The following is a 57,671-nucleotide window of genomic DNA, read 5'->3' as shown; positions in this document are numbered from 1 at the left end:
ACGATGCGCTGGATCTCGGGTTCGGCGCACGCGTCCAACCAGAGTCCCGAACACAGTCGCATGATCTCGACGGGATCGGAGTGCCCGGCGGCGGCGACCGCGTCGACCATCCGCGCGGCCATCTCCCCCTCGACGCGCTCGAACACCGCCGCGAATAACTCTGTCTTGTCAGCGAAATGGTGATACAGGGCCCCGCGGGTAACCCCCGCGTTGCGGACGATCGTTTCCAGGGACGCGTCGGCGAATCCGACTGACGCAAACAGCGGCCGGGCAGCACCGATCAACGCATCGCGTGTCTCGGCCGCGCGTTCGGCCTGCGTGCGGCGACCGCCCTGCGCCATCGACCCTTACCTTTCACGTCACCGTATGCCTTCCCATACATACCGTATGAAGGTCCGGGATCGTGTGACCGACCGGTGTGGCGTCGGGGTCGGACCCGGCTCAGAACACCCTGAGCCGGCGAACGACATCCAGCGACGACGGGTCGCCTTCCGCCTGCACACCCAAGTCCGCCCAGGTGCCGCGCTGGGTCACCCAGCGCACGAACGCCTGCGAGTCGGACGCGACACGCGCCCCAACCTCGGCGCGCGCCCCGATGTGCAGGGTGCGGGGGCATAGCCCGTCGAGGCGAACCTCCACGCCGGTGTGTAAGTCGTTGAGCAGCGGCACATTCTGCTGTGGCAGTGCCGCTTCGATCCAATCGAGGGTGGGCACAAGCCGCAGCTCGTCGACGGGCGGCGGGTCCCCCGGCAGCGGCCCGTCGGGGGCAAAAAGGTCGTAGCGAGTGTGGATGAGTGATTCGAAGACAAAGGTTGTCGGCACCACCGAGGCCGGATAGGTTCCGACGTCGCCGATGGGGATGTCGATGTCCTGACCCTCTATCGCAGCGAGCACCTCGAGCCCTCGGGCGCTGACCGATTCATAGTCGGCCACCACCTCTTTGGGGGTCATAGAGCGTCGCGATTCCACGTAGAGGTCCGCCGCGCGTTCGGCCGGCAAATCGCCGGGACTGGGCAGCCTCGACGGATCGACGGCCAGCCAGAAGCTGCACGCCATGTGCGACACGAGGTCTTGCACCGACCAACCGGAGCAACCACTGCCCTTCGCCCACAACGGATCCGGCATCTGCGAGCAAAGCTCCAGAACGATTCTGCGTTCTTCCGCTATGGCGTCGAGTGTGGCGCTCATGAGACCCTGCCTACCAGATACATACTGTATGTATTAACATACACACTGCATGTATGAAGTCAAGCCATGGGCCGATGCCGTCCCATGGAAAGGCCGTACCGAGTCAGCCGGTGCCGAGGAGGCGCTGCTTCTGCGTCGAAAGTCGTTGCGCTTGGCCAAGACCGGTGCAGGTAGGGCAGTGGAATACTCACACCGCCATCCGGTGCCCGTGACCACCAGCCTTCACGGGTCGACTGTCGCGGGGTACTCGGGTTGCCAACGCACCTGCGCGATGCGTTCGGCGAGCTCTGCGTCGCTGCGCGGCGGGGCGACACCGTCCGCGACCGCCTGCGCGGCGACGGCGTGCGCGATGCGCACGGCGACATCGGGCACGTCCGACCACGCCGGCAGCAGCGGCTGGTCGGGGTTGGCGAGGGCGGGCGAGGCCTCGCCCAAGGTCTGCGCGGCGATGCGCATCATCTCGTCGGTGACCCGGGTTGCCTGAGCCGCCGTCACCGCGAGCCCCATGGCGGGAAAGATGTAGACGTTATTACACTGCGCGACAGCGTGTTCCACGCCGTCGCGGTATAGCGGCGCGAACGGCGAGCCGGTGGCGATCAGGGCCCGGCCGTCGGTCCACTGATCCAGCTCGGCGGGGCGCGCCTCGGCGCGGCTGGTGGGGTTGGAAAGCGGGAAGATGATCGGCCGGTCGGTCTTACCGGCGAGCTCACGCACGATGCTCTCGGTGAAGGCACCCGCGGCGGTCGACAGGCCTAGCAGCACGCCCACCTCGACGTGGTGGACGACGTCGGCCAGCTGAGCGGGACTTGACAGACCCCATTGCGCGACGCGGGCGGCGGGCTGGGCGAATCCGCGCTGCGCGTCCGACAGGTCGGCGCGGTCATCGGTGAGCAGACCGACGACGTCGAGGACCCAGATACGCTGGGAGGCAGCCTGTTCGGACAGCCCTTCGTTCATCATCTGCCGTCGAATCATGTCGAGCACTCCGATACCGGCCGAGCCGGCGCCGAGCATCACGATCTGTTGCTGCGACAGCGGGCGGCCGGCGACCTTGGCGGCGCCGTGCAGTGCTCCAAGCGTGACGGCGGCCGTCCCCTGGATGTCGTCGTTGAAGGTGAGCAGCTTGTCGCGATAACGGGCCAGGATCGGCAGCGCATGCGTGGTGGCGAAGTCCTCCCACTGCAGCAACACATTCGGCAACTGCTTGCGCACCGCGGCGACGAACTTGTCGATGAACGCGTAGTAATCGTCGTCGTCGATGCGCCGGTGCCGCCAACCCAGGTATTGGGGATCGTCGAGGAGCTCGCTGTTGTCGGTGCCCACATCGAGCACGATCGGAAGCGTGCGCGCGGGATCGATGCCACCGATCAGGGTGTAGAGGGACAGTTTTCCGATCGGGATCCCCATGCCGCCGATCCCCTGATCGCCCAGGCCGAGGATGCGCTGCCCGTCGGTCACCACGATCACATCGACCTCACGTTGCGGCCGGTTGTTCAGTACCTCGTCCAGGCAATCACCCTCGGTGTAGGACACGAACAATCCCCGGGGCCGCCGGTAGATCGCGCTGAAACGCTGGCAGGCCTCCCCCACGGTGGGTGTATAGACGATGGGCAGCGCCTCGGGAATGTGGTCGCGCAATACGCGGTAGAACAGCGTCTCATTGCGGTCCTGCAATGCCCGCAGATAAATGTGTTTGTCGAGATCGTCGCGACGAGTGGAGAATTCGTGCCAACAATGCGCGGCTTGCTGCTCCAGCGTCTTCACCGTCGTCGGCAGCAGACCCAAGAGACCCAGCCGCCGGCGCTCGGCTTCGGTGAAGGCGGTGCCCTTGGTACTCAGCGCATCGAACAATCTGGCCGGACCCCGCAGCTCATCGGGCATCGTCTAGGTCCCTTCGTTGCGACTCTTGCGGAAACGGGAAACGGCGGTGTCCACATCATCATCGATCATCGAAGGGCGCTTTGTCTGCTGAGCCCTCGAGGCTTCCGCCCGGGCGTGACTCGCCCTTCGATGGGTGCTCAAGGATTGAACCCGCGCGTTGCGCAGTTTGCTGGGTGCGCCACGGTTCTCACGATTTTTGGTCCCCGAGTTGTCGTCGGCAGCGACGTAGGGCTCAGTGCCGCCGCACTTTTGGGGGATCGCATGATTGTTTGCCCGCATCAGCGGCGCGAGAAATCTTTCACTGACACTATTCCAATACGGCCGTACATCACGATATGGTAACCGAGGCACCGTTTCGGCAGGTCCGCAAGCGTTACGTGGGGCCTCGCCAAGATTGCGCCGGCTCTGTGGGTGGGAATCGACAGGTTGGGTCATCACGTCGAGATAAATGCTTGTTCGAGTCGTAGTTCCGTGTTAACGATGCACGAATTAAATGACCCCGCGTGTCGACTACCTCACACGAGCACACGACGGGTTGACAGAACTTCCAGTGCGATTGCGGGCCCGAGAGGGGAACTTTATGATTGCGCCGCGGAAGGGTCGGCGAGTCATTTGTCTGCGCCGCTTGGCGATATGCGCATCACCGGCTGACAACACCCTGGGCCGCACCGACCGTGCGCATTGTTCGAAGCGGCGTGGCACGAGGCACTTGCTGGGCCCGCGGAACCGGACCGCTTCGGCATCCGACTTACTCAGCAAATCACCTGCGTTGCCGTTAAGGTCATCCGGACCGGCGTCGCCAGCTGACGGACGAAAGGTAGCGCATGTTCTTGGGCACAGTTGAGGACTGGACAGCCGAGGGCACCGTCGTCTCCTGGTACCCCACTGCGGCTACCCATCGGCGCGCGGCCGAGGCCCAATACCATCCCGCCCCGGTGAGTTATCAGCAGGCGCAGCATCTTCGCTATTACCGTCGGCAGGTCAGTCGCGGCCGCGACATCCCGCGGTTGTGCATCGGGGCTTGGGAGATCAGCGGCGTGTGCGATATCGACGCGATGACGCACGCCGTGAACTCCCATCTGCGCCGACACGACACCTACCACGACCGGTTTGCCTTCGGTGACGACGACGAAATCCTTCGCTATGTCATTCCCGACCCCGAAGTCATCACTTTGGAGCCAACCGATCTCGGCAGGATGGCCCCGACGCAGATTCGCAAGCTGCTTCTCGATACGCCCGACCCGTTGCAATGGGACTGCTTCACCTTCGGGATCATTCAGGCGGCGGACCGGTTCACCATCTATATCGCCGTTGACCATTTGCGAGCCGATGGCATGTCCGCGGGCGTGATCTTCCTCGACATCCAAACGATGTACTTCGCCGCCTTGCAACGCGCGCAGAACCCGCTGCCGCCCGCCCCGAGCCATCGCCAGTACAGCGCGAATCAGCATGCGTACACCCGGGGCCTGAACGAGGAGTCGCCCGAAATCCAGTCGTGGCGGGCGTTTCTCGCGGCGAACAATGGGGCGCTGCCGAAGTTTCCCCTGGAATTGGGCGAGTCGAACGCCGATACACCGGGGGCCATCGACGTGTTCGATCTGATCGATGACGACCAAGGCCGACGGTTCGAGGCGGTGTGCCGCGCCGCGGGGGCGCGTTTCAGCGGTGGCGTGTTCGCCTGTGCCGCGCTCGCGGAGTACCGGTTGACCGGTGCACCAACATATTTCGGACTGACGCCGTTCGACAACCGGCGCGATCCCGCGCACGCCACCGCGGTCGGCTGGTTGGCCAGTTTCGTCCCGCTGGCAATCCCGACCGCCGGTGCGTCGTTCGATGAGGTGGTCAGCGCCGCCCAGGCATCGTTCGACGGCAACACGGCCCTGGGCGCGGTGCCGTACTACCACCTGCTCGAGTCAACGGACCCGTCGTCGACCCCCATCGAGGTTCCCGACCGCCCCGTCCCGATGTTGTCCTACATCGACATCCGCAAATTGCCGTTCGGTGACTACTTCGACGGTCTGCGCGCGGGTGTCTGGGGTGACAACCGGCTGTCGGAGACGGTGTGCATGTGGGTCAATCGCATGCACGACAAGACGCAGTTGGTGGTCGCCTACCCGGGCACCGACATCGCCCGCAGGTCCGTCTTGCGCTACGTCGAAACGATGCGCGCCGAATTCACCCGGGTGTGCGAGGCCGGACCGCATATCGATGCGTGATGCCCGTCCCGTCCTGTCGCCGCGGGAGGTCTCGGTATGAGTGCCCTCGTGGCACTCACCTTGCGCACGATGTCGGGATCGCGCCGCGATGCCGACCTACTCTTCGCGGCGCTGGCTCCGGTGGGCTGCTTCTTGGGGTTCTCCCTCGTGCTGGGCGGCATCATCCGCACCGGCCCGATGACCTATCCGCAATACGTGCTTCCGGTGGTCATCGTGCAGGCGATGCTGTTCGGCGCGATGACCACAGCCGACCGCGCCGCGCGAGACCGGTTGTCCGGCTTCGGGTCCCGGCTTCGCACCCTGCCGGTCCCAGCGGCGGTGCCGCTGAGCGCGCGGATGCTGTATTGCTTGATACGCGCGATCATCGCGCTGATCGCTTCCCTTGCGGTCGGGTGGTCGTTCGGTTTCCGGATGCAGGGCGGCCCGGGCGTCGCGGTTCTGTTCGTGGTCATCGTCGTGGCGTTCGCGATGGCGGTGTGTCTCGGCGCTGACGCTTTGGGCTCCCGCGTCGGTTCCGTCGAGTCGTCGAGCCAATTACTGCTGCTCCCCCAACTGGTCCTGGTGTTGTTGTCCACGGGCATCGCTCCGGCGGAATCGTTTCCGGCGTGGCTGGGACCGTTCATTCGCTACCAACCGGTGTCGCAGGTCACCGAGACGCTGCGCGCTCTTTCCACCGGTCACGTTCCGCGCCGGGAGCTCGCGCTGACGCTGGCGTGGTGCCTCGGATTGCTGGCGCTGTTCGGTGGACTCGCGGTGTGCATGCAGCGACGCGTCGGCGCGGGGAGTTCGGGCGCCGCCCGGATCGTGCGCAAGCCCCGCCCAAACGCCTTAACGACGGGTGATGCGTGCGCAGAACAGGCCGCGATTGCCGTCAATACCGAGGTGGGGCAGAGGATTTCGCGCCTGACACCGCTGACGGCCTTCGTCAGCCAAAGCGCGTCGGAGGCGGGACGGCTACTGCGCCGCTGGCGGCGCGATCCGATCGTCGCGGTGCAGGCGCTGTTGTTTCCGACCTTTCTGCTCATCATCTACAAGCTGCTGGTCGGCAAATCCGTCCTGGCCGTCACCGGACACGACAGCCTGTACGGGCTGGTACCCATGTGCGCCGTGGTCGGCGCCGTGTTCGGCACCCTCGGCGCCGGTTTGGCTTTGCCGTCTGAGCGGGAGTCCGGTGTGCTGACCAGGCTGTGGGTGCAGCCGGTGCATCGGGCCAGCACCGTGGCGGGGCGACTGGCCGCCGAGGCCGCCCGAACCACTACGTCCGCGGTCGTGCTCACCGTCTTCGGGATCGCTTTGGGTCTGCGATTCAGCTGTGGCTGGATGGCGATGCTGGCCTTCGTGCTGGTGCCCGTGGTGATTTCGGCGGGCATGGCGACGGTGGTCATCGCGATCGCAGCGCGCGCGGACGGCAAGGCGATGGTGACGTGGCTGGGTGCGGGGTGCGTCGTGCTGTTGTTCCTCAATACCGGTGTGGCTCCGGCCGAGGTGTTTCCGGGCTGGCTGCAACCGGTGGTGCGTTTTTCGCCGATATCGCCGACGATCGAGGCGATGCGCGCCCTCGCGGAGGGCGGACCGGTGTTGTCGCCGCTGTGGCAGGCGGCCCTGTGGGGCGGCGTCCTGGTCGCGGTGTTCGCGCCGGCGGCGGTGCGCGGGTATCGCGCCGCGGCCGAGGCGGGGTGCTAGTGACCAGGCTGGCGCTATTGGACCAGGCCGCTTTCCTTCGGCTGCGCGCCACCGGTCAAGGCAGCACGGTGCAATGCACGTGGGTTTACGACCGTGACGTGAACATCGACGAATTGCGGGCCTTCAAGGACAATCTGGGTGCCGGCCTGCTGGGCCGGCGGATCGAGCGCTCGCCGTTGCCCTTCGGGCGTCATCGCTGGGTGGTCGACGGCCGCTCGCCCGACATCGCCTGGGAGCCGCGGCAACCGCGGCACGAGATCGGCGCGTGGCTCGAACGGCGCGCCCAGGTGCGGGTGGACCCCGAACACGGCCCGACGTTTCACCTCGGCGTGCTGCCGCTGGCCGACGGGGGCGCAGCGGTCACCCTGGTGGCCTCGCACTGCGTTGTCGACGGGCTCGGCATGGTTACGGCCGTAGCCGAAGCGGTCAAGGGAGAGCAACGCGATCTCGGTTACGCTCAGCCGAATTCACGCGCGCGGTGGCGCGCGGTGGGCGAGGATCTTGTCGATGCCGTCATCGCGCTGCCGGCGGCGATGCGGGCGGTGATCGCGACGCTGCTGATATTGCTCAGGGTGTCGTCCAACCAGCAGCCCTCGCCGCGCACGCGGAACCCGGAGGCGCTCACCTTCACCGACGACCCGAACGTGGCGCCGTCGGTGACAATCCAAACCGACGCGGCAGCTTGGGAAGCGCGGGCGCGCAGCCTCAATGGAAGCAGCAACGCGCTCTTCGTCGCCTTCGTCGCTCGGCTGGCGCACCGGATGGGCAGAGTGCTGCTCGATGGGAACTCGGTGACGGTGGTGCTTCCGGTCAGCGACCGGACCGCCGACGACGACCGGGCCAACGCGTTGACCTCGATCACGCTGACGGTCGACGGCACGGCGGTGGCCGACGACCTGATTGCGGTGCGCACCGACATCAAGACAGCGCTGACGTCCCTGGAAGAACAGCCCAACGAAATGCTCGCCGGGTTGCCGCTCATCCCGTTTACGCCGCAGTGGCTGGTCCGGCGCGCCGAAGGCATCGCGATGTCGTCTGGTCAGCTGCCGGTGGGATGTTCCAATCTCGGTGCCCTCGACGCGGCCGTCAGCCGCATCGACGGCGCGGACGCATCCGAGCTTTCCATGCGGCTCGCCGAGCAGGGCATCACCCGGGCGCGCATCGAACAGGCTCACGGCCAATTGTTCTGCGGCACAGGGACGGTCCACGACAGCCGGTTTCTCACCGTCGTCGCCTATCAGAGCGGCTCCGGCCAGACCTTCGCCGCTCGCGAGCTCGCGTGTGGTGCGCTGGCGGACCTGCAGCTGTCTGCCACCACCGTGTACGAGGGGCGCATCTGATGGTGACCGTGAGAATTGAGGCGAATCCGCTTGCGCGAAACCACATCCTGTATGTTGGCGCCGCGATCGCGGCATGGTCGGCGGTCGTGTTGTGGTTCGCGATCGAGGTCGTTCCGCTCGACGTGTACTGGATGTCCTATTACGCCGCCGATTACCGGCACGGCTTCGTCCGTCGTGGCCTCGCCGGTGAAGTGGTCCGCTCCGTTCCCGGACATTATTTCGCGGCCTCGCTAGGCCTGCGGTGGCTGTCCACGGGGATCTATCTGTGCGGACTGGCGGCGGTCGGGGGCGTGGTGGCGTTCAGTCGCCAGCGCTCGCAGCGCCGGCTCATGCTGGCGATGGCGATTCCGTTGCTGCCCTTCGGTGTACCGTTCGCGGCGTTTTCGGCCCGGCCGGATTTGTTCGGCGGGGCGGCCCTGGCGCTATTCAGCTCGGCCTTGACAATCACGCGTACCCGGACCATCGCAATGGGCTGCTGCGCAACCTACGGCGCCGCGATCGCGGTGTTGACCCTGGTGCACGAGGCAAACGGGCTGCAGTACGCGTTGGGAGCCGTGCTGGCGATCATCGTTCTCGGCGGCGCACTGGAAACCACCCAGCGTCGTGGCGTGCTCGTGGCCGTGACACCAGGAGTGATCGTCGCGGTTATCGTGGCGGGATTCGGTCGGCACGACATCGCCTCGCAACTGTGTGCGTCCGTACCGCATCGAGTGATGCCCAATCCCTTCGCCACGGTCACGTCGCCGCAAACGCTGATGCGCTTCGTCATCGACGGCCAGAGTCCCAGGACCGATTATCACGACTGGGTGTGCCGCAACGTGTTGCAGAACTACGACCACGGGATCGGGGACGCCGTCCGCGCCGTCGGCCACATCGGAATACTGGGCCTGACCATCTCTTTGCTGTTCGGCGGCGCCGCGCTGGCTGTGACACTGTGGGGAGTCAGCGGTGTTTCGGGCGTGCCGCTGCGCGCGTTCGTCGGGGCCCTGCGCGGCCGGATGAACTGGGTGATCGCCGGCCTGGTGTTGGTCATCCCCGTATTCCTCACCGGTTACGACTGGACTCGCTGGCTAACGATCACCGGCCTCGACGTCGCGATCGTGTTCATTCTCTTCGCGGCCCGCCGACCGGAAATCGAGCAGGCGGCTACGCCAAAGGCCTTGCGATTGTTCATTTTGCTTGTCATCGGATTCGCGCTGGTCCCAGTGGGCGCCGTTCCCGGTTTCGGTGGACCGCGGATGATTTAACGCCGTCCTTCCTTAGGTATGGCTTGGTGGAAGCCGCCGCGTCATAGCTGGTAGCGTAAGCGGCACTGTGAGTTTCGGAGTTATAAGGCCGTCACGGTGGTCACGACGACAAGCTGCGTCCGCCATCGTTGCTGCGCTTGCCCTTCTCGCAGTTGTGCTCAGTTGTGGAGCTTTGCGCACCCAGGCGGCAACCCGAGCGGTGGCGCCACCGGCGGTGGCGGCATCGGCCGGTCCGGTTTCCGGGCCGATGCAGCTGAGTCACGACTCCGTACCTGTCCGCCGCATTGGCGTGAGCTCCACCGTGAACGATGACAAGGCGTTCAAGGGCGGCGGGATAAAGCGTTTTCGGCCAACAACTTTGGCGTTTTCCACGCCCCGATCGCCCGGATCCGCGGCACCCGCGGTGGTGGCGGTCATCCGGGCTGAGCAACGGGCCGATGCGCCCGCTCGTGCGCCGGCGTCCAGCTGCGTTGACCAGGATCTTCTGATTCGATTCTGCGTCGCCCGCTGCTGATCACGCACGGCAGTTTCTCGCGGACAACGCCGCTGCGGCAGGTTTGAACATTAGCTGCCAGCAGGCTCCGCGTACTTGATCCTCTTGTTGCGGCAGTCCGCATGGACGCGATCTTCGCTGTCGAGCTCGAAATCACCGTGTATCGGTGCGCCAGTTGCACCGAATTACGAGGTCAGGATGAGAACTCTCGGTGTCGTACGTTGCCATGCTGCGTTTGCGCCTTGCCGTGGCAACTTCATTCATTCACAACATGCCGCGCTGCTGACTTGATCACGCGCGACGTCGCGACACGTCAGCCAGGCAAGCAAAGAAATTAGGGAAAGACATGGATTTTGGCGCATTGCCACCCGAGATCAACTCCGGTCGGATGCACCTCGGACCCGGGCCCGCCACCTTGCTGGCCGCCGCCGCGGGTTGGGAGTCGCTGGCCGCCGAGCTGGCGCACGGCGCCGGCAGCTACCACGCCGTGATCGCGGGCCTCACCGGTGAGTCCTGGTCGGGGCCCGCATCGATGTCGATGGCGGCCGCCGCGCTGCCCTACATAGCGTGGATGACGGCCACCGCCGAGCGATGTGGGCAAACGGCGACGCAGGCCGCGGCCGCCGCGGCGGCATTCGAAACCGCATACGCGATGACAGTGCCACCTCCGCTGGTCGCCGCCAACCGCGCCCGGCTATCGGCGTTGATTCAGACCAACATCTTCGGCCAGAACACGCCGGTCATCATGGCGACCGAGGCCGAGTACAGCGAGATGTGGGCGCAGGACGCCGCCGCGATGTACACCTACGCCGCCAATTCGGCTGCCGCGTCGAGGCTTTCGCCGGTTGCGCCGCCGCCGCAGACGACCAATCCGGGCGGCCTCGCCGGCCACATCGGCGCCGTCACGCACGCGACGGCCCAATTCGGTAGCAGCGCACACACATCGGCGACGCAGTGGGCCTCCTCGGTGCCCCAAACCCTGCAAGGTCTCTCGACCCCCGGCTCATCCTCGAGCACCGGTCTGTCGCAGGCGGCGATGGGCACGGGCGCGTCGCTCGGGTCGTCGGGAGCCTCCGCACCGCTCAGTTCCCTGTCAAGTTTGACCAGCGCCTCGGGCAAGGGTGCGAGCAAGAGCGCGAGCACCGGTGCCGGCGCGGCCTCGGGCCTGGCCTCGGCGCTCGCCGCCGCACCCGCGGCGGACGGCGCCGGTGCGGGGACCGGCACGGGCGCCGGCACGACCGCGGGGTGGGGTAGGCCCGCCAGGCCGGCCAGTCCGGCGAAACCGCCGACGGCACCGAAGGGGGCGGCCACGATCAGCAGCGCCGGAGCGAACAGCTCGGGCTGGCTGGTGAAGATCTCGAGGATGTGCGTCGGCCAGTCGAACAGAGCGAGCTGGACCAGATACTGAAAGGCCAACGCCGGATTGTGCACCAGGTAATAGCCGAACTGCTCGAAGTCTTCCAGCAGCTCCAGGGCGCGCACCACCCAGAAGATGGGCTGCCCGGCGTTGGTGTAGGCGTCGTAGTCCAGCCCGTTCACGGTGCCCTCGGCGGGGTCCCAGTTGATGCCGAAGTTCTTCAGGATGTTGGCGATGAAGTCGTTGAACGGGTTGTCGATGGTGGGGTCGTGGTCCGGGTCTCCCGAGTCATCGTGCGAGGCATGGAACTTGACGATCGGAGGCGGCGGATCGGCCTGCGGTGTCGAGGCGACCGCCGCGGTGGACACCGCCTGGTAGGTGGACATGGTGGTGGCCGCCTGCGTCCACATCCGCGCGTAGTCCGCCTCGTTGACCGCGATGGGAATCGTGTTGACGCCGAAGAAATTCGTCGCCACCAGCGCCCCGTGCACGACGTGGTTGGTGGCCAGCTCCGGCAGCGTGGGCATGGCGGACAGGGCCGCGGTGTAGGCCGCCGCGGCCACCTCGTGCCGACCGGCGGCCGTCGCGCTGTCGGCTCCGGACTTGGTCAACCAGGCCAGGTACGGCGCGTGCGCGGCCGCATAGGACTCACCGCTGGGCCCCTGCCACGCCCCGGCCTGCACTCCGGCCAGCACGTCGCTCAATTCTTCTGCGGCAGAGGCATATTCGGCGCTCAGCTGCGACCAGGCGGCGGCCGCCGCCAGCAGCGGACCGGGTCCCGGACCGCTGCTGAGCAACGCGGAATGCAGTTCGGGCGGCGAGGCCATGAAAATCGGGGCCGTCATCAGGCACTCCTCAGGCTGGAAGGGTTACCAGACTGAGGAGCCTAATGAATATGATTATCGTTTTCAACTGGCGGCGGATCCGCCCTGCGCACTAGACCAGCGGGCGGCCCTTCTTGATCCTGCGGTCCAGGTCGTGCAGCAAGACGTTGAACGGGAACTGGCGGATGAACCTCGGTAGATACCGGTTCACCGTCGCCAGCACGGCGATCAGCCTGTCGAAGCGGCGCTGCTTGGTCGCGTCCCAGGGCAGCCGCATCTCGTCACGGAACCGCTGCGGCAAGAACCCCGTGGTGATCAGCAGCGCGAAGTTTTCGGAAAGGCGCTGCAGCCGAGCCGGCAGTTTGACGCCCCGAATGCGATTGGCGGCAATGGGAAACAGGTACTCCCGCACGGCGTCGTCGATGTGGACCTTGGCCAGCGATTCCTCCCAGTAGCGGTCGAACGCCGCACGGTCGGCGGGCCACATCTTCGGCGGCACCTGCAAGGTGGTGGCCAGCGTCATGCCCTCCCGATAGTGCCGATCGGCGTCCTCACCCTCGAGTTCACCGATGAACATCCGGTAGATGTCGACTCCACCCTTGTACAGGCACGCCCCCACCCACAGCTGCAGCTCGGGATCGAACGCGTTGTAGGCCACCGGGCTTTTGCTGTCCGGGGTCGAGTACACCTGCGCGTGAGCGCGATTCACCGCGCGGCGGAAGGCGTCCTTCTGGGCGTCGGTGCCGTTGGTCGCCACCGCCAGGTACGTGAAGGTGGTGCGGGCGCGCTTGATGGGGTGCAGGTCGACCCGGCCGCTTTCCACGCGGCTCTCCATCACGCCGTATCCGACGCCGGGCCGGGCCAGTTGCATGATCACGTTCGCCGGACCGGCCAACAGCGCGACGCCCATCAATCCCTCGTCGATACCCAGCGCCCGCCGTCGGCGCCGCTGCGGCCTGGGCGGGTCGGTGACCCTGCGCTCGACGTGCCCGATCGGCCGGTGCACCGGCTCGTGAATAGCCATTCGCCAGGTCCTCCCGCAGCGCCGGTCCGCTAATTTGCGAACGATCGTTTCCTGATATTGTCGCGACTGGGCGTTAGTGTCAAGATGGTTTCCATGAGCGAGACGTCCAGCGCACGGCCGTACCGCGGGGTCGAAGCCGCAGAGCGCCTGGCTACCCGCCGCAATCGGCTGCTCGGCGCGGGCCTGGACCTGCTCGGCGCGGAGCGGCAGAACATCTCGGCGGTCACCGTGCGCGGCGTGTGCCGCGGCGCCGGCCTGGCCGCCCGGTACTTCTACGAGAGCTTCGCCGACAAGGACCAGTTCGTCGCGTGCGTGTTCGACTGGGTCGTCGCCGAGCTGGCCGCCACCACACAGGCGGCGGTGGCCGGGGTGCCGGCCGGCGAGCAAACCCGCGCGGGCATGGCCAATATCGTGCGGACGATCACCGACGACCCCCGGGTGGGGCGCCTGCTGTTCAGCACGCAGCTGGCCGATCCGGTGATCGTGCGCAAACGTGCCGAGTCGAGCGCGCTGTTCGCCATGCTGTCCGGGCAGCACGTCGGCCACGCGCTACAGGTTCCGGCGAACGAACGCATCAAGGCCGCCGCGCATTTCGTGGTGGGCGGCGTCGGCCAGACCATCAGCGCCTGGCTGGCCGGTGACGTCCGACTAGAACCGGATCAGCTCGTCGACCACCTGGCGGCGCTGCTCGACGAGCTCGCCGAACCGAACCTGTACCGCCTCACCGAAACATGTGCGGACGCTTAGCATCCCGCGACTGATTCACACCCGGCTCAACGTCCGCCAATCCGTCGCCGCGGTGAGCGAGAAGTCGCTCAGCACACCGTAGATGGCTTGGCGTAACTCGTCATTCGAGTTTCGGCGGCCCAGCTGGTAGCCCAGGGCCGAGACGAACATCTTTGCCGTGGACCCGCCCCGACAGCAATGCCAGTGCACCGTTGGTGCGGTGCATCGTCGCGCCGGTCACCCCGGGGTACACCGACCTCATCGCGAAGCGGTCCGCCTCACCGCCATCCGGCCGGTTCACCGCCGGGTACAGCACACCGAGATTGGACGAGACGACGGTGGTTGCGTCGCCGGTGACCACGCTGATCAGCCGCCGGAACAGCCGCTCGGGGATCAGCGGAACGAGCGGCAGCAACGCCCATCGCTCGTCGAGGGCTGCAGCGTGACGTCGACGTTCGTGACCGCGTTGGCGCGGATGTCGCCGGGGGTGCGTTCGTTGACGGGCATCCCCACGTTGGAAGGACAGCATCATCGGCAGCTGCGTAGGCAGTTTGATCCAACCGGAGCCGGCTCGGGCCAAACCCTCAGCGCCTCATGGGAACAGCGGCAGGTGCCACAGCCGCATGCCGGGGTGCAGCAGCCATAACCGCATCATGGTGAGCCGCAGGATGCGCACCGCGCTGGTGATCATGAAGATCGCCAAGGGCAGCTCGATCAGCAGCGCCGTGATCATCGACAGCCAGATGTCCTTGGGCCCGGCGGTCATCAGGTCGAACCAGGCGTCGCAGATCAGCAGAACCCCGGTGGTGAAGGCGGCGAGCACCAGCAGCTGACGACGCAGGTATCCGAGCACCGCCGTCGTCAACATGAACCCGACCAGCAGGACGTCGAAGCCGACCCAGGTGATCGGCCAGTTGTGCGCGACGTAGTTCTCCGGCAGTGTCACGGACAGATAACCCAGCCATGGAACCATCGCCATGGAGCCACCGATCATCAGGCTCAACCGGATGCGCCGCACCCGGGCCAGGAACTCCGGGTCGATCACGTCGCCCAGCGGCTGCTCCAGCCGGGTGATCAGTTCTCGGCGTTGCTCGGGGGTCAGCGCCGCGATCTGCGCGTCGGTCAAAATGCCGTCGGTCATGGAACCATCCTCCGGCTCGGCCCGGTCGGATTCAGTGGGCGGCGCCCACCGGGGGCCGGCGGTCCGCCGCGGTCCGGGGCACGGCCTTGGCGTCGCCGCTCTCGAATTCCTTGACCCAGCAGGCGAATTCGAGGGTGATGCCGTCGGGGTCCTGGAAATAGAACGAGCGCACGTAGACGCCGGGATGCACGGTCGCGGACACCTGCATGGGGCTCTCGTCGTGGTTGAGCACCGGGCCCACCCGCACCCCTTTGTCCTTGAGGCGCTGGCGATAGGCGTCGAATTTCTCGGCCGGCACGTGGAAGGCCAGGTGGTTCATGGTGCTGACGGCGCTGGTGATGTCGCCGATGCCCGGGATGGCGCCCGGCGACGAGATTCCGGGCACCCGGTCGGGGGCGTCGGCAAACCAGAAGAAGGCGACGCAGTCGCCGTTGCCGGCGTCGAAGAAGAAGTGCTGGCCGGCGCCGCCGGGTAGGTCGAGCGACTTGATCAGCGGCATGCCGAGGACATTGCTGTAGAAGTCCACGGTTTTCGCCATGTCCGAACACACCAGCGCGACGTGGTTGATCCCGCCGAGCTCGAATTCGGTGTTGGTGTTGTGCGGCTTGATCATCTGGTGACTCCCCTCGGTCCCGGCTTGACGATCCTGGCCAAGATCCAAATCTGAATCTAACATCAGTTTCAGTTTTGGCCCAGGGAGGTGCGTAGGTGTCGACCGCGGCGTCCCCTGCTGACCGCGAAGGCCAGCCCGCCGAGCTCCCCACCCGTCGCGGCAGGCGGACGCAGGCCGCCATCGATATGGCAGCCCGGACCGTTATCGCGCGCAAAGGCGTGCTGGCCACGACCATCGCGGACATCGCCGCGGAAGCGGGCCGTTCGGCGGCGTCGTTTTACAACTACTACGACTCCAAAGAGGCGATGGTGCGCCAGTGGGCGCTGCGCTTTCGCGACGAGGCCAACGAGCGCGCGCAGTCGGTGACCGGACACGGCTTGTCCGAACGTGAACGGGCCTACGCCGCCGCAGCCGCGCACTGGCACACCTACCGCAACCGGCTCGCCGAGGTGATCAGCGTGTCGCAGCTGGCGATGATCAACGACGACTTCGCCCGGTATTGGGCCGAGATTTGCGAGATACCAGTCTCTTTCATCGCCGAATCGGTCCGGCGCGCCCAGGCCGACGGCCACTGCCCCGACGACGATCCGCGGCTGATCGCCGAGGCCATCGTGGCGATGTTCAACCAGTTCTGCTACCTACAGCTCGCCGGGGCACGTGCGGTGGAACCCGACGACCAAGCGTGCATCCAAACCCTGGCCAACATTTATTACCGGGCCATCTACGCGTCAGGAGGACCGCTGAATTGACTCGTCGTACCGGTGCCGGGGTGATCCGGGAATTCGTCGGGCTGCCGTCGCGCACCGCGGGGCGTGCGGGCGCGGGCGGGCACCCCTGCCAAGGGCTGTATCACCGGGGGGTGGGACGCAAACCCAAGGTGGCCATGATCGCCACGCACTACCAGATCGACTTCTCCGAGCACTATCTCGCCGACTACATGGCCACGCGCGGTGTCGGGTTTCTGGGCTGGAACACCAGGTTCCGCGGCTTCGAAAGCAGCTTCCTGCTCGACCACGCGCTGGTCGACATCGGTGTCGGGGTGCGCTGGCTGCGCGAGGTCCAGAGCGTGGATACCGTTGTGCTGTTGGGAAATTCGGGCGGTGGCTCATTGATGGCCGCCTACCAGTCGCAGGCGGTGGCCCCCAACGTCACTGCGCTGGACGGGATGCGCCCGGCGGCCGGGGTGACCGAATTGCCGCCCGCCGACGGCTATGTGGCCACCGCCGCCCATCCGGGACGCCCAGAGGTGCTCACCGCCTGGATGGACGCCGCCGTCGTCGACGAGAACGACCCCGTCGCCACCGACGCCGACCTCGACCTGTTCAACGAGCGCAACGGACCGCCCTATTCGCCGGAATTTCTCGCCCGGTACCGCAGCGCGCAGACCGCGCGCAACCACGCCATCACCGACTGGGCCGAGACCGAGCTCAAACGCGTTCGCGCGGCGGGGTTTTCCGACCGGCCGTTTTCGGTGATGCGGACCTGGGCCGATCCCCGGATGGTCGACGCCAGCATCGAGCCCACCAAGCGCGCGCCCAACATGTGCTACGCGGGCGTGCCGGCCAAGGCGAACCGCTCGGCGCACGGCATCGCGGCGGCCTGCACGCTGCGCAACTGGCTGGGCATGTGGAGCCTGCGGGTGGCGCAAACCCGCGCCGAACCGCACCTGGCCCGCATCACTTGTCCCGCCCTGGTGATCAACGCCGAGGCCGACACCGGGGTGTTCCCCTCCGACGCCCAACGCATTTTCGACGCGCTCGCCGGCACCGACAAGTCGCAGGCCTCGGTGGACACCGACCACTACTTCACCACCCCGGGCGCGCGCACCGAGCAGGCCGACATCATCGCCCACTGGATCAACAAGCGGTGGCGCTGATCGCCGCGAGCGGCCGGTGGCGACCCGCGCGCCCGGCAGCGGGAAGCCACGAGCCCATGTCGTCAACCAACCGACTGGTTGTTAGCTTGGAAGGTACTTGGCCGAAACGGCGTCCTGCAGCAACGGAAGGCGACCAATGCCGATCGCGATAAATCCCGAGCATCAAGAGCTGGCCGATTCCGTGCGATCGCTGGTGGCGCGCGTGGCGCCGTCGGAGACGCTGCACGCGGCCATGGAGACTCCCCTCGAGAACCCTCCGCCGTATTGGCAGGCGGCGGCCGAGCAGGGACTGCAGGGCGTTCATCTGGCGGAGTCCGTCGGCGGGCAGGGCTTCGGCATCCTCGAATTGGCCATCGTGCTGGCCGAATTCGGTTACGGGGCGGTGCCTGGCCCGTTCGTGCCGTCGGCCATCGCCAGCGCCCTGATCTCCGCGCATGACCCGGACGCGAAGGTGCTCGCCGAGCTCGCGTCCGGCGCCGAAATCGCCTCCTACGGCCTGAATTGCTGCGCGCTGACCGCCACCCGGCACGGCAATTCGCTGGTGATCCGCGGCGAAGTCCGCGCGGTGCCCGCGGCGGGGCAGGCCACGCTACTGGTGCTGCCGGTCGCGATCGACAGCGGCGAGGCTTGGGTGGTGCTGCGCGCCGACCAGCTCGAGATCGAGCCTGTGAAGAGCCTCGATCCGCTACGACCCGTCGCTCACGTGCGAGCCAACGCCGTCGAGGTGGGCGAGGACGTCGTGCTGACGAACCTGAACATGGCGACCGCGCACGCGCTGATGACGACCCTGCTATCCGCCGAGGCCGTCGGTGTGGCGCGCTGGGCGACCGACACCGCCTCGCACTACGCCAAGATCCGCGAGCAGTTCGGCAGGCCGATCGGCCAGTTCCAGGCCATCAAGCACAAGTGCGCCGAGATGATCGCCGACACCGAGCGGGCCACCGCGGCCGTCTGGGATGCCGCCCGCGCGATCGATGAAGCCCGCGAAAACAATTGGGACACAGCGGGTTCGCATGTCGAGTTCGCCGCCGCCGTGGCGGCGACGCTGGCGCCGGCGGCCGCCCAGCGCTGCGCACAGGACTGCATCCAGGTGCACGGCGGGATCGGCTTCACCTGGGAGCATGACACCAACGTCTACTACCGCCGGGCCTTGCTGCTGGCCGCCTCCTTCGGCCGCAGTGCGAACTACCCGCAGAAGGTGGTCGACACGGCCACCACCACCGGGATGCGTGCGCCCGCAATCGATCTCGATCCCGACACCGAGAAGCTGCGGGCGGAAATCCGCGCGGAAGTCGCCGCGCTCAAGGAGATCGAGCGTGAGCAACGCAAGGTCGCCATCGCCGAGGGTGGTTGGGTGCTGCCCTATCTGCCGAGGCCATGGGGGCGGGGTGCCAGCCCGGTCGAGCAGATCATCATCGCCCAAGAATTCGCCTCCGGGCGGGTCAAGCGGCCGCAGACCGGGATCGCGACCTGGATCGTGCCGTCGATCGTGGCGTTCGGCACCGAGGAGCAAAAGCAACGGTTCCTGCCGCCGACCTTCCGCGGCGAAATGATCTGGTGCCAGCTGTTTTCCGAACCGGGCGCCGGATCGGATCTGGCCGGCCTCACCACCAAGGCCACCCGCACCGACGGCGGCTGGCGCATCACCGGCCAGAAGATCTGGACCACCGCCGCGCAGTTTTCGCAGTGGGGCGCGCTGCTGGCCAGGACGGACCCCACCGCCCCGAAACACGCCGGCATCACCTACTTCCTGCTGGACATGAAAAGCGAAGGCGTCGACGTCAAGCCGCTGCGTGAGCTCACCGGCAACGCCATGTTCAACACCGTCTACATCGACGACGTGTTCGTGCCGGACGAGTGTGTGCTCGGTGAGGTCAACCGGGGCTGGGAGGTCAGCCGCAACACGCTGACCGCGGAGCGAGTGTCGATCGGGTCCAGCGAGGCCAACTTCCTGGCCACGCTTGCCCAGTTCGTCGAGTTCGTCCGCGACGGCCACTTCGACCAGATCGCCCAGCATCGAGCCGGCCAGTTGATCGCCGAAGGCCACGCGGCCAAGGTGCTCAACCTGCGCTCGACGCTGCTGACGCTCGCCGGCGGGGACGCGATGCCGTCGGCGGCGATCTCCAAGTTGCTGTCCATGCGCACCGGCCAGGGCTATGCCGAATTCGCGGTCTCGTCGTTCGGCACCGATGCGGGGATCGGTGACCCCGACCAACTGCCCGGCAAATGGGGCGAATACCTGTTGGCCAGCCGCGCCACCACGATTTACGGCGGCACCTCCGAGGTGCAGCTGAACATCATCGCCGAACGGCTGTTGGGCCTCCCCCGCGACCCGTAAGCAGTCGCGAAAAGTGCCCCGAACAGGGCCATGCCGACCTGACTAAGTCAGGCCGGCATGGGTCCCCCCATGCGCGGTCGGCCATCCCGAGGGTTGGCGTGTCGGCGACGGCCGCTTACCGCGCGGAGATGGTGGTCACCACCACCAGTTCCACCAGTGCTGGGGGCCCCAGTAGCCACGGCCCCAGTTCCCGTGGCCCCAGTTGCCATGCCCCCAGTTGCCATTTCCCCGACCATCATGGCCGCCCCATCCACGACCGCCGGGGCGATCGGGGATGAAGCCCGGTCCGCTATGCGGCCCAGCACTGGCGAAGCTCGTGGTGGTTGCGGGCGCAGGAGCGGCGGCAGCCGTGGGGGCGCCGCCGGTGAGCAGCGCGCCGGCCACAGCCCCGGCACCTATGACACCTGCGGCCGCGCCGCGTAATGATCGCCCGAAGATCATTTGAGTCATTCCTTCCAACCACTTGCTATCGATAACAAAAACGTTAGTGGGACATTTCTGAGCAAACAAGTGCAATTCGCTTTTTGGATTGTGAATTAGACAACAACGACGTCGCACCGGCCCAAATACTAGTGCCTACTTCCGATGCGGATTTGTGCAATTCAGTTCTTCGTAATTACTGATGCCGTCGGGCTCACCACCCGAATTTATCCAGTTCAGAGGCAGTCTACTGAATTACTGGCTCGCCGAACACGTATCTACTGATGTCAGCTTTCACGCATCAACACATTCGCTGATTTCGCGGCCTTTCACGTCAAATCGACCCGCGCCATTAGGCATCACGCGCACCCGGATTACGCGCAGACAGCTACGTTTATCCATTTGCGAGAGGATCTACGGACCGGGCCAGCGCGCGCGGCACGCAACTGCGGTTCGACGCGCCCGGCGGCCGACCGGCCCCCGGGCGGCCCGGCGACGCGACTTACGCTGGCCTCGGTGACAGAATCAGTATCGACACAACGGCACCGAGCGCTGATTTACTGATTGGCACTCACGGAGGAAGACACCGAAGTGAACTTCAACAGCAGCCACAGCGGACCCAGCGTCGGAGCCTTTCGCGCCCCCAACTCGGCCGGGGGCCCGTCGGGAGACGCCGCACCGACCGAGCGCCTCACCAGCCTCGGGCAACAGGGCGGGCACCGCATCGCCGCCCAACCGGCCGCCCAGCCGGGTCGCACCCAGCGGACGCGTCGCACCGTGGACCTGCCGGCGGCCACGCACCGGGCGCTCGACATCTGGCAGCGGGAGGCGGCCGACCGGCTGGGGGTCGCCCGGGTGACCGGGCAGGAGGTCCTCACCGCGCTGATCGACCAGCTCCTGGTCGATCCGAAGCTCACAGCGCAGATCACCCGCGCCATCAAAGACCGGCGCTGACGGTTAGCGGAAGCCGTAATGGGTTACTCGACGTCCATTTCGCGCAGCTCGCGCTTGAGGATCTTGCCGGTCGGGTTGCGCGGCAGTTCGTCGAGGAAGACCACCTCACGCGGCACCTTGTAGCGGGCCAGGTGGTCGCGCACATAGTGCTTGACGGTGTCCTCGTCGAGATCGGCGCCGTCCTTCTTCACCACGAAGGCGCGCAGCCGGTGGCCCCATTCCTTGTCCTCGACGCCGATGGCGGTCGCCTCGACGACGTCCGGATGCCCGGTGATGAGGTCCTCGACCTCGGCCGGGAAGACGTTCTCGCCGCCGGAGACGATCATCTCGTCGTCACGCCCGCTGATGTAGAGCAGCCCGTTCTCGTCGAAGTAGCCGACGTCTCCAGACGACAACAGGCCGTCGATGACCTGCTTCTTGCCGCCCCCGGTGTAGCCCTCGAACGGGAAGGCGTTGCCGACGAAGATGCGCCCGACGTCACCCTGGGGCAGCTCCTTGCCGTTGTCGTCGAAGATCTTGACCTTCACACCCTTGACGACCGGTCCGACCGTCGACGAGTTGAATTCCAGGTGCTTGGGCTCGGCGATGGTGGCGAAGGCGATCTCGGTCGAGCCGTACATGTTGTAGATGACCGGCCCCAGGTCCTTCAGGCCACGCTCGGCCAGGTCGGCTCCCAACGCCGACCCGGATACGAACACGATCTTCAGGCTGGACAGGTCGGGCTTTTTATCCATCTTCTCGATGGTGTCGAGGATCCGCGACAACATCACCGGGACGACGACCATCGCGGTCACCTTGTACTTCTCGATGTCTTCCAGCACGTGCGGCGGCTTGAACTTCCGGCGTAGCACCAGCGTCGAACCCAAGAACATCGCGATCGTGCCGTGCAGGAATCCCAGCGCGTGGAACATCGGCGCGGGCAGCGAGGTCACCTCGTTGGCCTTGAACGGGACGTGCGACAGGATGCCGCCGATGGGCGCCAGCGTCGGCGGGGTGCTGCGGTTCGCGCCCTTGGGGGTGCCGGTGGTGCCGCTGGTCAGGATGATGATCGACGAGTGCTTGCTCGCCTTGGGCGCGGGCTTCTTGTCGCTGCGCTCGATCAGGTCGGCCAGCGTCTCGTCCTTGCTGCCCGACGGCTCGTCGCTGTCGGGGTTGGTCCCGAGCGCCCGCAGCTTGCCCAACTCCGGCGATGCCTTGCTGACCGCCTTGGTGTACTCGTCGTCGTAGATGACCAGCTTGGCGCCCTCCCGCTCGGACACCTCCTTGATCTGCGGACCGGAGAACTCGCTGTTGAGCAGGATGATGCGGGCGCCCACCCTGGCGGCGCCGAAGTAGGCGATCAGGAACCAACGCGTGTTGCGGGCCAGGATGGCGACGCCGTCGCCCCCCTTGACGCCCTTTTCGATCAGCCCGTTGGCGACCGCGTGCGCGGCGTCGTCCAGCTCCTTGTAGGTGAATTCACCCTCTTCGTCGATGCACGCCGCGCGGTCGGGATGGCGCCTGGCGTTGAGCGCCGGCAACATGCCGAACTCGCCCCACTTGTAGATGTCGGCGGCCATCGCGGCGTAGTTCTGCGGTGGCTCGATTCGGAAGGCACCCGATTCGAAGATTTTGCGCACGTAGTGCAGTTCGGCCGAGCCGCGTTCGACGTATTGCTGAACTTTCGCGGCGGCCTGACCGGGGAGGCCGAGGAGGTTAGGCATGAAATCCACCTTATGTGACGTCCGTCTCAGTACGGCCAGAAATTCTGGCGAATTAGCATGAACCGCATGACCCGTCCGGTTTCGCTGGAGGTGGCCGGGCGCCAGGTCACGATCACCCATCCGGACAAGGTGGTGTTCCCCCGCGCGAGCGGCCGCGAAACCACTGGATTCTCCGGCGGCCCGTACACCAAGCTCGACCTGGTCCGCTATTACCTGTCCGTCGCCGACGGCGCGCTGCGCGGTGTGGCCGGCCGCCCGATGATCCTGAAGCGCTTCGTCAAGGGCATCACGGAAGAAGCGGTGTTCCAGAAGCGCGCCCCGGCCAAACGGCCGGACTGGATCGACGTTGCCGAACTGCATTACGCCCGAGGCACTTCCGCCGCCGAAGCGGTGATCCACGATGCCGCGGGGCTGGCCTGGGCCATCAACCTGGGCTGCGTCGACCTCAATCCGCACCCGGTGCTGGCCGACGACCTCGATCACCCCGACGAGCTGCGGGTCGACCTGGATCCGATGCCCGGGGTCTCCTGGCGACGCATCGTGGACGTCGCGCTGGTGGCCCGCGAGGTGCTCGAGGACTACGGCCTGACCGCGTGGCCCAAGACGTCGGGATCGCGTGGCTTTCACATCTATGCCCGCATCGCGCCGCGCTGGGAGTTTCGCCAGGTGCGGCTGGCCGCGCAGACCGTTGCCCGCGAAGTCGAGCGGCGCGCGCCGGAAGCAGCGACCAGCCGGTGGTGGAAGGAAGAACGCGAAGGCGTCTTCGTCGACTTCAACCAGAACGCCAAGGACCGCACGGTCGCGTCGGCCTACTCCGTGCGGGCGACGCCGGACGCCCGGGTATCGACACCGCTGCACTGGGACGAGGTCGCCGGTTGCCGGCCCGAGGCGTTCACCATCGACACCGTGCCCGCCCGGTTCGACGAGCTGGGTGACCCCTGGGCCGGGATGGACGACGCCGTCGGCGCACTCGACCGGCTGCTGGTGCTGGCCGAGGAGATGGGCCCGCCCGAGCGCGCCCCGAAAGGGTCGGGCACGCGCGGCAAGGCCACCGGCGGCAGGCGGCAGTCGGCGATGCCGCTGATCGAGATCGCCCGCACCAAGACAAAGGACGAGGCGATGGCGGCGCTGGACGTCTGGCGCGACCGCTATCCCGCGGCGGCCGGCCGGCTGCAGCCGGTCGACGTCCTGGTCGACGGGATGCGCGGGCCCAGTTCGATCTGGTACCGGATCCGGATCAACCTGCAGCACGTTCCCGAAGACCAACGGCCGCCGCAGGAAGAGCTGATCGCCGACTACAGCCCTTGGAAAAAGGAGGGGCAGGGATACGGCGGCCGACAGAAGCCGTCCGGACGCTAGATCCCCACCCGCGTGATCGCGTTGTGCTTGCGCAGGTAGCAGTACCAGGTGACGCCGAGCAGGGCGAGGAAGAACACGATGTAGAACCGCAGCGCCGGTTCGATGCTGCCGAACTCCGATTTCGACCACGCGTAGGCCAGCGGCACCACGAACCCGCCGAACGCGCCCACCGCCGAGATGACGCCCAGCGCACCGGCGGCCTGGCGGCGCATGCCCACCATGGTGTCGGGGTCGCCTCCGGCCAGCTCGCCCTTGATCTTGAAGATCCGCGAGATCATCCGGTAGGTCGAACCGTTGCCGATGCCGGTGGCGACGAACAGGAACATGAAGCTGGCGAAGAAGGCCGGCAGGTTGACCGCGTTGACCGACCACAGGGCCGCCGCCGCCCCGATCGCCAGCATCACGAAGCTGGCCGCGGTGATGCGGGCGCCGCCGATCCGGTCGGCCAGCTTGCCGCCGAGCGGCCGGATGACCGATCCGATGCCGGCACCCAGGAAGGCCCACGCCAGGGCGATGTCACCGCGCCCGAAAACCGTCTTGAGCAGGGTCGGGAAGGCGGCCGAGTAGCCGATGAACGAGCCGAAGGTGCCGATGTACAGCAGCGACATGATCCAGGTGTCGGGGTGCCGCAACGACTCCAGCACCGGCTTCACGTCGGCCTTGGCCTCGGTGAGGTTGTTCATGAACAGGAACGCGCAGATCGCGGCCACCACCGCGAGCGGCACGTAGAACAGTCCGGCGCGCGACAGCGCCATCCCGCCGCCGGCGATGACGATGGGCGGGATGATCTTCTGCACCACCGCCACGCCGATGTTTCCGCCGGCCGCGTTCAGGCCCAGCGCCCAGCCCTTGTCCTTCTCCGGGTAGAAGAACGAGATGTTGGCCATCGACGAGGCGAAGTTGCCGCCGCCGAAGCCGGCGGTAGCGGCGATCGCCACCAGAGCGGCGAACGGGATGCCTGGATGGCTCACCGCCCACGCCAGCAGCAGGCACGGGATCAGCAGCAGCGCCGCCGAGATGGTCGTCCAGTTGCGGCCGCCGAACAGCGGTACCGCGAAGGTGTAGGGCAGCCGCAGGAACGCCCCGACACCGCTGGGAACGGCCACCAGGCACAGGGCCTGGCTGGCGGTCAGCGCCCACCCGGACGCCGCGGGGTGCCCGTGCGCCCCGGCCGTCATCTGCACCACCACGATGCTCCAGAGCATCCACACGCTGAATCCGACGTGTTCGGCGAAGATCGAGAAGATCAGGTTCCGCCGGGCGATCGGCTTGCCGGTGGTCTCCCAGAATTCGGGGTCTTCGGGCCGCCAGTCATCGATCCAGTGCCGCCCCTTGCGAGACTCGCGCGGTGGCGCGGGCTGCGATGCCGGGGTGATGGTCGTGGTCATCTGGTGGGACTCCTGGCTTGAATGGGGCGGCGGGCAGTGACCCTTCGACGCTAAAGACGCACTGTTACCGGACTGCGTGTGCACAGTTACGTGGGCGATACGCAGAAATCGCAGCGGCCCGGACCCGTTTGTCAGAACTCTGCAACGCAAGATGTCGCGATCCCATGGCGAGGGCTCGATGCGCGACAATCGGCTCATGCAGGTGACTGAGGCTCCCCTGGGCCTACGGGAGCGCAAAAAGATCAAGACCCGCCGCGCCATCCGGCGCGAGGCGTTTCGCCTCATCGAGGAGAACGGCTTCGCCGCGACCACCGTCGAACAGATCGCCGAGGCGGCCGACGTGTCGCCGAGCACCTTCTTCCGCTATTTCCCGTCCAAGGAATCGCTGCTGCTCGCCGACGACCTGGACCCGCTGATCCTCGAGGCGTTGAAGGCCCAGCCGCTCAACCTGTCTTTAGCCCAGGCCTTCCGCCGGGCCTACGCGGCCGTCATCGCCGAGTTGCCTGACGACCAACTGGAGTTCGAGAGCACCCGGCAGCGGCTGATGTTTTCCATACCCGAGCTCAAGGCGGCGATGTACGACGAGTACTACCGCACCGTGACGGTCGCCGCCGAGGCGATCGCGCACCGAATCGGCCGTGCCGCAGACGATTTCGAGGTCCGGGTGTTCGCCGGGGCGTTAACGGGTGCGATGATGGCCGCCTTCGAGAGCGCCCCCAAGACCGCCGACACCATCTATCGGGCCTTGGATTTCATGGACGCCGGCATGCCGCTGGGCTAAGAGCCCCAACAGCGCGGCGATGCATTTGTGCGGGCGGAACGCGATACTCTCACGCGATGCGACAGGGATGGAATCGACGGGGATTCTTGCAGCTCGCAGGGGCTGCCGGGGTCGCCGCGATCGGCGGCGCGACCGTGCTCTCGGAGCTCGTGGCGGCGTGCTCGTCAAGCAAACCGGCTCCGGGCGCCACCCCGGGCTCGGTGACGATCACCCACCTGTTCGGTCAGACCGTCATCAAAGAACCACCCAAGCGCGTCGTCAGCGCCGGCTACACCGAACAAGACGACCTGCTCGCGGTCGGGGTGGTGCCGATCGCGGTGACCAACTGGTTCGGTGACCAACCGTCCGCGGTCTGGCCGTGGGCCACGCCCAAGCTCGGCGGGGCGCAGCCGACGGTGCTGAACCTGGACAACGGCATTCCCGTCGACCAGATCGCCGGCCTGAAACCGGATCTGATCGTGGCCGTCAACGCCGGCCTGGACGCCGACACCTATCAAAAGCTGTCCGCGATCGCCCCGACTGTCGCCCAGTCGGACGGCGACGCCTTCTTCGAACCGTGGAAGGAGCAGGCCACCACCGTCGGGCAGGCGGTCTTCCAGGCCGACCAGATGAAGTCGTTGATCGACGGCGTCGACCAGAAGTTCACCGACATCGGCAAGAAGAATCAGCAATGGACCGGCAAGAAGGCGCTGTTGATGCACGGCGCGCTGTGGCAGGGCACGGTCGTCGCCACCATGGCGGGCTGGCGGACGGACTTTTTGAACCAGATGGGCCTGGTCATCTCCGACAGCATCAAACCCTTCGGCACCGATCAGCGCGCCGTCATCCCGCGCGATCACATCAGGGCGGTGCTCGATTCCGCCGACCTGGTGATCTGGACGACCCAGAACCCCGACGATCAGAAGGCGATACTGGCCGACCCGGAGGTGGCCGGGTCGCTGACCACGGCGCAGAACCGGCACATCTTCACCACCAAGGACCAGGCCGGCGCCATCGCGTTCGCGTCGCCGCTGAGCTACCCCGTCATCGCCGACCAGTTGCCCCCGCTGATCACCAAGATCCTGGGGTAGCGACGCGCGGCCGGCTGTTTGAGCGTTTGCTAAGGCAGCTCTGGCAGTGCTCGAAAATCCGTCGCCCGCCCCTCGCACAGGCCCCGATCCCGGGGTTACCGTCGAGTAATGAGCGTGACGGATCTTAGCGGCGACCTGGCCCACAACCTGCCGACGGAGCTGGTCGGCAACACCGTCGTGGACTACGGCGACCGTGCGCTGATGGTGCAATGCGGCAGTACCGCCGAGGTATTGGCGTGGGCGGACGCGCTGCACGCCGCCGCGATACCGGGTGTGGTCGACGTCGTGCCGGCCGCCCGCACGGTGCTGGTGAAGCTGGACGGCCCGCGCTATCAGGGCGTCATCCGTCAGCGGCTGCGCAAGATGCGCGTCGACGCCGCCCCGGGTGCAGCCCCGGAGCGCCGCGCCGACGTGGTCATCGACGTCGTCTACGACGGCCCGGACCTGGCCGAGGTCGCCGACCGCACCGGACTGACCATCGCTGCGGTGATCGACGCCCACACCGCCACGCCGTGGCGGGTCGGATTCAGTGGATTCGCACCGGGTTTCGCGTATCTGGTCGACGGCGACCCGCGCCTGCGGGTGCCGCGCCGCCCCGAGCCGAGGACATCGGTGCCCGCCGGCTCGGTCGGCCTCGCCGGTGAATTCAGCGCGGTCTATCCGCGGCAGTCCCCGGGCGGGTGGCAACTCATCGGCCACACCGACGCGGTGCTGTGGGATCTGCAGCGGTCGAACCCGGCGTTATTGGCGCAGGGCATGTGGGTTCGGTTCCGGGCCGTTTAGATACCTGAGGAGATAGCCGTGCCGATCCTGGAGATCCTGCGCACCGGACCGTTCGCCGTCGTCCAAGACCTCGGTCGCCCGGGGCTGGCCCACCTGGGCGTGAGCCGCTCGGGAGCTGCCGACCGGCGCGCGCACAAGCTGGCCAACCGGCTGGTGGCCAACCCCGACGACCGCGCCACCGTGGAGGTGACGTTCGGCGGTTTCGCGGCCAGGGTCACCGGTGGTGATGTGGACATCGCGGTGACGGGCGCCGACACCGACCCCACGGTCAACGGAATCAAGTTCGGCACCAACAGTATTCACCATGTGCGCGATGGCGAGGTGATCTCGCTGGGCGCGCCCCGCGCGGGGCTGCGCAGCTATCTGGCGGTCCGCGGCGGCATCTGTGTGGAGCCGGTGCTGGGGTCGCGCAGCTACGACGTGATGTCGGCCATCGGCCCGGCGCCGCTGCGCAGCGGCGACCGTCTGCCGATCGGCGAGCACACCGACGCCTATCCCGAACTGGACCAGGCGCCGGTCGCGGCCATCACCGACCATGTCGTCGAGCTGTCCGTGGTGCCCGGACCGCGCGACGACTGGTTCGTCGATCCCGACGCCCTGGTGCACACCGATTGGGTGGCCTCGGATCGCAGCGACCGGGTGGGGATGCGGCTGACCGGCCGGCCGCTGCAGCACCGCTACCCGGACCGGCAGCTGCCCAGCGAGGGCGCCACCCGCGGCGCAATTCAGGTGCCTCCCAACGGTTTACCGGTGATCCTGGGACCCGACCATCCCGTCACCGGCGGCTACCCGGTGATCGGCGTGGTGGTCGACGAGGACGTGGACAAGATCGCCCAGGTGCGCCCCGGCCAAACGGTGCGACTGCACTGGGCGCGGCCCAGGTCCCTGGTGGGCGCCCAGTCCGGTGCCGCGAGTTGGCCGTTTTCCTAGATCTCGGCCGCCGTTTTGTCGGCACGGGAATCGCCTGTAGTCCAGCTCACACCGCAGCTACCGTATGCGTGAAATCACTTGACGGCGGCGCCCATTCACGGTCGATGAACCGCGGCCTCGCGAACTGATTGCCCCTCAGGCAGTTACCAGATAACTGGTAAACAACTAACAGGCGATATCGGCCCATTCCGGTTGACCCGTTGGCGTCGTAAGTGTGAGCATCGGACCATACGGCGGGGCATGCCCGTCCATTCGGGGCGCCCAAGCGTCGAAAGCCAGTCTCCGAACCGCTTTCCCGATATCGGGCTGGCGCGGCGGCGGCCGGATGCGGCGGTTTGTGGGGCCTGAGGAGAGGATCTGTATGCACGCCGATCGGCGCGATGCCATTGGGGCGCAATCGCTTTCGGTGATACGGCGACGGGCATGAGCGCCGTGGCGAAGAAAGGTGACGACCGGATGGGCCGCAACCACCGCATCGCGGACTGGAATCCGGAGGACACGGCGGCCTGGGAGGCCGGCAATAAGAAGATCGCCCGGCGCAACCTGCTGTGCACCATCGCCGGTGACCACGTGGCGTTTTCGATCTGGACCCTGTGGCCCGTCATGGCGTTGTTCATGCCGGGGTCGGTCTACGGCTTCTCCGCCGGCGACAAGCTGCTGCTCGGCGCGGTCGCCACGCTGGTCGGTGGTTGCGCCCGGATCCCCTACACCTTGGGCATCGCCGCCTTCGGCGGTCGCAACTGGACGACGTTCTCGGCCTTCGTATTGCTGATCCCGACGGCCGGCACCATCGTGCTGCTAGCCAATCCCGGTGTGCCGCTGTGGGCATTCGTGCTGTGCGCAGCCCTGACGGGCCTGGGGGGCGGCAACTACGCGGCCTCGCTGGCCAACGTCAACGCCTTCTACCCGCAGCGACTCAAGGGCGCCGCGCTGGCCGTCAACGCCGGCGTCGCCAATCTGGGGGTGGCGGTGATCCAGTTGGTCGGCCTGCTGGTGCTGGCCACCGCCGGCCACGAGGCGCCGTACTGGGTGTGCGCGGTGTACCTGGTGTTGTTGGTCGTCGTCGGCATCGCGGCCGCCTTGTTCATGGATAACGTCAACCACGGCACCCAGCTGAGCACCATGCGCTCGATCCTGTTCGAGCGCGACACGCACGTGATCTCGCTGCTCTACATCGCCACCTTCGGCTCCTGGATCGGCTTTTCCTTCGCGTTCGGTCAGGTGCTGCAGGTCAACTTCGCCGAAGCCGGGGAAAGCCCGAAGCATGCGGCGCTGCACGCCGCGCAGCTGGCCTTCCTCGGGCCCCTGCTCGGCTCGCTGGCGCGCATCTACGGTGGTCGGTTGGCCGATCGCCTCGGCGGCAGCTACGTCACCCTGGGCGTCCTGGGCGGCATGACCCTGAGCGCCGGGCTGCTGGTCACCATCAGCACCTTCGACGACCACCACGCCGCGGCCCACTCCACCAGCATGATCGGCTACGTCACCGGCTTCATGGTGTTGTTCGTCCTGTCCGGCATGGGCAACGGTTCGGTGTTCAAGCTGATCCCGTCGGTATACGAGGCGCGCAGCCGTTCACTGGACGCGAGCGAGGACGAACGCCGGCATTGGGCCCGCGCGAAGGCGGGGTCGCTGATCGGCGTCTGCTCCGCCGTCGGTGCGCTCGGGGGCGTGGGGATCAACCTTGCGCTGCGCCAGTCATACCTGAGCACCGGCACCGAAACGTCGGCGTACTGGGTGTTTCTGGCGTCCTATGTGGTGGCGGCGATCATGACCTGGATGGTCTACGTGCGCCGGCCCACCTCCGCGCCGCGCCTGTCCGGGTCGGCACCGGAAACCGAGGCGGCCCGCGTGTGAGCGGACTCGCAACACGGGCAATGCCACAGCAATTGACCGGTAACGCAACGGAAACGTCGCAGGCATACACACTTCATATGGCCCCCCAACTGGCCCCACCAGACTCCGCGCCGCTGACCGGCTACCGGATCGCCGTCACGTCGGCGAACCGCGCCGAGGAGCTGTGCGCGTTGCTGCGCCGCAACGGCGCGGAGGTGTCCAGCGCCGCTGCCATCAACATCATCGCGTTGCCCGAAGACGAAGAGCTGCAGAACCACACCGAGGCGGTGATCGCGGAGCCGCCGGATATCTTGGTGGCGCACACCGGCATCGGCTTTCGCGGCTGGGTCGCCGCGGCCGACGGGTGGGGTCTGGCCACCCAACTGCTGGCGTCGCTTGCCAAGTCGCGGATCGTGGCCCGCGGCCCGAAGGCGACGGGGGCGTTGCGCGCCGCCGGATTACACGAGGAGTGGTCGCCCAAATCCGAATCGTCGCGCGAGGTCCTGCGCTACCTTCTCGAGTCGGATGTCGCCGGCAAGCGCGTCGCCGTCCAGCTGCACGGCGCGGCCGACGGGTGGGATCCCTTCCCCGAATTCATCAACGGCTTGCGGTCGGCGGGCGCCCAGGTGGTGCCCATTCACGTATACCGCTGGAAGCCAACGCCGGCCGGCGGCGACTTCGACCAGCTCGTCGCCTCGGTCGCGCGGCGCCAGTTCGACGCGGTGACGTTCACCTCCGCCCCCGCCGGCGCGGCGCTGCTGGAGCGCAGCCGCGAGTTGGGCATCGAAGACCAACTGCTGCAGGCGCTTCGCAGCGACGTGCACGCGATGTGCGTCGGCCCGGTCACCGCGCAACCGTTGATCCGTGCCGGGATCCCGACGTCGTCGCCCGAGCGAATGAGGTTGGGGGCGTTGGCCCGCCACATCGCCCAGGAACTCCCGCCCCTGCGGTCGTGCACCATCCGCGCGGCCGGCCACGACATCGAGATCCGCGGGACCTGCGTGCTGGTCGACGGTTCGGTGAAGTCGCTGTCGGGGTCGGGCATGGCGACCCTGCGCGCGCTGGCGCAACGCCCCGGCGATGTCGTCGCGCGCAACGACTTGCTCCGGGTGCTGCCCGGCAACAGCAACGACCCGCACGCCGTCGATACCGCGGTGCTGAGGTTGCGAACGGCGTTAGGCGACAAGAACATCGTCGCAACGGTGGTCAAGCGCGGCTACCGTCTTGCGATCGACCATCCGGAAGACTCCCCATGGCACTGATCCTGGTAGCACACGGCACCCGCCGCCCTGGCGGTGTGGCGATGGTCGAAGACCTTGCGGCACAGGTGGGTACGCTGGTCCGCAACCAAGTCGACGTCGCCTTCGTGGACGTGGTGGGCCCCACCCCCAGCGAGGTCCTGGTGCGCGTGAAGGCGGACGCACGGCCCGCCATCGTCGTGCCCGCGTTCCTGTCGCGCGGATACCACGTCCGCGCCGACCTGCCCGCGCACGTGGCGGCCAGCGGCCACCCGAACGTGCTCGTCACCCCCGCGTTGGGTCCGAGCGGTCAGATCGCCCGCATCGTCGGCGACCAGTTGGTGAAATGCGGCTGGCGTCCGGGCGATTCGGTAATATTGGCGGCCGCGGGAACCTCGGATGACAAGGCGCGCGCGGACCTGCACACCACCGCGACGTTGTTGTCCGCGTTGACCGGATCGCGAGTGAGCCTGGCGTTTGCGGCCACCGGCGATCCGCAGCTGGCCGAGGCCGTAGAGCGGGCCCGCGCGCGCCGCGCCGGCAGCCGCGTCGTGGTCGCCTCATACCTGCTGGCCGACGGCCTGTTCCAGCAACGGCTGCACGGTTGTGGCGCCGACCTGGTCAGCGAACCGCTGGGCACCCATCCCGGGCTGGCGCGCTTGATCGCCAACAGGTTCCGGCGGGCCCTGCCGCCGGTGCTGGCCCCCACCGCCCGGCACGCATCGCGCCGGTCGAGCCCGCATCAGCTGGCCCACGGTCGCGCCGTGCGCTCGGTTCCGTAGCGCCAAACGGCCACCGTCGAGCCACGCCGGTGCCGGCATTCCTTGATCTTTGCCCGCAGACGGGTGATCCTGGCACCATGCCCCGTCGCGAAGAGCCGTCGCGTGGGATCCTCGACCCGGTCGCCAAGATGTTGCGGTTGCCCTTCGGCACACCGGAATTCATCGACCGGATGGTCACCGGCGGGGTCAACCAGGTGGGCCGGCGGACCCTGCGCACGCTCATCACCACCTGGGACGCCGCCGGTGGCGGCCCGTTCGCGGCCAGCGCCATCGCGTCGACGGGGATGGCGAAGACCGCCGAGATCGTGCAAAACATGTTCGTCGGCCCGGTCTTTGGCCCACTGTTGAAAATGCTGGGGGCCGACAAGGTCGCCCTGCGCGCCTCGCTGTGCGCCTCACAGCTGGTGGGCCTGGGCATCATGCGCTACGGCATCCGCTCCGAGCCGCTGCATTCCATGTCGGTGGAGGCGATCGTCGACGCGATCGGGCCGACGATGCAGCGCTACCTGGTCGGCGACATCACCCGGTGAACCGGGGTCAAGATCAGGCGGCCCGCTGCTGGTAGTCCCGCGCGACCTGGACGTAGCCGTCGGCCGTGATCCGCACCGGGTACACCGGCACCGAAACAGTCGGATCATCCAGGCACGAACCGTCTTCGAGCGAGAAGGCCTGCTTCAAGATGGGCGACTGCACCGTGACACGGCCGTCCCGGTCGCCCACGATCCCGCGCGACAGCACCGCGGCCCCGGAAAACGGGTCGACGTTGCCGATCGCGTGCACCGAGCCGTCATCGAGCCGGAACAGCGCCGCCTGGGAGCCGTCGTCGAGCAGCACGCCGACCCCGCGACCCGGAATGAGGTGGTCGTAAGCGCAAGCGTGGGTCCACACCGCAATGTCGTTGAGAAGTGTCATGATCCCTTCCTCACTCTTCCGGAGTTGTCGCTGTACGAACCCGCGGCATGCCAATGGACACAGGGATTTTGCGCCCGGCATGCTCGGTGAATGCCACGGTCGAGTCGACGGCATCCGGGGCGTTGACGAACGACACGAACCGCGACAGCTTGTCCGGGTCGTCCAGCACGCCCTTCCATTCGCACTTGTAGTTCTCGACGTGCCGCTCCATTGCGGCCTCGAATTCGGCGGCCAGGCCCAGCGAGTCGTCACACACCACCTCGCGCACGTGGTCCAGGCCGCCGTCGAGGGAGTCGACCCACGGCGCCGTGCGCTGCAGCCGGTCGGCCGTCCGGATGTAGTACATGACGAACCGGTCGACATAGCGGACCAGCGTTTCGGTGTCCAGATCACTGGCCAACAGCTGCGCGTGCTTGGGCGTCATACCGCCGTTGCCGCCGACGTAGAGGTTCCAGCCCTTTTCGGTGGCGATGACGCCCACGTCCTTGGAGCGCGCCTCGGCGCATTCTCGCGCGCAGCCCGAGACGCCCATCTTGATCTTGTGCGGCGCCCGCAGGCCGCGGTAGCGCAGTTCCAGATCGATGGCCAGCTGAACGGAATCCTGCTGCCCGTAACGGCACCAGTCGGTGCCCACGCAGCTTTTCACCGTGCGCAACGCCTTGCCGTAGGCGTGGCCAGACTCCATGCCGCCGTCGACCAGGCGCTTCCAGATCTCCGGCAGTTGGTCGACCCGGGCGCCGAACATGTCGATCCGTTGGCCCCCGGTGATCTTGGTGTAGAGCCCGAAATCCTGGGCGATCTGGCCGATCAGGATCAGGTGCTCGGGCTTGATGTCTCCGCCGGGCACCCGGGGCACCACCGAGTAGCTGCCGTTCTTCTGAATGTTGGCCAGGAAGTGGTCGTTGGAATCCTGCAGCGAGGCCTGCTCGCCTTCGAGGATGTGTTCCGATCCGGTGGAGGCCAGGATGGAGGCGACGACGGGTTTGCAGATGTCGCAACCCTTTCCGCGGCCGAAGCGCTCCAGCAGACCGGAGAAGGTCCGGATCTCGGTGGCGGAGATGATCTCGAAGAGCTCCGCGCGCGACTGGCTGAAGTGCTCGCACAGGGCCTTGGACTGTTCGACGCCCTCGGCCTCCAGCAGCTGCTTGAGCAGCGGGACGCACGACCCACACGAGGTGCCGGCCGAGGTGCACGCCTTCAACGCCGGGACATCCGCGCAGCCGTCGGCGATCGCACACTTCAGATCGCCCTTGGTGACGTTGTTGCAGGAGCAGATCTGTGCCGAATCCGGCAGCGCCCCAACGCCCAACGCGGTGCCGGTGCCCGAGGAGGCAGGCGCGATCAGCGCGAGCGGGTCGCCGGGCAGCTCGCTGCCTACCATGGGCCGCAGCACGCCGTAGGAGGAGGCGTCGCCGACCAGCACGCCGCCCAGCAGCGTCTTGGCGTCGTCGGAGAGCACCAGCTTGGCGTAGGTCCGGTTGACCGCGTCGTTGATCGCGACCTCGAGGCAGTTCTCGGTCGTCCCCATCGCGTCGCCGAAGCTGGCCACGTCGACGCCCAGCAGCTTGAGCTTCGTGGACAGGTCGGCCTCGCCGAACTCCGCGACCCCGTCGAGCAGCCGGTCGGCCACCACCTCGGCGGAGGTGTAGCCCGGACCCACCAGGCCGTAGCAGCGCCCACCGATCGCCGCGACCTCACCTATCGCGTAGATGTCGGGATCGCTTGTCTGGCAAGCAACGTCGGTGAGCACGCCGCCACGCTCGGCGCGGTCCAGCCCGGCCGCGGTGGCCAGTTCGTCGCGCGGCCGGATGCCGGCCGCGAAGATCACCAGACCGGCCTCGATGACCTGACCGTCGGTGAGGCTCACGCGCACCGAGGTGGAGCCGTCCGCATGCTCGATCGACTCGATCGATTCGGTGCCCGTGCCGACGTGCACCGAGATGCCGAGCTCGCCGATCATCCTGGCCAGCAGCGCGCCGCCGGCCTCGTCGATCTGCTGGGCCATCAGCCGCGGCATCATCTCGACGACGTGGGTCTGCAACCCGAACTGGCGCAGCGCATTAGCGGCCTCCAGCCCGAGCAGGCCGCCACCGATGACCACACCCGCGGCGGCGTGTGAGGTTTCCACCGTGCGCTGGGCGTCGGCGCGGATGGCGTCGAGGTCGTCAAGGGTGCGGTAGACGTGACAGGCGGGCAGGTCGTGGCCCGGCACCGGCGGCACGAAGGCGTACGACCCGGTCGCCAGGACCAAGGTGTCGTAGTCGTGCCGCTGACCGTCGGCGGTGACCACCGTCTTTGTCGCGCGGTCTATTTCGGTAACGCGCTGGTTCAGCACCAGCCGGACCTGCTCGTCACCCTCATATTCGTTGCCGGGCAAGGCCAGTAGCTTGCGATCCCAGCTTTCGGTGTACGAGGTCAGCCCCACGCGGTCGTAGGCCGCGTTGGTCTCCTCGGCGAAAACCGTGATGCGCCACAGTCCCTCGGTGTCACGGGCGCGCAGCGCCTCGACGAACCGGTGCCCCACCATGCCATGTCCGACTACGATGATGTGACGAGGCGCACAGCTGGCGCGCGAAATCCCGTCTGCAGACATGGCTTTGAGGGTAACGGCCGGAAATTACGTTCTTTTCGCCCAATGTGACGGTCCTATGACGAGGATCTCACAACTCACAGGAACCGATGTGATTGGTCATTCGCTGCCAGCGAACGGCGAGGTGGAACTTAAGCGTGGTCGACTCATGTTTGCAGTAGTAGCCGGTCGCGCAGGCGCCGGTCACAGGAATCTCACAATGAAGCTCAAGGAATTGAAAGGGAAGCGTCATGAGCACCCTCGCATTGTGGTCGCGACCGGTCTGGGACACCGACAGGTGGTTGCGCGACTTCTTCGGCCCCGCCGCCGCGGCGGACTGGAATACCCCGGCGACCAGCGGTTTGCGGCCCGCCGCCGAGATCGTCAAGGACGGCGACGACGCGATCGTACGGGTCGAACTCCCGGGCGTTGACGTCGACCAGGACGTCAAGGTCGAGGTCGACCGCGGCCACCTGATCATCCACGGCGAACACCGCGACGAGCACGCGCAGGAGGTAGGGGGAGGTGGCGGCCGAATGCTGCGCGAGATCCGGTACGGATCGTTCCGCCGAACATTCCAACTGCCCGCCCACGTCACCAGCGACGCCATCAAGGCGAGCTATGACGCCGGCGTGCTGACCGTGCGGGTCACCGGTGCCTTGAAAGATCCAGCCGGTAGCCAGGCGCAGCGCATCGAGATCACCAAATAATCTCCGGCCCGTCCGGACCGAGATTGGCGAATCCGGCGGAGCCGCAACGGCTCCGCCGGATTCATCGCGTCAGCCCCAGCGGGCGAGCAGCTCCTTGGCGTGGGCCGCCAGCGCGGCCTGAAAGAAGGGCCCGAAGCTGATCCGCGCGATGCCCAGCGGACCGAAAGACGCCGGGTCGTCCTGATCGGGCAGCGCGATCGCGTTGACCGGCCGCTGCAACTCTTCCGTCAGGCGCCGCAACGTGTCGGGGTCGTGGCGGCCCACCGGATAGAGGACATCGGCGCCCGCGGCGGCGGCCTTGTTCAGCCTGTCCACCGCCCGCTCGACGCGATCGGAGGCCTCGCCGTCCTGGCGCAGGAACAGATCGGTCCGGGCGTTGATGACGACGTGTACCCCGGTGGAGTCGGCGGCCGACCGCAGCTCGCCGACCAGATCGGCGTGTTCGTCGGCGGACCGCAGCCGCTTGCCCTCCGAGTGCACGGTGTCTTCGATGTTCAGCCCGACCGCCCCGACGCCCAGCAGGCCCTCGATCAGCCGGTCCGCCCGCTGGCCGTAGCCGGATTCGATGTCCACCGACACCGGGACGTCGACCGCGGCGGTGATCTGCGCGACCCGGGTGAGCACATCGTCGAACGACATGCCCTCGTTGTCCGGTTTGCCGATCGAGTCCGCCATCGGATGGCTGCCCACGGTGAGCGCGGCGAATCCGGCGCCGGCGGCCAGCCGGGCCGACCAGGCATCCCACACGGTCGGCAGGATGACCGGGTTGCCCGGCCGGTGCAGTTCCAGCAGCGCGGCGGCCCGCTCGGCCGGTCCGGCGCGTCCCGTCATAAGTGTTTGCTCCCTCGGCATCCCGGCTCAACGACCTGACGTCTGGCGTGTGCAGTGGATAGTATCGAGGGCGTACTGTGATCCGAAACACTGCCGAGGAGATCCTTTGACTCGCACGCCGAGCACGACTGGCACGACCGAATTCGCCGAATTACACGACCTCATCGGCGGCCTGCGGCGGTGCGTGAGCTCCCTGCGGGCCCGATACGGTGACAGTCCGGCCATGCGGCGCATCGTCATCGACGCCGACCGCATCCTGTCCGACGTCGACCTACTCGACACCGACGTGTCCGAATTGGACCTGGCGGGCGCCACCGTGCAGCAGTCCGGTGAGAAGATCGTCATTCCCGACACCCAATACGACAGCGAATTCTGGCGCGATGTCGACGACGAGGGTGTCGGCGGTCACAACAGGTCCTGAACAAGCCCGAACAACACAAGCCCCCCAGAAAAGGGGGGCTTGGTTCTGTGTACCCTTCGACCTACAGCCCGTTCGAAGAGGAACACACTAAATGAGCGCACCCACGGCGAACCGTCCTGCGTCCGGTGTCTTTTCACCCACGCGCGCCCGTATCCCACAACGCACCCTGCGCACCGATCGGTGGTGGATGTCGCCGCTGCGGATCGATCTAGGCTTCGCCGCATTCATTATTTATGCGACGGCGCGGGCGTTCCAACAGGGTTACTTCTTCGTTCCCAAATACCACTACCTGACGCCGTTCTACTCGCCCTGCGTGAGCAAGGGTTGCGGTGAGGCCGGCGACATCTGGCCGCAGTTCCTGCCCGACGTGTGGTGGCTGCCGTACGCCGCCTTGTCGCTGCCGTTCCTGCTGCTGTTCCGCCTGACCTGCTACTACTACCGCGGTGCCTACTACCGCACGGTGTGGCAGTCGCCCAGCGCATGCGCGGTGGCCGAGCCCCGCGTGCACTACACCGGCGAGACCAAGTTCCCGCTGATCATCCAGAACACCCACCGGTACTTCTTCTATATCGCCAGCATCATCTCGGTGATCAACACCTACGACGCGATCGTCGCGTTCCACTCCGACAGCGGGCCGGGCGGATTCGGCTTCGGTCTGGGCAATCTGATCCTGCTCGGCAACGTCATCATGCTGTGGATCTACACGCTGTCCTGCCACTCCTGCCGGCACGTCACCGGCGGGCGGCTCAAGCACTTCTCCAAGCACCCTGTGCGGTACTGGATCTGGACCCAGGTCAGCGTCATCAACACCCGCCACAAGCTGTTCGCCTGGATCACGCTGGGCACGCTGATGCTCACCGACTTCTACATCGCACTGGTGGCCAGCGGCACCATTCCTGACCTCAGGTTTGTTGGCTGACAAGCCATTTCGAAATAAATCACGGATTCAGCTAGCGAGGGTTTCATGGTGGAAATCGAGCGGCACACGTTCGACGTAGTCGTGATCGGTGCCGGCGGCGCGGGACTGCGCGCGGTTATCGAAGCGCGCGAACGAGGTTTGCGGGTCGCGGTGGTGTGCAAGTCCCTGTTCGGCAAGGCCCACACGGTCATGGCCGAGGGTGGTTGCGCGGCCTCCATGGGCAACACCAACCCGAAAGACAACTGGAAGACCCACTTCGGCGACACCATGCGCGGCGGGAAGTTCCTCAACAACTGGCGCATGGCCGAACTGCACGCCAAGGAAGCCCCCGACCGGGTCTGGGAGCTGGAAACCTATGGCGCACTGTTCGATCGCCTCAAGGACGGCAAGATCAGCCAGCGCAACTTCGGCGGGCACACCTACCCGCGGCTGGCCCACGTCGGTGACCGCACCGGCCTGGAACTGATCCGCACCATGCAGCAGAAGATCGTCTCGCTGCAGCAGGAGGACTTCGCCGAGCTCGGCGACTACGAAGCCCGGATCCGGGTGTTCGCCGAGACCACGATCACCGAGCTGATCAAGGACGGCGACGCGATCGCCGGCGCGTTCGGCTACATCCGCGAAAGCGGCAACTTCATCCTGTTCGAGGCGCCCGCAGTGGTGCTGGCCACCGGCGGGATCGGCAAGTCGTTCAAGGTCACCTCGAACTCGTGGGAGTACACCGGCGACGGCCACGCCCTGGCTCTGCGGGCGGGCGCGTCGCTGATCAACATGGAGTTCGTCCAGTTCCACCCGACGGGCATGGTCTGGCCGCCGAGCGTGAAGGGCATCCTGGTCACCGAGGGTGTCCGCGGTGACGGCGGGGTGCTGAAGAACGCGCAAGACAAGCGGTTCATGTTCGACTACATCCCCTCGGTGTTCAAGGGCCAGTACGCCGAGTCCGAGCAAGAAGCCGACCAGTGGCTCAAGGACAACGACTCGGCCCGCCGCACCCCGGACCTGCTGCCGCGCGACGAGGTCGCGCGCGCGATCAACTCCGAGGTCAAGGCCGGCCGCGGCAGCCCACACGGCGGCGTCTTCCTGGACATCGCCTCGCGGCTGACCCCCGCGGAGATCAACCGCCGCCTGCCGTCGATGTACCACCAGTTCAAGGAGCTGGCCGGCGTCGACATCACCAAGGAGCCGATGGAAGTCGGGCCGACCTGCCACTACGTGATGGGCGGCGTCGAGGTCGACGCCGACACCGGCGCGGCCACCGTCCCCGGGCTGTTCGCCGCCGGCGAATGCTCCGGCGGCATGCACGGCTCCAACCGGCTGGGCGGCAACTCGCTGTCGGACCTGTTGGTGTTCGGCCGGCGCGCCGGTCTGGGTGCGGCCGACTACGTGCGCGCCCTGAGCAGCCGGCCGTCGATCGTCGAGGACGCCGTGGACGCGGCGGCCAAGCGGGCGCTGTCGCCCTTCGAGGCGCCGGCCCACGGCGCGGCCGCGGAGAACCCGTACACCCTGCAGCTCGAGCTCCAGCAGTCGATGAACGACCTGGTCGGCATCATCCGCAAGGAGGAAGAGATCACCGAGGCCCTCGAGCGGCTCAACAAGCTGCGCGAGCGGTTCAAGAACCTGCACGTCGAGGGGCAGCGTCGGTACAACCCGGGCTGGAACCTGGCCATCGACCTGCGCAATATGCTGCTGGTCAGCGAGTGCGTCGCCAAGGCCGCGCTGCAGCGCACCGAGAGCCGCGGCGGGCACACCCGTGACGACCACCCGGCGATGGACTCGTCTTGGCGCAAGGTGCTACTGGTTTGCGAGGCGGCCGGCGGGGACGAGGTGATCCCCGAGATCACCATCACTAAGAAGGATCAGACGCCGATGCGGCCCGATCTGCTGGAGCTGTTCGACATCGCCGAGCTGGAGAAGTACTACACCGACGAAGAACTCGCCGGGCACCCAGGACGGAGTGGCAAATGACCTACAACGCGACGATGCGGGTGTGGCGCGGCGACGACGCCGACGGCGGTCTGCAGGACTTCACGGTCGAGGTCAACGAGGGCGAGGTCGTCCTCGACATCATCCATCGCCTGCAGCAGACCCAGACGCCCGATTTGGCCGTTCGGTGGAACTGCAAAGCGGGCAAGTGTGGCTCCTGTTCGGCGGAGATCAACGGCAAGCCGCGGCTGCTGTGCATGACCCGGATGTCGACCTTCGCCGAGGACGAGGTCGTCACCGTCACGCCGCTGCGCACGTTCCCGGTGATCCGCGACCTGGTGACCGACGTCTCGTTCAACTACGAAAAGGCCCGCGAGATACCGTCTTTCGCGCCGCCCAAGGACCTGCAGCCCGGGGAGTACCGGATGGCGCAGCAGGACGTGCAGCGCTCGCAGGAATTCCGCAAGTGCATCGAGTGCTTCCTGTGCCAGAACGTCTGCCACGTGGTGCGTGACCACGAGGAGAACAAAAAGGCGTTCGCCGGTCCCCGCTTCCTGATGCGGATCGCCGAGCTGGAAATGCACCCGCTGGACACCCGCGACCGGCGCAACGACGCCCAGGACGAGCACGGCCTGGGCTACTGCAACATCACCAAGTGCTGCACCGAGGTCTGCCCGGAGAACATCAAGATCACCGACAACGCGCTGATCCCCATGAAAGAGCGGGTCGCCGACCGCAAGTACGACCCGGTCGTGTGGCTGGGTAACAAGCTGTTCCGCCGCTGATCACGCTCGGCCTAGCGGCTCGAGTGTGAAGCTACCTTCACACTCGGCAACGTCGCGCCGTGGCACGCTAAGCCACCGCCCCTAGCCGGTCGACGGCTCAGCGAGCCCACTAGGCGCCGAGGCGGCGGAACACGCTGCGATGGAACACGATGGGCGCCACCTCAGCGTCCACGGTCACCTCGTTGACCCGCAACACCACGATGGTGTGATCGCCCGCCGGAATGAGCTGCTCGATCGCACTTTCCAGCCACAGGCCGGTGCCCTTGATGAACACCGCACCGGAGGACCGGGAGACCGTTTCCAGACCCGCGAACCGGTCGCCGGTCTTCGCGGCCAGCGTGCGCGCGGCCTCGTCATGCGCCTCGCCGAGCACACTGATGCCCAGCATCGGCAGGTCCTTGAGCTTGGGCCACGTCGTCGAGGTGTTCTGCACGCAGAACGAGACCAGCGGCGGGTCCAGCGAGACGGGGACAAAGGTGCTGGCCGCCAGGCCTTCCCGGGTTCCGTTCACCTCGGCGGCGATCGCCACCACCCCGGACGGGAAGTGACCGAAGGCCTCCCGCAGCGACGACGCTGTCAGCTTGTTGTTCGAGTTCAACGGACTTATTCGCCCCTAGAGCCGGAGACGGGATTTTCGTGTGTGACCCTACCCGGCGCCGGTCGCGCCGGCACGGCCACCCTCAGCCGTTTTCTAAGCGATCTGCCGAATATCCGTGCGCCGCGGCCACATCCGGATGGGCCCGCAGCCTGCTCTTCCAGGCGTTGCGCCCGTAGACCGAAAACATGGGGTCGGCCGGATCGTGCGACGGTGTCCAGTGTTCATCGGTCCGCGCCGCGAGCTCGTCGGGCAGCGACAGCACGGGTATCTGTGCGTCCAGGCGCGGATTGAAGAAGTAGGGCACCGAGATGCGGTCGCCGGCCTGCCCGTGCAGGCTGACCCGGTGCTCGGTGGCCCGCAGGTAACCGCGGGTGGCCACCTCCAGCAGCTCGCCGATGTTGACGATGAACGCCCCCTCGCGCGGCGGCACGTCGATCCAGCCGTCACCGGAGTTTTTGGCCGGGCGCACCTGCAGGCCGGTGCTGCCCGGCTCGGCCAGCAGCAGGGTGAGCACCCCGGAGTCGCGGTGTGCGCCCACGCCCTGCGCGCTTTCCGCGCGGGCCGGGTACCGGATGATCTTGATCAGGGTGGCGGGCGCGTCGGCGAAGGCCGGGTCGAACACGCCGAGCGGACTGCCGAGCGAGGCCGCCCAATGCCGCAGCAGGGTGCGGGCCACCGCGGACAGCGCGGCGTCCCACTCCTCGACGATCCCGGGCAGCTCCGGCAGCGCGGCCGGCCACTGATTCGGCCCCTGCAGCCACCGGTAGTCCGCCTTGTCCAGCCCATCGATCGGGGCCCGCTCCGGTCCGACGTCGATCTGCTCACGCCAATCCACCTCGCCGCGGGTCAGCTCGCCGCCGAGGCGGGTGTAGCCGCGGAAATGGGGGCTACGCACCATCGCGACGGCGTCCTTGTCCGGTTGCGGCAGCTCGAAGAGCCGGCGCGCCGCGTCCAGCATCCGCCCAATCAGGTCCGGCGTCACCCCGTGACCGGTCAGATAGAAGAAGCCCACCTCGTGGCCGGCGTCCCGCAGCCCGCGGCGCAGGCGCGCGGTATCGGCCCGCAGGTCCACCGTCGGCACCTCGACAGGCGGGGCAGTGACGCCGCACACACCGGTCACGTGTGGATCATCGCCGCAGGTAGATCGAATTTCAACGCCATGACCAGCAGCTTCCCAACCGGTTGGTTAATTAGGCAATGAAATCTAGCTCACATTGACTTGCATCCCACTGACGCGAGCGATATTTTAGGTCTTGTTACTGGTGGGTAACTTAGACCTAGTACCCAACCACAAGTGGCATTCTCAACGAGGAGGACCGTAGTGAGCCACTACAAGAGCAACGTCCGCGACCAGGTATTCAACCTGTTCGAAGTTCTGGGCGTTGACAAGGCGCTTGGCCAGGGCGAATACGCCGACCTGGACGCCGACACAGCTCAAGAAATGCTGAACGAGATCAGCCGACTGGCCGAGGGGCCGGTCGCCGACTCCTTCGTCGAGGGTGACCGCAATCCGCCGGTGTTCGATCCGAAGACGCACTCGGTGACCCTGCCCGACTCTTTCAAGAAGTCGGTCCAGTCCGTCATCGAGGCCGGCTGGGACAAGGTCGGCATCGACGAGGTGCTCGGCGGCATGCCGATGCCCCGGGCGCTGGTGTGGGCGCTGCACGAGCACCTGCTCGGTGCCAACCCCGCCGTGTGGATGTACGCCGGCGGCGCAGGCTTCGCCAACATCCTGTACCACCTCGGCACCGAGGAGCAGAAGAAGTGGGCCGTCATCTGCGCTGAGCGCGGCTGGGGTTCGACCATGGTGCTCACCGAGCCGGACGCCGGTTCGGACGTGGGCGCCGGGCGGACCAAGGCCGTCAAGCAGGAGGACGGCTCCTGGCACATCGACGGTGTGAAGCGGTTCATCACCTCCGCCGACTCCGGTGACCTGTTCGAGAACATCTTCCACCTGGTGCTGGCCCGCCCCGAGGGCGCCGGACCGGGCACCAAGGGGCTGTCGCTGTTCTTCGTGCCCAAGTTCCTGTTCGACTTCGAGACCGGGGAGCTGGGCGAGCGCAACGGCGTCTACGTCACCAACGTCGAGCACAAGATGGGCCTGAAGGTCTCGGCGACGTGCGAGCTGAGCTTCGGCCAGCACGACGTCCCCGCCAAGGGCTGGCTGGTCGGCGAGGTGCACAACGGTATCGCGCAGATGTTCGAGGTCATCGAGCAGGCCCGCATGATGGTCGGCACCAAGGCCATCGCGACCCTGTCGACGGGCTACCTGAACGCCCTCGAGTACGCGAAGTCGCGCGTTCAGGGTGCCGACATGACCCAGATGACCGACAAGACCGCACCGCGGGTGACCATTACGCACCACCCGGACGTGCGCCGTTCGCTGATGACCCAGAAGGCCTACGCCGAGGGTCTGCGGGCGCTGTACCTGTTCACGTCCACCTACCAAGACGCGGCGGTCGCCGAGGCTATCCACGGTGTGGACGCCGAGCTGGCGGTCAAGGTCAACGACCTGATGCTGCCGGTCGTCAAGGGTGTGGGCTCGGAGCAGGCGTACGCCAAGCTCACCGAGAGCCTGCAGACCTTCGGTGGCTCCGGCTTCCTGCAGGACTACCCGATCGAGCAGTACATCCGCGACGCCAAGATCGACTCGCTGTACGAGGGCACCACCGCCATCCAGGCGCAGGATTTCTTCTTCCGCAAGATCGTCCGCGACAAGGGGGTGGCCCTGGCACACGTGTCCGAGCAGATCCAGAAGTTCGTCGACAGCGAGTCCGGCAACGGCCGGCTGAAGACCGAGCGCGAGCTGCTGGCCAAGGCCCTGACCGACGTCCAGGCGATGGCGGCCACGCTGACCGGCTACCTGATGGCGGCGCAGGAGGACGTGACCAGCCTGTACAAGGTGGGCCTGGGTTCGGTGCGCTTCCTGATGAGCGTCGGTGACCTGGTCATCGGCTGGCTGTTGCAGCGTCAGGCGGCGGTCGCCGTGGCGGCGCTGGATGCCGGCGCCAGCGGCGATGAGCGGTCCTTCTACGAGGGCAAGATCGCGGTGGCGTCGTTCTTCGCGAAGAACTTCCTGCCGTTGCTGACCAGCACCCGCGAGGTCATCGACACGCTGGACAACGACATCATGGAGCTCGACGAGGCCGCCTTCTAGGCCTTCGACCGCAACGCACGAATCCCCCGCTTCGCGTGGTCGGAGCGGGGGATTTGCGTTCGGGGCAACGGTGAAAGGCCTGCCGGACAGCAAAAAGGCCGCCGCTGGATCCCCTCACTCCAGCGGCGGCCCTTTTCGTACGCCAGTCCGCGATACGGACGGGCGGTCGTATTCGGGGGATGCCCCGTATTGCCGTCGGGGTCGGGGGGTCAGACCACAACACGGGGCCATCCGGTGGGTCGGATACCCGCGCCCCCTTCCGACTAACCAGATGTGACTCAACTCATGACGAGCGCCGATCCGGCGGGGCCAGGCCCCGACGGGTCCGTCAGGCCTCCAAAATGGCGGCCACACCCTGGCCACCTGCCGCACAGATCGAGACCAGGGCGCGCACGGTGCCGCCGCCCTTCTGCTCGGCCTTGCGCTGCGCTAGCTGCTTGGCCGCCTGGGCCAGGATCCGACCACCGGTGGCCGCGAACGGGTGGCCGGCGGCCAGCGAGGACCCGTTGACGTTCAGCTTGGACCGGTCGATCGACCCCAGCGCGCCGTCCAGGCCCAGCCGCTCCTTGCAGTACTCCTCGGATTCCCAGGCCTGCAGGTGGCACAGCACCACCGACGCGAACGCCTCGTGGATCTCGTAGAAATCGAAGTCCTGCAGGCTCAGGCCGTTGCGGGCCAGCAGCCGCGGCACGGCGTAGGTCGGGGCCATCAGCAGGCCGTCACGCCCGTTGACGTAGTCGACCGCGGCGGTCTCCGAATCCACCAGGTAGGCCAGCGGGGTCAGCGAATGCGCGGCCGCCCACTCGTCGGTGGCCAGCAGCGCCACCGACGCACCGTCGGTCAGCGGCGTCGAGTTGCCGGCGGTCATCGTCGCGTCACCGGCCTTGACGCCGAACACCGGGCGCAGCTTGGCCAGCTTCTCCGCCGACGAGTCCGGGCGCAGGTTGTCGTCGCGGTAGAGGCCCAAAAAGGGCGTGACCAGGTCGTCGAAGAAGCCCCGGTCGTAGGCGGCGGCCATGTTGCGGTGGCTGGCGGCGGCCAACTCGTCCTGGGCGACGCGGGAGATGCCCATCTTCTTGGCCGTCAGCGCCTGGTGCTCGCCCATGGACAGCCCGGTGCGCGGTTCGCTGTTCACCGGGATCTCGACGCCCAGGGTGGCGGGCAGCGTGCCGACCAGCTTCAGCCGTTGCACGTTGGACTTGGCCCGGCGCAGCTTGAGCAGGGTGCGGCGCAGGTTGTCGCCCAGGCCGATGGGCGCGTCGGAGGTGGTGTCGACGCCGCCGGCGGCGGCCACGTCGTAACGGCCGGACGCGATGCCCTCGGCGGCGGCCACGGCCGCCTGCAGCCCGGTACCGCAGGCCTGCTGCAGGTCGAACGCGGGCGTGTGGGACGACAGCTGCGAGCCCAGCACGCATTCGCGGGTCAGGTTGAAGTCCCGGCTGTGCTTGAGCACGGCGCCGCCGACGACGACGCCGAGCCGCTCGCCGGCCAATCCGAAGCGATCCACCAGCCCGCCCAGGGCGGCGGTGAACATGTCCTGGTTGGACGCCTCCGCGTAAGCGCCGTCCGATCGGGCGAACGGGATGCGGTTGCCACCCAGCACGGCCACCCGCCGACGCTCAGAACTGCGCTGAGCAGACTGTTTACTTGCCTCAGAACTTGCAGCGGCCACTATTCTTCTCCGTGTTTGCGCGGTCTATCGGTTTGGGAATCGCCCGTCCGGGGCCATAATACCCACTGTTCTTACTCTGCAGTAAGTTCGTCCCCGATACGGTTGTGCTGTAGGCATACCCCGATTTCGCAAGAACATGGAAGGTAGCTCCGGTGGCTCCCAAGGCTTCGTCCGATCTGTTCTCTCAGATCGTCAATTCCGGTCCTGGATCGTTTCTCGCCAAGCAGCTCGGCGTCCCACAACCCGAGACGCTGCGCCGTTACCGGGCCGGTGAACCGCCCCTGGCCGGGGCCCTGCTGATCGGCGGGGAGGGCCGGGTCGTCGAACCGCTGCGCGCAGCGCTGGACACCGACTACGACCTGGTGGGCAACAACCTGGGCGGCCGCTGGGCCGACAAGTTCGGCGGCCTGGTGTACGACGCCACCGGCATCACCACGCCCGAGGGGCTCCGGGGGCTCTACGAGTTCTTCACCCCCCTGTTGCGCAACCTGGGTCATTCCGCGCGCGTGGTGGTGGTCGGGACCACGCCCGACGCCGCCGCCAGCCCGCACGAGCGGATCGCGCAGCGCGCGCTGGAGGGCTTCACCCGTTCGCTGGGCAAGGAGCTGCGCAACGGCGCCACGGTGGCGCTGGTGTACCTGTCGCCGGACGCCAAGCCCGCCGCGACGGGCCTGGAATCGACGATGCGGTTCATCTTGTCGGCCAAGTCCGCCTACGTCGACGGCCAGGTCTTCTACGTCGGGGAGGCCGACTCCACGCCTCCGGCCGATTGGGACCGCCCGCTGGACGGCAAGGTCGCGATCGTGACCGGCGCGGCCCGGGGCATCGGCGCGACGATCGCCGAGGTGTTCGCCCGCGACGGCGCCCGCGTGGTGGCCATCGACGTCGAATCGGCCGCCGAGGCGCTGGCCGAGACGGCCAGCCGGGTCGGGGGCACCGCGTTGTGGCTCGACGTCACCGCCGAAGACGCGGTCGACAAGATCGCCGAGCACCTGCGCGAGCACCATGGCGGGCGCGCCGACGTTTTGGTCAACAACGCCGGCATCACCCGCGACAAGCTGTTGGCCAACATGGACGACGCCCGCTGGGACGCCGTCCTGGCCGTCAATCTGCTTGCCCCGCTGCGGCTTACCGAGGGACTGGTGGGCAACGGCACCATCGGCGAGGGCGGCCGCGTGATCGGCCTGTCGTCGATGGCCGGAATCGCCGGCAACCGCGGCCAGACCAACTACGCGACGACCAAGGCCGGGATGATCGGCCTCACCCAGTCGCTGGCCCCGGAGCTGTACGGCAAGGGCATCACGATCAACGCCGTCGCACCGGGGTTCATCGAAACCCAGATGACCGCCGCCATCCCGCTGGCCACCCGCGAGGTCGGCCGCAGGATGAACTCGCTGCTGCAGGGCGGGCAGCCGGTGGACGTCGCCGAAACCATCGCATACTTCGCCAGCCCTGCCTCAAATGCGGTGACGGGTAACGTCATTCGCGTCTGCGGCCAGGCCATGCTGGGCGCATAGCGAATCGGGCTGTCGAGGAGAATGCCATGAACCAGCCAAGCGGCCTGAAGAACATGCTGCGCGCGGCGGCCGGTGCGCTGCCGGTGGTGTCCCGCAGCAGCGAGGTGCCCACCCGCACGGTGACCATCGAGGAATTGCCCATCGACCGCGCGAACGTGGCCGAGTACGCGGGGGTCACGGGCCTGCGCTACGGCAATCACGTGCCGCTGACCTACCCGTTCGCGCTAACCTTTCCCGCGCTGATGTCGCTGGTCACCGGCTTCGACTTCCCTTTCGCCGCAATGGGATCGGTGCACACCGAGAACCACATCACGCAGTACCGCCCGATCGCGGTCACCGACACCGTCGGGGTGCGCGTGCACGCCGAGAACCTGCGCGAGCACCGCAAGGGCCTGCTGATCGATCTGGTGACCGACGTCAGCGTCGGCAACGACACCGCCTGGCATCAGGTGACGACCTTCCTGCACCAGCAACGGACCAGCCTGTCCGATGAACCCAAACCGCCACCGCAGAAGCAGCCCAAGCTGCCGCCGCCGTCCACGGTGTTGCGGATCAGCCCGGCGCTGATCCGGCGCTACGCCGACGTCGGGGGCGATCACAACCCGATCCACACCAACTCGGTCGCGGCCAAGCTGTTCGGATTCCCGACCGTGATCGCGCACGGAATGTACAGCGCCGCAGCGGTATTGGCCAACGTCGAGACGCAAATCCCCGATGCCGTGCGGTATTCGGTGCGGTTCGGCAAGCCGCTGGTGCTGCCGGCGACAGCCGGGCTCTACATCGACGAGCACGACGGCGGCTGGGACATTTCGCTGCGTAACATCGCCAAGGGTTACCCGCACCTGACCGGCACGGTCCGGGCGCTCTAGCGCCCAGGGCACTACCCCGCGTGCGTCGTACTGCGGCCCTGGACAAGCACTTTCAGCCCGTGTGCGCTGCTCGCGGTCAGCAGAAAGAGCAGAAACAGCCACAGCGGGGGCCGGGCGAGTTCCCAGACGAAGATCGCCGCCCAGATCGGCGAGCCCTGCGTCACCGCGAGCACGCCGGCGGCGCCGGCCAGCGACACCGCCGGCACGTGCAGATGAGTTCCCGTCGCCCAGTTGATCGCCAGGACCAGCGCGGCGCCGGCGGCGGCGCCGGTGGCGAGCGAAGGCGTCAGCAGGCCGCCGGCCCCGCCCGCGCGCAGAAACAGCGCGGTCAGTGCGGGTTTCAGCGCCAGGATGGCCAGCGCCGAGAGCAGGGTCATGCCGCTGGCCAGGCTTACGGTCAGGATGCTGCGGCCGTTGCCGGGCAACTCGGGCCACCAGTGCGAGCACCCGCCCATCACCAGGCCCGCGCCGGCGAGCGCGGGGATGAGCAGCGCAGTCCTCGGCTGGCGGGCGGGCCGGGCCGCGGCCATCAACCGGTTGAACGCCAGCCCCACCGCGAGCGCCACCGGCGCCAGCAGCAATCCGTGCGCGGTCAGCAGATACGTGGACTCCCCGATCGGCCATCGCAGATTGGGTTGATCGCGGGTGATGGCCGAGCCGACGGCGACCGCCAGGCCGGAGGAGAGAAACGCCGCGCCCACCGCCCGCGGCCGCCAGGTGTTGAGCAGGATCCGGATCGAGAACAGCGCGCCGGCCAGCGGAACCGCATAGACCGCACCCAGGCCCGCGCCCGCCGCACAGGCCAGCAGGATCTCGCGGTCGCGCGGGCCCAGCCGCCTGAGCCATCCGGTCCCCAAATCGCTAAGCGCAGCGGCGAATTGGCGTGGGGCGCCCTCTCGCCCGAGCGATGCTCCCGATCCGACGAGCAGCACCTGCAGCATCGCGTCGACGCTCCAGGACAGCCGCGGCACGGGTGCGCGGGCGGCGATGGTCTGCGCCAGCGGGGGCACCTCGGCCCGGCGCCGCAGCAACCACCACCCCAGGCCCGCCAGCCCAGCGCCGATCATCGGGCCCAGCATGCGCCGGATCGGGCTGCTGGCGGTCACCCCTTCCAGCAGCGCGCCGAAACCGTAGTTGTAGGTGGCGTGCTGGACCACGCGCAGCGCGAACGTCGTCGCCAAGCCGGCAACCCCGGCGAGCAAGCCGACGATGATTACGGCGCAGAAGAATTCGAGGTTGCCGCGGTCCGAGCTCGGGGCGCTCATCCGGGCCACCGCAACGACCCTGGGGCTAGTCGCCGGCGGCGTCCGAGCCGCCCGCCTCGGGGTGCGCCGCGGCCCGTTCCGCCGGCGAGCCCTTGAGGCCGTACCAGAACAGGTCGATCATCAGCTGGGCCGCCTCCTCGACGTCGACGTCGCCGGTGGACAGCCGGTTGGCGACTGCCTCGCCGGCGCCCACCAGCGCCACGGCCATCATTTCGTGCTCGCGCTCGGAGCGCGGATTGCGGCTACCCGCCCGCATCAGCCCGGCCACCAGTTCGATGATCTGCTCGCGTCCCTCGCGGACCATGTGGGCGAACGCCTGCGAGCTGGTGGCCTGGGTGTACATCACGATCCAGGACGCCCGGTTGGCGTCGATGTAGCGCATGAACGACGCGATGGTGTTGCGCAGCATGTCGTTGGGGCTCTGCTGGAAATCGATGTCGGCGCGCACCTCGTCGATGAACCGGGCCATCTCCCGGTTCAGGCAGGCACCGAACAGGTCCTCCTTGGAGCCGTAGTACAGGTACAGCATCGGCTTGGAGATCTGCGCCTCGGCGGCGATGGCATCCATCGAGGTCTCGTGATAGCCGTTGACCGAGAACATTTGCACGGCGGCGTCGAGCATCTGCTGCTCGCGGACGGCGCGCGGTAACCGTTTGGTGCCACCCGCCATCGCTTACCTTTCCAACCCGGCTATCTGACTCAAGGGTAAGCAATGCGGCCCGGCCGCCACATCCGCTAGTGGCCGCAGTTGCGGCTCGGGCCCTTCATCGTCGCCACCCGCACCAGCGAATCGTCGACCTGCTTGGCCGGCAGGTCGCCGGACGCCACCGCCTGTTGCAGCCGGTCCAGGACCGCCGGCACCTCGTCGGTGGTGACCCACAGCGCGACGTCGACGCCGGCCCGCAGGCTGCGCAGCACCGCCTCCGACACGCCGTATCGGTCGGAGATGGCGGCCATGCTGGACAGGTCGTCGCTGAACACCGGCCCGGTGAACGGCGGGCCCTTGTAGCCGACCCCGTTGCGCAGCAGCTGCACCGCCTCGGGGCTCAGGCTGGCCGGCGCGTCGCCGGTGAGGCCGGGAACCTGCAAATGGCCCACCATGACGCCGACCGGTTGCGAGACCACCAGGGTCCGGTAGGGCACCAGATCGTTGTTCTGCAGGGCGTCGAGCGGCGGCGTGACCACCCCGCCGGTGTGCGAATCGCCCGAGCCGTGCCCGTGGCCGGGGAAGTGCTTGAGCACCGGCAGCAGCCCGGCGTCGCGGAGCCCCTGCGCATAGGCCCCGGCGTAGTCGGTGACCGTGGCCGGATCCGCGCTGAACGACCGGTTGCCGATGACGGCGTCGTCGGGTTCGTCGCTGACGTCGACGACCGGGGCGAAGTCGACTGTGATGCCCAGGTCGTGCATCTTCCTGCCGCGGTCGGCGGCCAGGTCATGAACCTGTTGGACCGATTGCGTCTGCGCCAGCTCGCGCGGCGATGGCGACGTCCCGATCAGCGACTTCAACCGCGAGACCCGGCCGCCCTCTTCGTCGACGCTGACGGCCAGCGGCAGCGGGCCCGCCTTGGCCGCGATGTCGGCCAGCGGTCCCTTGAAGATCGACAGGTCTGTCCAGCTGCCGATGAAGATGCCGCCCACGTGGTAGCCGTTGACGACGTTGCGGGCGTCGTCGGCGTTCTTCACGCCCACCATCAGCAGTTGAGCCAGCTTGTCGCGGACGCCCAGCGTGGCCGGGAGCGCCGACGGGTCAGCGCACACCGGCGGCGCCGGAGCGGCGACCGGTTTGCTCGACGTCGACGAGCTGGGCGGGTGCGCGGCGTGGTGGTGGCCGCAACCGGCCACCAGCGCCGACGCGGCTGCGAGCACGGCGAAGGTGCGCGAAAATGCCATCGGGCCATGCTTTCACGGCGGGCGTTTCGTGCCCGGCCCCAGGGGGCATCAGCGGTACGTTGCTGATCGGGGGGCTGCTCGCCCGTTCGACTGGCAGGGAGGGAGCCAGCGATGACCGGTTTCACGTGGGCCGCCGCGGTCAGCGTCGCGGTGGGGTTGTCCGCCGGGGTGGCGACGACCGTCGGGATCACGCTCGCCGTGGCCGACCAGAGCCTGGTGTCGGTGCCCAGCCTGCAGCGCCCCGCGCTTCCGGAAGCGCCCTATCAGGTCGAATACGGCGACCGCTGTTTCCACGGACACTGTCTGCACTGGTGACCGGGGCCCCGGTTGGCCGGGCGCCGTTCTGCTAGGTTGGCGCTAGGTCGAAAGTCACCGACCGCAAGCCGACCCCCAGGAGCCGTCGATGAACCGGATCGTTGCGCCCGCCGCAGCGAGCGTTGTGGTTGGCCTGTTGCTCGGCGCGGCCGCGATCTTCGGGATCACCTTGATGGTCCAGCAAGACACGAAGCCGCCACTTCCCGGGGGCGATCCGCAGTCGTCAGTGCTCAACCGGGTCGAGTACGGCAACCGTAGCTAGCCAGTCGCGGACAGGGACCGGACCTCCGGTCTCATGCTCGACGGCTGGGCCGGTGTCGCGGCGGTGGTTGTGGCTAGTCGGTGCGATCGCGCTGGCCCTGACGTTCGCCCAGTCCCCGGGGCGGGTCTCCCCCGACACCAAGCTCGACCTGACCGCGAATCCGCTGCGCTTCCTGGCCCGCGCGACCAACCTGTGGAACAGCGAGCTGCCGTTCGGGCAGGCGCAGAACCAGGCCTACGGCTACCTGTTTCCGCACGGCACCTTCTTTCTGCTCGGCCACGCGCTGGGCGTGCCCGGCTGGATCACCCAGCGGCTGTGGTGGGCGCTGTTGCTCACCGTCGGCTTCTGGGGACTGCTGCGCGTCGCCGAGGCGCTGCGGATCGGCAGCCCGGCGTCGCGGGTGATCGCCGCCGCCGCGTTCGCGCTGTCCCCGCGTGTGCTGACCACGCTCGGCTCGATCTCGTCGGAAACCCTGCCGATGATGCTGGCGCCGTGGGTCTTGCTGCCCACGATCCTGGCACTGCGCGGCACCGGCGACCGGTCGGTGCGCGCGCGGGCCGGGCAGGCGGGCCTGGCCGTCGCGCTGATGGGCGCGGTGAACGCCATCGCGACCGCGGCCGGCTGCCTGCCGGCGGTGATCTGGTGGGCGTGCCACCGGCCCAACCGATTGTGGTGGCGATACACCGGGTGGTGGCTGGTGGCGCTGGCGCTGGCCACGCTGTGGTGGGTGGTGGCGCTGATGATGCTGCGCGCCATCAGCCCGCCGTTCCTGGACTTCATCGAATCCTCCGGCGTGACGACCCAGTGGTCGTCGCTGGTCGAGATGCTGCGCGGCACCGACAGCTGGACGCCGTACGTGGCGCCGACCGCCACCGCGGGCGCGCCGCTGGTGACCGGGTCGGCGGCCATCCTGGGCACCTGTCTGGTCGCGGCGGCCGGACTCGCGGGGCTGACCCGCCCGGCGATGCCGGCGCGCGGGCGGTTGGTGACCATGCTGCTGGTCGGGGTGGTGCTGATGGCCGCCGGCTACAGCGGCGGGCTGGGCTCGCCCGTGGCGCACGGGGTGCAGGCCTTCCTGGACGCCGGCGGCGCCCCACTACGCAACGTGCACAAGCTCGGTTCGGTGATCAGAATCCCGGTGGTGCTGGGCCTCGCGCAGCTGCTGGGCCGGATACCGCTGCCGGGCAGCGCGCCAATGACGGTGTGGCTGCGCGCCTTTGCGCACCCCGAGCGCGACAAACGGGTGGCGGCGGCGATCGCGGTCGTGACGGCGCTGCTGGTCAGCACGTCGCTGGCGTGGACCGGTCGGCTGGCCCCACCGGGAACGTTCACCGCGATCCCTCAGTACTGGCACGAGGCCGCCGACTGGCTCACCGAACACAACACCGGCACACCGGCAGCCGGGCGGGTGCTCGTCGTTCCCGGCGCGCCGTTCGCCACCCAGGTGTGGGGCACCAGCCATGACGAGCCGCTGCAGGTGCTGGGCGCCAGCCCGTGGGGAGTGCGCGATTCCATTCCGTTGACCCCACCGCAGACAATCCGCGCCCTCGATTCGGTGCAGCGCCTGTTCGCCGCCGGCCGCCCCTCGGCTGGACTGGCCGATACTCTGGTCCGGCAGGGCATTTCATATCTGGCGGTGCGCAACGACCTGGACCCCGACACGTCTCGCTCGGCACGCCCCATCCTGGTGCACCGCGCCATCGACGGGTCGCCCGGACTGCGCAAGGTCGCCCAATTCGGCGCGCCGGTGGGCCCCGGCACCCTGGCCGGTTTCGTCGCGGACAGCGGGCTGCGGCCACGGTATCCGGCGGTCGAGATCTACCGGGTCGGCGGCGATGACGACCCCAGCACACCGTATTTCGTCGACGCCGACCGGATGACCCGGATCGACGGCGGGCCGGAGGCGCTGCTGCGCCTGGACGAACGGCGGCGGCTGTTGGGCCGGCCGCCGCTGGGCCCGGCGCTGCTGAGCGCCGACGCGCGCGCCGCGGGGCTGCCGACGAACGCCGGGGTGACCATCACCGACACCCCGGTGGCCCGCGAGACGGATTACGGTCGGGTGGACCAACATTCGTCGGCTGTCCGGGCCCCGGGCGACGCGCGGCACACCTTCAATCGGGTGCCCGACTACCCCGTCCCCGGCGCCGATCCGGTGGCCGGCGCCTGGACCGGCGGCCGGATCACCGTATCGAGTTCGTCGTCGGATTCGACCGCCATGCCCGACGTCGCACCGGCGACCTCGCCGGCCGCCGCGATCGACGGGGATTCGGCGACCGCCTGGGTGTCCAACTCGCTGCAGGCCGCCGTCGGTCAATGGATGCGAATCGATTTCGACCACCCGGTGACCAACGCGGCGATCACGTTGACGCCCAGCGCCACCGCCGTCGGCGCGCAGGTGCGTCGCATCCTGATCGAAACCGCTACCGGCAGCACCACTTTGCGCTTCGACCAGCCGGGCAAGCCGCTGGCCGCAGCACTGCCCTACGGTGAGACGCCGTGGGTGCGGATCACCGCGGCGGGCACCGACGACGGTTCTGCCGGGGTGCAGTTCGGCATCACCGACCTGACGGTCACCCAGTACGACGCGTCCGGGTTCGCCCACCAGGTCGACCTGCGGCACACCGTGCGGGTGCCGGGACCGCCGGCGGGCACGCCGATCACGGGCTGGGACCTGGGATCCGAACTGCTGGGCAGGCCGGGCTGCGCCCCTGCGCCCGACGCCGTGCGCTGCGCGCCGTCGATGGCTCTGGCCCCGGAGGAGCCGGTCAACTTCAGCCGGACGCTCACCGTGCCGGCACCGATGACCGTGACCCCGGCGGTGTGGGTGCGACCGCGGCAGGGCCCCAAGCTAGCCGACCTGATCTCCGAGCCGAATACCACTGTGGCGCGTGGTGATTCGGACTCGGTGGACGTCCTCGGTTCGGCCTACGCGGCGACGGACGGCGACCCGGCCACCGCGTGGACGGCGCCCCAGCGGGTGGTGCAGCACAAGACCCCGCCCACCCTGACGCTCACCCTGCCGCGGCCCACCGAGGTCACCGGCGTGCGGCTGACCCCCGGCCAATCGGTGCTGCCCGTGCATCCGACGATGGTGGCCGTCAACCTGGGCGACGGACCGCAGGTGGCCGCGGTGAAAGCCGACGGGACGCAGACGGTTCCGCTCAATCCCCGGGTGACCGACACCGTGACCGTCAGCCTGCTGAACTGGGAGGACGTCATCGACCGCAACGCGTTGGGTTTTGACCAGCTCAAGCCGCCCGGCCTGGCCGAGATCGCGGCGCTGGGTGCCGACGGCAACCCGATCGCGGCCCCCGACCCCGCCCGCAACCGCGCTCGCGAGGTCACCGTCGGGTGTGAGCGCGGGCCCGTCATCGCGGTCGCGGGCAGGTTCGTGCACACCGCGATTCACACCACAGTGGGGGCGATGCTGGATGACGCTCCCCTCGCGGCGGTGCCGTGCGAACACGACCCGATCACGCTGCCCGCGGGCCAACAGGAGTTGCTGATCAGCCCGGGCGCTCAGTTCGTCGTGGACGGAGCCCAGCTGTCGGCGCCGGTGCCCGCCGAAGCCGCACCGCCCGTTCGTGTTTCGTCATGGCGCGGATGGGGCCCGGACCGCCGCGAAGTGCAGGCACCCGCCTCGACCACCTCCCGCGTGCTGGTCATCCCGGAAAGCATCAATCCCGGCTGGGTGGCGCGCACCAGCACCGGGGCGCGCCTGACGCCGATCGCGGTCAACGGGTGGCAGCAGGGCTGGGTGGTGCCCGCGGGCGACCCCGGGACCATCACGCTGACGTTCGCCTCCAACTCGCTCTACCGGGCGGGCCTGGCGGTGGGGCTGGCCCTGCTGCCGCTGCTGGCGCTGCTG

General features: G+C 67.7%; 47 protein-coding genes and 2 pseudogenes (1 of these 49 running past the window's edge). 30 read left to right on the top strand and 19 right to left on the bottom strand.

Features of this window, described 5'->3' with window-relative positions; genetic code table 11:
- The 3 genes from DQP58_RS10815 to DQP58_RS10805 form a co-directional block, all read right to left on the bottom strand.
- Positions 1-341: the 5' portion of a TetR/AcrR family transcriptional regulator gene (locus DQP58_RS10815; protein WP_112708387.1), read on the bottom strand. It extends 277 nt beyond the left edge of the window; 341 of the gene's 618 nt are visible here — the first part of the coding sequence; its start codon is at positions 339-341; its stop codon lies beyond the left edge, outside the window.
- 100 nt (positions 342-441) lie between these two features.
- Positions 442-1,188 carry a maleylpyruvate isomerase N-terminal domain-containing protein gene (locus DQP58_RS10810; protein ID WP_112708386.1) on the bottom strand — a complete coding sequence of 249 codons (747 nt, stop codon included), beginning with the start codon at positions 1,186-1,188 and terminating at the stop codon, positions 442-444.
- 222 nt (positions 1,189-1,410) lie between these two features.
- Positions 1,411-3,069: an NAD-dependent malic enzyme gene (locus DQP58_RS10805; RefSeq protein ID WP_112708385.1), complete on the bottom strand. Its 1,659-nt coding sequence runs from the start codon at positions 3,067-3,069 to the stop codon at positions 1,411-1,413.
- 824 nt (positions 3,070-3,893) lie between these two features.
- Here DQP58_RS10805 and DQP58_RS10800 point away from each other — a divergent pair.
- The 5 genes and pseudogenes from DQP58_RS10800 to DQP58_RS27615 form a co-directional block, all read left to right on the top strand.
- A complete protein-coding gene (locus DQP58_RS10800; RefSeq protein WP_112708384.1) occupies positions 3,894-5,285 on the top strand; it encodes a condensation domain-containing protein in 1,392 nt (463 codons plus the stop codon).
- Between the two features lie 36 nt (positions 5,286-5,321).
- Positions 5,322-6,968 carry an ABC transporter permease gene (locus DQP58_RS10795; RefSeq protein WP_112708383.1) on the top strand — a complete coding sequence of 549 codons (1,647 nt, stop codon included), beginning with the start codon at positions 5,322-5,324 and terminating at the stop codon, positions 6,966-6,968.
- Entirely contained in the window at positions 6,968-8,308 is a 1,341-nt protein-coding gene (locus tag DQP58_RS10790) for a hypothetical protein (RefSeq protein WP_112708382.1), read from the top strand. The genes DQP58_RS10795 and DQP58_RS10790 overlap by 1 nt, the downstream gene beginning before the upstream one ends.
- The gene (locus tag DQP58_RS10785; protein WP_112708381.1) at positions 8,308-9,555 is read left to right on the top strand and encodes a hypothetical protein; all 1,248 of its coding nucleotides are present in this window, start codon (positions 8,308-8,310) and stop codon (positions 9,553-9,555) included. The genes DQP58_RS10790 and DQP58_RS10785 overlap by 1 nt, the downstream gene beginning before the upstream one ends.
- An 839-nt stretch (positions 9,556-10,394) precedes the next feature.
- Positions 10,395-10,826 (top strand): annotated as a pseudogene (locus DQP58_RS27615) (PPE family protein); the annotation flags it as partial.
- A gap of 26 nt (positions 10,827-10,852) precedes the next feature.
- Here the strand turns inward: DQP58_RS27615 and DQP58_RS10770 are convergent.
- Together DQP58_RS10770 and DQP58_RS10765 are read right to left on the bottom strand one after the other, a co-directional pair.
- A complete protein-coding gene (locus DQP58_RS10770) occupies positions 10,853-12,250 on the bottom strand; it encodes a PPE family protein (protein ID WP_430915863.1) in 1,398 nt (465 codons plus the stop codon).
- A gap of 91 nt (positions 12,251-12,341) precedes the next feature.
- Positions 12,342-13,253, bottom strand: a complete 912-nt coding sequence (locus DQP58_RS10765; RefSeq protein WP_112708379.1) for an oxygenase MpaB family protein — start codon at positions 13,251-13,253, stop codon at positions 12,342-12,344.
- A gap of 84 nt (positions 13,254-13,337) precedes the next feature.
- Here DQP58_RS10765 and DQP58_RS10760 point away from each other — a divergent pair, with 84 nt between their 5' ends.
- Positions 13,338-14,000 (top strand): TetR/AcrR family transcriptional regulator, encoded by a 663-nt coding sequence (locus tag DQP58_RS10760; RefSeq protein WP_112708378.1) that lies wholly within the window; start codon positions 13,338-13,340, stop codon positions 13,998-14,000.
- A 15-nt stretch (positions 14,001-14,015) separates the two neighbouring features.
- Here DQP58_RS10760 and DQP58_RS10755 read toward each other — a convergent pair.
- The 3 genes and pseudogenes from DQP58_RS10755 to DQP58_RS10745 all read right to left on the bottom strand — a co-directional run.
- Positions 14,016-14,495, bottom strand: a pseudogene (locus DQP58_RS10755) (hypothetical protein); the annotation flags it as partial.
- A 76-nt stretch (positions 14,496-14,571) separates the two neighbouring features.
- Positions 14,572-15,120, bottom strand: coding sequence for a hypothetical protein (locus DQP58_RS10750; RefSeq protein WP_112708377.1), 549 nt, complete (start codon positions 15,118-15,120; stop codon positions 14,572-14,574).
- Positions 15,121-15,151: 31 nt separating this feature from the next.
- Entirely contained in the window at positions 15,152-15,733 is a 582-nt protein-coding gene (locus tag DQP58_RS10745; RefSeq protein ID WP_112708376.1) for a VOC family protein, read from the bottom strand.
- Between the two features lie 185 nt (positions 15,734-15,918).
- Between DQP58_RS10745 and DQP58_RS10740 the strand changes: the two genes are divergently transcribed.
- From DQP58_RS10740 to DQP58_RS10720, 4 genes are all read left to right on the top strand, one after another.
- Positions 15,919-16,482: a TetR/AcrR family transcriptional regulator gene (locus tag DQP58_RS10740; protein ID WP_165827838.1), complete on the top strand. Its 564-nt coding sequence runs from the start codon at positions 15,919-15,921 to the stop codon at positions 16,480-16,482.
- Positions 16,479-17,609, top strand: a complete 1,131-nt coding sequence (locus tag DQP58_RS10735; RefSeq protein ID WP_112708374.1) for an alpha/beta hydrolase — start codon at positions 16,479-16,481, stop codon at positions 17,607-17,609. The genes DQP58_RS10740 and DQP58_RS10735 overlap by 4 nt, the downstream gene beginning before the upstream one ends.
- Positions 17,610-17,745: 136 nt before the next feature.
- The gene (locus DQP58_RS10730; RefSeq protein ID WP_112708373.1) at positions 17,746-19,947 is read left to right on the top strand and encodes an acyl-CoA dehydrogenase; all 2,202 of its coding nucleotides are present in this window, start codon (positions 17,746-17,748) and stop codon (positions 19,945-19,947) included.
- Between the two features lie 1,011 nt (positions 19,948-20,958).
- Complete coding sequence (locus tag DQP58_RS10720; RefSeq protein WP_112708397.1) at positions 20,959-21,321, top strand: ATPase; 363 nt, start codon at positions 20,959-20,961, stop codon at positions 21,319-21,321.
- A 23-nt stretch (positions 21,322-21,344) separates the two neighbouring features.
- On the opposite strand, the gene fadD2 is transcribed toward DQP58_RS10720, so the two are convergent.
- Positions 21,345-23,024, bottom strand: a complete 1,680-nt coding sequence (gene fadD2 / locus DQP58_RS10715) for a long-chain-fatty-acid--CoA ligase FadD2 (RefSeq protein WP_112708396.1) — start codon at positions 23,022-23,024, stop codon at positions 21,345-21,347.
- 57 nt (positions 23,025-23,081) lie between these two features.
- Here fadD2 and DQP58_RS10710 point away from each other — a divergent pair, with 57 nt between their 5' ends.
- Positions 23,082-24,383: a DNA polymerase domain-containing protein gene (locus tag DQP58_RS10710; RefSeq protein ID WP_112708371.1), complete on the top strand. Its 1,302-nt coding sequence runs from the start codon at positions 23,082-23,084 to the stop codon at positions 24,381-24,383.
- Here DQP58_RS10710 and DQP58_RS10705 read toward each other — a convergent pair.
- A complete protein-coding gene (locus DQP58_RS10705) occupies positions 24,380-25,771 on the bottom strand; it encodes a NarK family nitrate/nitrite MFS transporter (protein ID WP_112708370.1) in 1,392 nt (463 codons plus the stop codon). The genes DQP58_RS10710 and DQP58_RS10705 overlap by 4 nt on opposite strands.
- Before the next feature lie 196 nt (positions 25,772-25,967).
- On the opposite strand from DQP58_RS10705, the gene DQP58_RS10700 reads away from it, so the two are divergent.
- The 8 genes from DQP58_RS10700 to DQP58_RS10665 all read left to right on the top strand — a co-directional run bounded on the left by DQP58_RS10700 (position 25,968) and on the right by DQP58_RS10665 (position 33,718).
- Positions 25,968-26,552, top strand: a complete 585-nt coding sequence (locus DQP58_RS10700; RefSeq protein WP_112708395.1) for a TetR family transcriptional regulator — start codon at positions 25,968-25,970, stop codon at positions 26,550-26,552.
- A gap of 56 nt (positions 26,553-26,608) precedes the next feature.
- Entirely contained in the window at positions 26,609-27,622 is a 1,014-nt protein-coding gene (locus DQP58_RS10695) for an ABC transporter substrate-binding protein (protein WP_112708369.1), read from the top strand.
- A gap of 108 nt (positions 27,623-27,730) precedes the next feature.
- A complete protein-coding gene (locus DQP58_RS10690; protein ID WP_112708368.1) occupies positions 27,731-28,405 on the top strand; it encodes a 5-oxoprolinase subunit B family protein in 675 nt (224 codons plus the stop codon).
- An 18-nt stretch (positions 28,406-28,423) separates the two neighbouring features.
- On the top strand, positions 28,424-29,335 hold the full coding sequence (locus DQP58_RS10685) for a 5-oxoprolinase/urea amidolyase family protein (RefSeq protein WP_112708367.1): 912 nt from the start codon (positions 28,424-28,426) through the stop codon (positions 29,333-29,335).
- Between the two features lie 456 nt (positions 29,336-29,791).
- Positions 29,792-31,189, top strand: coding sequence for an MFS transporter (locus DQP58_RS10680; RefSeq protein WP_112708394.1), 1,398 nt, complete (start codon positions 29,792-29,794; stop codon positions 31,187-31,189).
- A gap of 89 nt (positions 31,190-31,278) precedes the next feature.
- Positions 31,279-32,430: a uroporphyrinogen-III synthase gene (locus tag DQP58_RS10675; RefSeq protein ID WP_112708393.1), complete on the top strand. Its 1,152-nt coding sequence runs from the start codon at positions 31,279-31,281 to the stop codon at positions 32,428-32,430.
- The gene (locus DQP58_RS10670; RefSeq protein WP_112708366.1) at positions 32,421-33,188 is read left to right on the top strand and encodes a sirohydrochlorin chelatase; all 768 of its coding nucleotides are present in this window, start codon (positions 32,421-32,423) and stop codon (positions 33,186-33,188) included. Before DQP58_RS10675 ends, DQP58_RS10670 begins: the two co-directional genes overlap by 10 nt.
- A 77-nt stretch (positions 33,189-33,265) precedes the next feature.
- Positions 33,266-33,718 carry a hypothetical protein gene (locus DQP58_RS10665; protein ID WP_112708365.1) on the top strand — a complete coding sequence of 151 codons (453 nt, stop codon included), beginning with the start codon at positions 33,266-33,268 and terminating at the stop codon, positions 33,716-33,718.
- A gap of 13 nt (positions 33,719-33,731) precedes the next feature.
- Here DQP58_RS10665 and nirD read toward each other — a convergent pair whose 3' ends face one another.
- Both nirD and nirB read right to left on the bottom strand, forming a co-directional pair.
- Positions 33,732-34,100, bottom strand: a complete 369-nt coding sequence (nirD, locus tag DQP58_RS10660) for a nitrite reductase small subunit NirD (RefSeq protein WP_112708364.1) — start codon at positions 34,098-34,100, stop codon at positions 33,732-33,734.
- 10 nt (positions 34,101-34,110) lie between these two features.
- Positions 34,111-36,693: a nitrite reductase large subunit NirB gene (nirB, locus tag DQP58_RS10655; RefSeq protein WP_112708363.1), complete on the bottom strand. Its 2,583-nt coding sequence runs from the start codon at positions 36,691-36,693 to the stop codon at positions 34,111-34,113.
- Between the two features lie 227 nt (positions 36,694-36,920).
- Here nirB and DQP58_RS10650 point away from each other — a divergent pair, with 227 nt between their 5' ends.
- Positions 36,921-37,379: an Hsp20/alpha crystallin family protein gene (locus tag DQP58_RS10650; protein ID WP_112708362.1), complete on the top strand. Its 459-nt coding sequence runs from the start codon at positions 36,921-36,923 to the stop codon at positions 37,377-37,379.
- A 69-nt stretch (positions 37,380-37,448) separates the two neighbouring features.
- Here the strand turns inward: DQP58_RS10650 and DQP58_RS10645 are convergent, their stop codons facing one another.
- Positions 37,449-38,210, bottom strand: coding sequence for an isocitrate lyase/PEP mutase family protein (locus DQP58_RS10645; protein ID WP_112708361.1), 762 nt, complete (start codon positions 38,208-38,210; stop codon positions 37,449-37,451).
- 106 nt (positions 38,211-38,316) lie between these two features.
- Here DQP58_RS10645 and DQP58_RS10640 point away from each other — a divergent pair, with 106 nt between their 5' ends.
- From DQP58_RS10640 to DQP58_RS10625, 4 genes are all read left to right on the top strand, one after another.
- Positions 38,317-38,631, top strand: coding sequence for a hypothetical protein (locus DQP58_RS10640; protein WP_066866199.1), 315 nt, complete (start codon positions 38,317-38,319; stop codon positions 38,629-38,631).
- Between the two features lie 91 nt (positions 38,632-38,722).
- Entirely contained in the window at positions 38,723-39,550 is an 828-nt protein-coding gene (locus tag DQP58_RS10635; protein ID WP_112708360.1) for a hypothetical protein, read from the top strand.
- A 45-nt stretch (positions 39,551-39,595) separates the two neighbouring features.
- Positions 39,596-41,515, top strand: a complete 1,920-nt coding sequence (locus tag DQP58_RS10630) for a fumarate reductase/succinate dehydrogenase flavoprotein subunit (RefSeq protein ID WP_112708359.1) — start codon at positions 39,596-39,598, stop codon at positions 41,513-41,515.
- Positions 41,512-42,258: a succinate dehydrogenase/fumarate reductase iron-sulfur subunit gene (locus DQP58_RS10625; protein WP_112708358.1), complete on the top strand. Its 747-nt coding sequence runs from the start codon at positions 41,512-41,514 to the stop codon at positions 42,256-42,258. Before DQP58_RS10630 ends, DQP58_RS10625 begins: the two co-directional genes overlap by 4 nt.
- A 109-nt stretch (positions 42,259-42,367) precedes the next feature.
- Here DQP58_RS10625 and DQP58_RS10620 read toward each other — a convergent pair whose 3' ends face one another.
- On the bottom strand, positions 42,368-42,856 hold the full coding sequence (locus tag DQP58_RS10620) for a flavin reductase family protein (protein WP_066866205.1): 489 nt from the start codon (positions 42,854-42,856) through the stop codon (positions 42,368-42,370).
- Positions 42,857-42,938: 82 nt separating this feature from the next.
- Positions 42,939-43,976 (bottom strand): isopenicillin N synthase family dioxygenase, encoded by a 1,038-nt coding sequence (locus DQP58_RS10615; protein ID WP_430915856.1) that lies wholly within the window; start codon positions 43,974-43,976, stop codon positions 42,939-42,941.
- Between the two features lie 201 nt (positions 43,977-44,177).
- On the opposite strand from DQP58_RS10615, the gene DQP58_RS10610 reads away from it, so the two are divergent.
- A complete protein-coding gene (locus DQP58_RS10610) occupies positions 44,178-46,013 on the top strand; it encodes an acyl-CoA dehydrogenase (RefSeq protein WP_112708357.1) in 1,836 nt (611 codons plus the stop codon).
- Between the two features lie 328 nt (positions 46,014-46,341).
- Here DQP58_RS10610 and DQP58_RS10605 read toward each other — a convergent pair whose 3' ends face one another.
- A complete protein-coding gene (locus tag DQP58_RS10605) occupies positions 46,342-47,685 on the bottom strand; it encodes an acetyl-CoA C-acetyltransferase (RefSeq protein ID WP_066865930.1) in 1,344 nt (447 codons plus the stop codon).
- A 152-nt stretch (positions 47,686-47,837) separates the two neighbouring features.
- On the opposite strand from DQP58_RS10605, the gene DQP58_RS10600 reads away from it, so the two are divergent.
- The gene (locus DQP58_RS10600) at positions 47,838-49,202 is read left to right on the top strand and encodes a 3-oxoacyl-ACP reductase (protein ID WP_112708356.1); all 1,365 of its coding nucleotides are present in this window, start codon (positions 47,838-47,840) and stop codon (positions 49,200-49,202) included.
- A 26-nt stretch (positions 49,203-49,228) separates the two neighbouring features.
- Entirely contained in the window at positions 49,229-50,071 is an 843-nt protein-coding gene (locus DQP58_RS10595; RefSeq protein ID WP_112708355.1) for a MaoC/PaaZ C-terminal domain-containing protein, read from the top strand.
- 11 nt (positions 50,072-50,082) lie between these two features.
- Here the strand turns inward: DQP58_RS10595 and DQP58_RS10590 are convergent, their stop codons facing one another.
- The 3 genes from DQP58_RS10590 to DQP58_RS10580 all read right to left on the bottom strand — a co-directional run bounded on the left by DQP58_RS10590 (position 50,083) and on the right by DQP58_RS10580 (position 53,226).
- Positions 50,083-51,336, bottom strand: a complete 1,254-nt coding sequence (locus DQP58_RS10590) for a chloride channel protein (protein ID WP_112708354.1) — start codon at positions 51,334-51,336, stop codon at positions 50,083-50,085.
- Between the two features lie 25 nt (positions 51,337-51,361).
- A complete protein-coding gene (locus DQP58_RS10585; protein ID WP_112708353.1) occupies positions 51,362-52,006 on the bottom strand; it encodes a TetR/AcrR family transcriptional regulator in 645 nt (214 codons plus the stop codon).
- A gap of 65 nt (positions 52,007-52,071) precedes the next feature.
- The gene (locus DQP58_RS10580; RefSeq protein WP_112708352.1) at positions 52,072-53,226 is read right to left on the bottom strand and encodes a glycoside hydrolase family 3 N-terminal domain-containing protein; all 1,155 of its coding nucleotides are present in this window, start codon (positions 53,224-53,226) and stop codon (positions 52,072-52,074) included.
- Positions 53,227-53,337: 111 nt separating this feature from the next.
- Between DQP58_RS10580 and DQP58_RS10575 the strand changes: the two genes are divergently transcribed.
- The 3 genes from DQP58_RS10575 to DQP58_RS10565 all read left to right on the top strand — a co-directional run.
- Complete coding sequence (locus DQP58_RS10575; protein ID WP_112708351.1) at positions 53,338-53,541, top strand: DUF2613 family protein; 204 nt, start codon at positions 53,338-53,340, stop codon at positions 53,539-53,541.
- An 88-nt stretch (positions 53,542-53,629) separates the two neighbouring features.
- Complete coding sequence (locus tag DQP58_RS10570) at positions 53,630-53,803, top strand: DUF2613 domain-containing protein (protein ID WP_007769006.1); 174 nt, start codon at positions 53,630-53,632, stop codon at positions 53,801-53,803.
- Between the two features lie 52 nt (positions 53,804-53,855).
- Positions 53,856-57,671, top strand: a 3,816-nt coding sequence (locus DQP58_RS10565; RefSeq protein ID WP_112708350.1) for a DUF3367 domain-containing protein, incomplete at its 3' end; no start/stop codon positions are given.

The sequence above is a fragment of the Mycobacterium colombiense genome (assembly GCF_003284975.1).
GTDB classification, from domain to species: Bacteria; Actinomycetota; Actinomycetes; order Mycobacteriales; family Mycobacteriaceae; genus Mycobacterium; species Mycobacterium europaeum_A.
This window is presented reverse-complemented; position numbering and strand designations above follow the sequence as displayed.

Coding starts and splice junctions, on each gene's coding strand:
- DQP58_RS10670 (WP_112708366.1), top strand. CDS start 32,421: ATGGCACTGATCCTGGTAGCACACGGCACCCGCCGCCCTGGCGGTGTG.
- DQP58_RS10765 (WP_112708379.1), bottom strand. CDS start 13,253: ATGGCTATTCACGAGCCGGTGCACCGGCCGATCGGGCACGTCGAGCGC.
- DQP58_RS10795 (WP_112708383.1), top strand. CDS start 5,322: ATGAGTGCCCTCGTGGCACTCACCTTGCGCACGATGTCGGGATCGCGC.
- DQP58_RS10800 (WP_112708384.1), top strand. CDS start 3,894: ATGTTCTTGGGCACAGTTGAGGACTGGACAGCCGAGGGCACCGTCGTC.
- DQP58_RS10575 (WP_112708351.1), top strand. CDS start 53,338: ATGACCGGTTTCACGTGGGCCGCCGCGGTCAGCGTCGCGGTGGGGTTG.
- DQP58_RS10810 (WP_112708386.1), bottom strand. CDS start 1,188: ATGAGCGCCACACTCGACGCCATAGCGGAAGAACGCAGAATCGTTCTG.
- DQP58_RS10585 (WP_112708353.1), bottom strand. CDS start 52,006: ATGGCGGGTGGCACCAAACGGTTACCGCGCGCCGTCCGCGAGCAGCAG.
- DQP58_RS10730 (WP_112708373.1), top strand. CDS start 17,746: ATGCCGATCGCGATAAATCCCGAGCATCAAGAGCTGGCCGATTCCGTG.
- DQP58_RS10710 (WP_112708371.1), top strand. CDS start 23,082: ATGAACCGCATGACCCGTCCGGTTTCGCTGGAGGTGGCCGGGCGCCAG.
- DQP58_RS10645 (WP_112708361.1), bottom strand. CDS start 38,210: ATGACGGGACGCGCCGGACCGGCCGAGCGGGCCGCCGCGCTGCTGGAA.
- DQP58_RS10650 (WP_112708362.1), top strand. CDS start 36,921: ATGAGCACCCTCGCATTGTGGTCGCGACCGGTCTGGGACACCGACAGG.
- DQP58_RS10690 (WP_112708368.1), top strand. CDS start 27,731: ATGAGCGTGACGGATCTTAGCGGCGACCTGGCCCACAACCTGCCGACG.
- DQP58_RS10695 (WP_112708369.1), top strand. CDS start 26,609: ATGCGACAGGGATGGAATCGACGGGGATTCTTGCAGCTCGCAGGGGCT.
- DQP58_RS10595 (WP_112708355.1), top strand. CDS start 49,229: ATGAACCAGCCAAGCGGCCTGAAGAACATGCTGCGCGCGGCGGCCGGT.
- DQP58_RS10665 (WP_112708365.1), top strand. CDS start 33,266: ATGCCCCGTCGCGAAGAGCCGTCGCGTGGGATCCTCGACCCGGTCGCC.
- DQP58_RS10680 (WP_112708394.1), top strand. CDS start 29,792: ATGGGCCGCAACCACCGCATCGCGGACTGGAATCCGGAGGACACGGCG.
- DQP58_RS10745 (WP_112708376.1), bottom strand. CDS start 15,733: ATGATCAAGCCGCACAACACCAACACCGAATTCGAGCTCGGCGGGATC.
- DQP58_RS10580 (WP_112708352.1), bottom strand. CDS start 53,226: ATGGCATTTTCGCGCACCTTCGCCGTGCTCGCAGCCGCGTCGGCGCTG.
- DQP58_RS10570 (WP_007769006.1), top strand. CDS start 53,630: ATGAACCGGATCGTTGCGCCCGCCGCAGCGAGCGTTGTGGTTGGCCTG.
- DQP58_RS10590 (WP_112708354.1), bottom strand. CDS start 51,336: ATGAGCGCCCCGAGCTCGGACCGCGGCAACCTCGAATTCTTCTGCGCC.
- DQP58_RS10760 (WP_112708378.1), top strand. CDS start 13,338: ATGGTTTCCATGAGCGAGACGTCCAGCGCACGGCCGTACCGCGGGGTC.
- DQP58_RS10750 (WP_112708377.1), bottom strand. CDS start 15,120: ATGACCGACGGCATTTTGACCGACGCGCAGATCGCGGCGCTGACCCCC.
- DQP58_RS10630 (WP_112708359.1), top strand. CDS start 39,596: ATGGTGGAAATCGAGCGGCACACGTTCGACGTAGTCGTGATCGGTGCC.
- DQP58_RS10700 (WP_112708395.1), top strand. CDS start 25,968: ATGCAGGTGACTGAGGCTCCCCTGGGCCTACGGGAGCGCAAAAAGATC.
- DQP58_RS10625 (WP_112708358.1), top strand. CDS start 41,512: ATGACCTACAACGCGACGATGCGGGTGTGGCGCGGCGACGACGCCGAC.
- DQP58_RS10705 (WP_112708370.1), bottom strand. CDS start 25,771: ATGACCACGACCATCACCCCGGCATCGCAGCCCGCGCCACCGCGCGAG.
- DQP58_RS10770 (WP_430915863.1), bottom strand. CDS start 12,250: ATGACGGCCCCGATTTTCATGGCCTCGCCGCCCGAACTGCATTCCGCG.
- nirD (WP_112708364.1), bottom strand. CDS start 34,100: ATGACACTTCTCAACGACATTGCGGTGTGGACCCACGCTTGCGCTTAC.
- nirB (WP_112708363.1), bottom strand. CDS start 36,693: ATGTCTGCAGACGGGATTTCGCGCGCCAGCTGTGCGCCTCGTCACATC.
- DQP58_RS10635 (WP_112708360.1), top strand. CDS start 38,723: ATGAGCGCACCCACGGCGAACCGTCCTGCGTCCGGTGTCTTTTCACCC.
- DQP58_RS10805 (WP_112708385.1), bottom strand. CDS start 3,069: ATGCCCGATGAGCTGCGGGGTCCGGCCAGATTGTTCGATGCGCTGAGT.
- fadD2 (WP_112708396.1), bottom strand. CDS start 23,024: ATGCCTAACCTCCTCGGCCTCCCCGGTCAGGCCGCCGCGAAAGTTCAG.
- DQP58_RS10785 (WP_112708381.1), top strand. CDS start 8,308: ATGGTGACCGTGAGAATTGAGGCGAATCCGCTTGCGCGAAACCACATC.
- DQP58_RS10740 (WP_165827838.1), top strand. CDS start 15,919: ATGGCAGCCCGGACCGTTATCGCGCGCAAAGGCGTGCTGGCCACGACC.